Here is a 57392-nt window from a genome sequence, read left to right as displayed (position 1 = left end):
GTCAGTAGCAATGCCGAGGGGCTTTCGGGGCTGCCCGCATTCCAGGAATAGGCTCCCACGGCTACTTTTAGCAATAAACCCAGGCCCATCAGCCCGCCACTAACGATAAGGAACAGGCCAACCAGACGTTGGGTAGCAGGAGGGAGGGGAGGGGTTGCCATAATTAACAGTGCATACGCGGCCCGCAAAGCGGGGGTTGGCCGTTTGATTTTTGGTCGTTGCTAATCCGGTTCTTTGGCGTAATTTCGTGCCACCAAGATATTACTGCGAGAGTAGCTCAGTTGGTAGAGCATCAGCTTCCCAAGCTGAGGGTCGCGAGTTCGAGCCTCGTTTCTCGCTCATTGATTAACAGCCATTTAGCTTCATCGCTAGGTGGCTGTTTCGGTTTTCAATTACACGGGGAATTACACAAGCCCCGCGCAAGCATGGGGCTGGCTCCGTATTTGGTGTAAGTTGTTATGCAAAAAGCCCCGCTTTCCTCTTATCGAGGGCGCGGGGCTTTTTATACAAGCATTTCTCCACCTAGAGAGGAAGGGAAGGACTACATGGTATGTTATAAGAGATTACTTACTTGCATAAAATTTACTCCATTTGTCATGAAAAAGCTGATACTAGTTTTGATGTTCCTGTTGTTTAATAATGTTTGTTTCTCGCAAGATGCGGACTACTTAGGTTTTGTGCGTCCAGATACGGGTTATAATGATTTTCATGATACAAACTTTAATAACTACTGGGGCAAAAAAGAAGGGACGATTACCAATCAAATACTAAACATGATGCGGAAAAATTGCTTAGATTGTCGCGAGCCGGTCAAAAAACGAACAGAACTCTAACCTCGCTCCAGGCACTTTCTTTGGATTGCTATCGACAGCATATAAGCATTTTTCCCGCATCAGCACTACTATTAACCAAAAACTTCAAGAAGGTTGTAGACAAGTTCAAGAATTCAACGCATATCATTGCGTATGAAAATCTGAAGATACATTATACAACGATTAACTTATACTTTAATGATAAAAATGGTCTTGAAAGGATAGTAGTTAGTCGTTATTATGGCGATTTGCCGCAAGAAAATCTGAATCATATTATACTTCCGATGATGACGGGGTTTTCGGCGGACTCAGAAGGTGTTTATCGAGATAAAAAAAAGAATGTAACATCATGGCGTACGCAGAATAAAGAGGAGAACAGCTTTACTGATATCTACATTCCGTACACAACCCTTAGACTCAACTAAAGGCGCTTAATTATATAATAAGCCCCGCGTTCCTCAATCGAGGGCGCGGGGCTTTTTGTGCACGGCTTACTATTTCCCGGCGGAGCGTTGAGCAATCAGTCGGCGTAAAAGGGCAGCGCGGGGGCAGGCCCGGTTAGTTGATGGCTTGCTATTGGGGGGGGGTGGAGGGGTGGCCGGCGCGTGGCTGCTCCACCACCTTGTATAGGTTTGTGAGAGTGAGACCGGGGCGCTTGGCCTACTTGAATTTGCTCCTACCTTTAGCTCATCCTAGTATCCCTTCATACTATCTACTTTCACCGGTACGCATTTCTACCATGTATCTAGTTGACCGAACGCAGAAGAAAATGGCTGTTATCGAGCCTGTAACCTTCAGCAGCCAAGGCATCTCCGAACGAGCCGACCTACAGGAGTGGCTGGTCGCTAACCCGATATCGTTGGGAGAGCCTTTGCTCATTATCCAAAAGGAGTTCGACGGCTTTGATGGCACCTATGAACGTCTCGACCTGCTAGCCCTCGACAAAGAATTTAACCTCGTCGTAATCGAGAACAAGCTTGATGATTCTGGCCGGGACGTCACTTGGCAGGCCTTGAAGTATGCCTCTTATTACGCTAGCCTTAGCACCCAAGACATTGTTCGCCTGTATCAATCCTATCTGGATTAGGGTCATTGCACCAAATGCACAGTTAGCGTTTTCTGGTTGAGCTTAAAAAAACATGTGTCGATTGCTGAATCGGAAGGCCCTTTCCAGCGCTAGGATTCGGTGAAATGATTTACTGGCTGTTCAAATAGTTACAACACCCTCCTCACAACTTGCCTTGTTCAAAGCATGTTATTGGTCAATACGTTGTGAATATTGGCTCAACTATAGCAACACTAACTGTGCATTTGGTGCAATGGCCTTATATGGGCTTCGGTGAGCTGGATATTACGCCGGGCGGCATTGTGCAGCGCAAAGCCACGCTGCCCACCGGCTGGCAAGCGGTGAAAATTACCGGCGTGGGGCCGCAGCACCGCACGTATTCTGTTAGTCGATGACAGGCCAGTGGAATAGGGTTTTAAGCGGGCTGCCCCGGTCCGGACGCTCAACATTGCCCTTGTCTTATATCGCCTTTTTAGATGGCCGCTGAGTAGGGCCTCACGCAAATGCGGCGTGGCCAGCGGTGTAAACCGCGCGGGTAGAGTAGCTTCGCTTGGCCGCCCGCTTACCGTTGGGGCAGCCGCTGCTGTTTATGAGATATTCCCAACTTATTGCTGCCCAATCGGGCTCCATTCGCCGCTCTTGCCGTCTGCGCTGCCTGGTGTTGGGTGGGCTGCTGGCCCTGGGTAGCCCGCCCGCCCCAACCCAGGCCCAGGCCGGGCCACCTGTGAGCGCCGCCGTCGCCACGCTGCTGCGCCCCGCTGCCGTGTTCGACGGCCAGGAAATGCACCCTGGCTGGGTTGTGCTGGTCGAAAACGATAAAATTACGGCGGTCGGCCCTGCCGCCCAGGTAGTGCCGCCGCCCAGTGCCCGCACCCTGGAGCTACCGGGTCTCACGCTACTGCCCGGCCTGATTGAAGGCCATTCGCACCTGCTGCTGCACCCCTACAACGAAACCCAATGGGATGACCAGGTGCTGCTCGAATCGCAGGCGTTGCGCGTGGCGCGGGCCACGGTGCACGCCCAGCGCACACTGCTGGCCGGCTTCACCACCATCCGCGACCTCGGCACCGAAGGCGCGGGTTTTGCCGATGTCGGTATCAAGCAAGCCATCAACCAGGGTATTATTCCGGGGCCGCGCCTGCTGGTGGTCACGCGGGCGCTGGTGGCCACGGGTAGCTATGGCCCCAAGCTGTCGGTGGATGAAAACGTGCCCCAGGGTGCCCAGGAGGCCGATGGCGTGGATGGCATTATCCGGGCCGTGCGCGAGCAGATTGGCAAGGGGGCCGATATCATCAAGGTATACGCCGACTACCGCTGGGGCCCCGACGGCTCGGCCCAGCCCACGTTTTCGCAGGAAGAGCTGACGCTGATTGTGCAAACGGCGCGCTCTACCGGCCGGGGCGTGGTGGCCCACGCCAGCACCCCCGAGGGCATGCGCCGCGCTATCCTGGCTGGCGTCGAAACCATTGAGCACGGCGACGGCGGTACCCCCGAAATTTTCGCCCTGATGAAAAAGAAGGGTGTGGCCCTGTGCCCCACCGTGGCCGCCTCCGATGCCGTAGCCCAATACCGAGGCTGGCACAAAGGCACCGACCCGACCCCACTCCGCATCCAACAAAAGCACCAGAGCATGGCCGCCGCCATCAAAGCCGGCGTGACGTTGGCCCAGGGCGGCGACGTGGGCGTGTTCCCGCACGGCGACAACGCCCGCGAAGCCGAGTTGCTAGTGCGCGACTACGGCCTCACGCCGCTGCAGGTGCTGCGCCAGGCCACCAGCGGCAACGCCCAAATTTTCCACCTCGCCGACCGGGGCACCATCCGCCCCGGCCTGCTGGCCGACCTGGTGGCCGTGGCCGGCGACCCCACGCAGGACGTGGCTGCGTTGCGCCAAATCCGGCTGGTGATGAAAGGCGGCGTGCTCTACCGCCAGCCGTAGCGGCCGAAATTGGCTAAAACAATTCCAGCACATCGTTTTCCAGGGAAGAGTAGGGTTGGCTAATATTGTCTAAGTGATGTGCCAGGAGCGCCGCCATGAAATGGGTTGATTGGTTGCCGGTGCGCAGCATCACAACCTTAGGCGGGAAGCCCAGTACTCCGGCAAAGCGGTAAAAGTCTTCGTCGTTGGTAATGACGATATGCCCGTTTATGCGGGCCCAGTCCCATATTCCGAGGTCGTCAGCTGGTACGGGCAAGCCAGTGCGACTTACGTGAATCACCGTAATTGGCAAATCAGCCAATTGCTTCACCAGCCAGTACGATAGGTTTGCATCCAGCAGCCACTTCATTTAAGCGGCCAGCTGCCGGGTGCGCTGTTCCAGATTGGCCGCGAAAGCCAACGCAGCCCGAATGTGTTCCTCTGTTAGCTCTGGAAAATCTTCTACAATCTCGGCGTTGCTCATGCCCGAAGCCAACCAACCCAGAATGTCCTGCACAGCAATGCGCGTACCCATCACGCAGGGCTTGCCAAAGCGAATGCCCGGCCGGGTGGTGATGAGTGAATGAGGATTTATGGATTAAAAATACGTCGCAACATATTAACCACCATTGGCGAATTGCGGCCCGCCCGTTATTCCCGCTTGCCCTTCAGCATGGTTTTCAGCGCGGCCAGCTCGTCGCGCAGCTTGGCGGCCGTGAGGAAGTCCAGGTCTTTGGCGGCGGCTTCCATCTGTTTTTCGGTGTTCTTGATGAGTTTCTCCAGCTCGGGGCGCGTCATCATGGCTATCACGGGCTCGGCGGCCATGGCCAGGGCGGCCCCGCCGTCCGCATTGGCGTAGGTGATGGTGTCGAGCACGCGGTAGTCCGAAAGCGAGGTCTGGCCCATGATTTCGGCGTGGCTCTTTCGTACGGTGCGCGGCGTGATGCCGTGCTCCTCGTTGTAAGCCGCTTGGGTGGCGCGGCGGCGATTCGTCTCGTCAATGGCCCGCTGCATGGAGCCGGTCATGCGGTCGGCGTACATAATCACCTTGCCCCGGTCGTTTCGGGCGGCCCGGCCCATGGTCTGAATCAGGCTGCGCTGGTCGCGCAGGAAGCCTTCCTTATCGGCATCCAGAATGGCCACGAGACTCACTTCCGGCAAGTCGAGGCCTTCGCGCAGCAGGTTTACGCCAATCAGCACGTCGATTTCGCCCAGCCGCAGCTTGCGCAGAATCTCCACGCGGTCCAGCGTTTTCACGTCGGAGTGCACGTATTCGACCTTGATGCCGAGGCGGTCCATGTACTTGCTCAGTTCCTCGGCCATGCGCTTGGTGAGGGTGGTTACGAGCACGCGGTCGCCCATTTTCACGCGGTTGTCTACTTCGTCCAGCAGGTCGTCAATCTGGTTCACGCTGGGCCGGATGTCGATTTCGGGGTCGAGCAGGCCGGTGGGGCGGATAATCTGCTCCACTACCACGCCATCGGCTTGGGTCAACTCGTAGTCGGAGGGCGTGGCCGATACAAACACGGCTTGCTGGTACATGCTCTCGAACTCGTTGAACGTCAGCGGGCGGTTGTCCAGCGCCGAGGGCAGGCGGAAGCCGTACTCAATAAGGGCCGTTTTGCGGCTGCGGTCGCCGCCCCACATGGCCCGAATCTGGGGCATGGTGGCGTGGCTTTCGTCCACGACCAGCAGGTAGTCTTTGGGGAAATAGTCGAGCAGGCAGAACGGCCGCGAGCCCGGCGTGCGCCCATCAAAGTAGCGCGAGTAGTTCTCGATGCCCGAGCAGTAGCCCAGCTCCCGAATCATCTCCAAATCAAATTCCGTGCGCTCCATAATGCGCTTGGCTTCCGAGTCGCGCCCTTCCTTTTCGAAGTAGGCGTGCTGCTGCACCATGTCATCCTGAATCTGCTTGATGGCCGCGTTCAGCGTGTCCTTGCCGGTCACAAACAGGTTGGCCGGGTACAGGGCCACGCCGCTGGCCTCGTCGCTCAGCTTCTTGCCGCTCACGGGGTCAATCTTGTGCACTGACTCAATCTCATCGCCGAAAAAGTAGATGCGGATGGCGTAGTCGGCATAAGCCGGAAACACATCCACGGTGTCGCCCTTCACCCGAAACGAGCCCCGCGTGAATTCCACCTCGGTGCGCGAGTACAGAATCTGCACGAACTGATAGAGCAGGTTATTGCGCGTGTAGTGCATGCCCGGCTTGAGGAAAATAACGTTTTTGGCGAATTCCTCGGGGTTGCCGATGCCGTAGATGCACGACACCGAGGCAATCACAATCACATCGCGCCGCCCGCTGAGCAGGGTGGAGGTGGTGTGCAGCCGCAGCTTCTCGATTTCCTGGTTGATGGCCAGGTCTTTCTCGATGAACACATCGGTGCTGGCGATATAGGCTTCCGGCTGGTAGTAGTCGTAGTAGCTGATGTAGTACTCGACGGCATTGTTCGGAAAAAACGCCTTGAACTCGCCGTAGAGCTGTGCCGCCAGGGTTTTGTTGTGGCACAGCACCAGCGCCGGCTTGCCCGTCTGGGCAATGACGTTGGCCATGGTGAAGGTTTTGCCGGTGCCGGTGGCACCTAGCAGCACTTGGGCGTGCTCGCCGTTGTTCACGCCCTCCACGAGCTTGGCAATGGCGGTGGGCTGGTCGCCGGTAGGCTTAAATTCAGAGGTCAGTTGGTACTCCATGCAACGCGAAAGGTAGGCCGAAATGGTCAGCCTACCTTAACCCGAATGCCGGGGAATGGGTTTCGCGGGAATGGGAAAAGGGTAGGGAAGAACCGGAGAAAAAAGAACGTCATGCCGAGCGCAGCCGAGGCATCTCGCGTGCAGCAGTAAACCAATCGTTGAAAAGGATTACTACCACAAGCGAGGTGCCTCGGCTGCGCTCGGCATGACGTTCTTAAGTTGTGCTTATATCATAAAGCAAGCAAACTGCCCTACCGCCCAAACTCCACGCCCGCCTCCAGCCCGAAGCTATATGGGTGGCTCTGAGCGAAATAATTCTGCACCGGATGGGCATTCATGGCCAGCAGGCCAATTTCAGCCACCGGGCCCATCGTGAAGGCCCACTTGCCCGTGCTGGTACGGAACTGGGTGCCCGCCGCGCCGCGCAGGCTGCCCGTCACGCGGCGATAAGGCCCGCCCGTGGAGGCAATGGAATACGTGCGGGTAGCTTCCGGGTCGCCTTCCACGTCACTGCGCACGCCCAGCAGAGCCGTTACCACGCCGCCCAGGCGGCCGTAGAGGCTCCAGCCGTGTTTCATGGGATTGCTGTAGCGCACTTCCAGCGGAATGCTGCCCATGCTGTAGCGGAAATCGGTGGTGTGCAGCGGGCGGCTGGTACCGGCCTGGCCCAGGTCAAACAACTGCTCGCCCACGAAAGATGCCGACGATGCCGACTGCGCCGTGGCTTGGGTGAATTCGGCCCCGGTGCTCAGCGACCAGTGGCCGCGCAGGTGGCGCGTGGCCAGCAGCGCAATGCGCTGGCTCAGGCCCGGCCGCAGGTTGTTGCGGTATTCGGTGGCGGCTATTTCGGTCAGGGTAGGGGAGTCGGTACCAAAAGCAGGGCCCCGGTCATAGTCGAACGCCGGCTCGATGCCGGCCCGCGAGAAATTAACATTAGGATTGAACACGCCGGCGGTGTAGCTCGCCCCATAGGTCCAGCGTTGCGCGGCTGCCGCCGGTAGGTCGTCCATCGCCACAGTGGCCAGCCCGTTCGGCAGGGTAGTCGCATTGGCCAGGCCCAACGATGTCTGACGGACCGCCAGCAGGCTCATTTCCTCGGGCGCTACCGTTGCGGCCGATGCAGCGGTAGCCGCCACCGATATGGTGGCCGCCACGCCGCTGCCCATTGCGCCGGCCGCGCCGCCGCCCAGGACGGCCGACGTGCCGGCCGCAGCAGTGCCCGCTACGTCAGCCGCTGCCAGCATCCGGTCGGCCAGCTGGTTCGCCGACTGCTCCCCGGCGCTCGGCTGGTCAGTAGCCGGGTTGGTGGCCGAAGCCGCCGTTTCGCTCGCCGATACGGCTGCAATAGTTGCCGCCGCCGTGCCGTCACCCGCCGCCAGACCAGTCTGGCCCGCCGAGTAGCGAACCGTTGAAGCCGGCCCGAAGCCGGTGTACTTGCTGTTGGTAGCGGCTACGCCCGTCCCATTGGCGTAGCCCGGGCTAGCTGCCAGTGTAGCACTGCTGGGCTGGCTGGCCACTGGCGTGTTACTATTGGAAGCGCCGGTCGGGCCTGCGACATCTTTCAGGCCCAACGTGGCTACCGTGGTGGCGCGGCCCACGGGGGGGGCGGTTGCCGTCCGGCTGTTCGTCGCCATTTCTTCGGAGGTACCCAGCACGCTGGTGCGGCCGGCCCACCAGCCGGTGCCGGCCAGCGTGGCCAGCAGCAGGCTGGCCGCCGCCACCCAGCGCGTAGCCGCAAGGCGACGGCGGTAGGTTTCGTTCTGTCGAATCAACAGCGAATTATCAATCTGGTCCCAGAGCATGGGGCGCGGGGGCGCGGCGGCCTCCTCGCCCAGGTGGTGGCGGAATAATTCCTCCAGGCTGCCGGTGGTTTTAGGCGTAGGGTTATTTTCGATAGGATTAGCGGACATGGCGGGTTGGGGCACTGAGGCGCTCCAGTTTAGTTTGTAGGATGACGCGGGCCCGGGAATATTGGGATTTGCTGGTGCCCTCGGTAATGCTCAATAATTCGCCGATTTCTTTATGGGTATAGCCTTCGATAGCATAAAGGTTGAAAACCATGCGGTAGCGCGGAGCTAGCTCCTGCACCATTTCCAGCAATTCCTGGAAGTTGAAATTACTGAGGGTAAACTCTTCGCTGGACAGCGTTTCGGGATAGTCGCCGTCGCTCACTGCCACCAGCGAGGCGTTGCGGCGGTGCTGGCGCAGGGCCGCGTTTATCATGATACGGCGAATCCAGAATTCCAGCGGGCACTCGCGCCGGAAGCTGGCCAGCGTGCGAAACACCGTCAGAAATCCTTCCTGCAACACGTCCTCGGCCTCGAAGGTGGTTTGGGCGTAGCGCAGGCACACGGCCATCATCTTGCCGGCATATTTGTCGTAGAGTAGTTTCTGGGCCAGCTGGCGGCCGCGTAGGCAGCCGTCAATCAGCTCGGCTTCGGTGGGCGGGCTGGTCACGGCTGTGCTGCGGCTGGCCGTGAGGCGCGGAGCCGCCGCGGACTGGTCGGGCAGCACGTCATCGGCCCCAAACGCGAACCAGGTAAGGGCGCTGCTCATGCCCGCGCCCGGTAACCCGTGCCGGCCAGGGGAAGAAGGGTAGAGGAGTCCATTTTCGCTTGCATAGAAAGGCGTGTCAGTCAGAAAGTAGCCGGCCTGTGGCGGGCTGGCTCATGGGAGATGCACGCCCATTCCAAAAGGTTGCAAGAGAGATTATCAAGGAAGTTGATTTTTCATCGTTCCTCATTCTCTATTCCCGGATTATTCCAGATATCCCAGGCGGCTTCGGCTTGCAGGCACAGCATCTCGAAACCGTTTTTTACCTGTGCGCCGGCCGCCCGGCCTTTGGCCATAAATACCGTTTCAGCCGGATTATACACCAGGTCATACAGGTAGTGCTGTTCGGTCAGGGCCTCGTAGGGCAGGCGCGGGCATTCCTCCACCAGCGGAAAAGTGCCCAGCGGCGTGGTGTTAATGATGAGCTGATGCGCGGCCAGCACCTGTGGCGTCAGGTCGTCGTAGGTGAGGCCGTGCCCCAGCGGGTTGCGCGTGACAGGCCAGTAGGCAATGCCCAGGTCGTTCAGGGCCACGCTCACGGCTTTGGCGGCGCCGCCCGCGCCCAGCACCAGCGCCCGGGCCTCGGGCGTAGCCGGGAAAAACCGGCGCAACGATTCCCGAAAGCCCACCAGGTCGGTGTTGTGGCCGCGCAGGCGGCCGTCGGGCAGCCACTCTATCACGTTTACCGCGCCCACACGGCGGGCCGAGGTAGCCAGCTCATCGAGGTAGGGCACCACGCTCTCCTTGTAGGGAATGGTCACATTCAGGCCCGCCAGGTCGGGGTGGGCAGCCAGCAGGGCGGGCAGCTCGTCCACGGTGGCCAGCTCAAACAGCTCGTACGCATGGTCGGCCAGGCTCTGCGAGTAAAACTTCTGGTTGAAGTACGTCTGTGAGAACGAGTAGTTGAGGGTGCGGCCAATGAGCCCGAACTGACGCATAGAATCGAAATAGCAATTGAAAAGCAGTCTAAAGTAGCGCAAAAAGCCGTCCCGGATACAAAAATCCGAAACGGCTTGCTACTGGCAGCCCGGTGTAGCTGCGCGGCGCGCGGCCATTCGCCCGCTACCGGGCCGGAGCATCGGCCGGGCCGGCCATCTTCCCTTTCACAAACGACCACAGCGGCGGCAGCACCGACAGCGCAATGATGCCCAGAATAACCAGCTCGAAGTTCTTTTGCACCACCTCAATGTTGCCGAACAGGTAGCCGGCCAGCGTGAGCACCACCACCCACAGCACCGCCCCCATAATGCTGTACGACGCGAAGTAGCGGTACGTCATGGTGCCGATGCCCGCCACGAAGGGCGCAAACGTGCGAACAATGGGCACGAAGCGCGCCATGATAATGGTTTTGCCGCCATGCTTGGCGTAGAAGGCCTGCGTCTGGTCGAGGTACTTGCGGTTCAAAAACCGGAAGTCTTCGCGGAACACCCGGGGCCCCAGGTAGTCGCCCACGGTGTAGTTCACATTGTCGCCAATGAACGCGGCCGCAATCAGCAGCGGAATGATTATCCACACGTTCAGGCCGGTTTCGGGGCGGGCGGCCAGGGCTCCGGCCGCAAACAGCAGCGAATCGCCGGGCAGGAAGGGGAATACGATAATGCCCGTTTCGGTAAAAATAATCAGGAACAGCACCATGTAAGTCCAGGTGCCATAGTTGTGTACCACATCTACCAGGGTCTTGTCAAGATGAAGCAGAAGGTCGAAAAAGTGTTTGATGATTTCCATGCCGGACGTGAAGTGAGCCACAAAGAAAACCGGTCGCCGCCGAAACTGCTACGGCCACTGGGCATCAGCGGCCCGGGCATTCGGTATATTGTTTTCCGTAGTTAGCGTCTCGAGTCTGTGGTTCTTATCTTTGCGGCCCGGTAGACCAGCCGGGTTCTAAACGCAGTATTTATTCGATATTTTTTCCAAGGCAAACAAAACCCGCTGTTCTGGGTAGTGGGCATGTTGTTAACCTGTTAGAAGTCCCGATATACTGTTCAGGTTAGTATCAGGCGGCCAGAATATGGCATGACCTATGATAAAGCCTGCCGTAGTGCCGCTACGGATTTGGCGAAAGCTCATTTTCACTATTCTACGGTGCGGCTGTGCAAGCCCAACCCCGGCAAATGATTTGCCGTTGCAGGACAAAATAATTCTTACTCAATGATTGTTTATCAAGGCGGTGACTGGTGGCGGGCCTTGTGGCACTTTCATACTTCGGCCGTTATCCGCCTGTTGTTGAAGCGCGTGGCGCTGGTGGGCCTCTACGGTTCGGGCATTGCCGTTGTCAGTCTCGATTTTCACACCCTCAACGTCCGCATCGGGCGCGAATACCTGTCCATCCTGGGCATTCTGCTCAGCTTGCTGCTGGTGTTCCGCACCAACACGGCCTACGACCGGTACTACGAAGGCCGCAAAGTCTGGGGCGTTCTGGTATCGCAGTGCCGGGGCCTGGCCATGGAAATGAATGCCCTGTTGCCGCGCGAGGCCAAATCCAGCCGCCGCTACTTCGCCGCCCTCATCTCCAACTTCCCCATTGCCCTCGAAGGCAGCCTGCGCAACCGCATGCGCTTCGATAAGATGGAGGCCACGCCCGACATTATTGAGCGCCTGCAAAAAGCCGAAAGCGTGGCCTCCACCATCATCGCCGTGCTCATGGAAAGCGTGGAGCAGCTGCGGCAGGTTCAGATTTTCGACCCCATCCACCTCATCAACATCAAGCATCACTACCTGGCCATGATGTCGGTGAGCGGCACCTGCGAACGTATCAAGGCCACGCCGATTCCGTACTCCTACAGTTTTTTCATCAAGTGCTACATCACCGTGTTCATCATGGTAATGCCCTTGGTACTGGTCGATTCCTGCGGCTGGTGGATGGTGCCCGTCACCATGATTGGGGCCTACGCCATGCTGGGCCTGGAGATGATTGGCAACGAAATTGAAAACCCGTTCGGCTACGACAGCAACGATTTGCCCATCACCCAACTCTCCAATAAAATCCGGGTAAGTGTACATGATTTGCTCGGTGTGGAACTACCTGCCGAGAAAAAGGCTTTGGCGACCGTGCCGTACAGCGTCGTGCACTAGGTGAGCTAACTAAAACCTTTAATAATGCAATTATATTATTTTATCGAATTCGTTCTTTATATATAAAAAGTGCCTTATTAGGACGCAGTGAGCATTTTTTAAAATTATCCCTGAATTCTCAGACCTTTTTTTTCACCTTTACGTACATGCGCCTTGTCATGATACGCGAGTTACTGCGTTTTGCCCTCTAATTCATCCAATCCCCAATTCCATGCAAACATTAACTTTTACCCAGAAGCTGTTGCGACAGCGAGGCTTTCTCAGTTCTCTTATCCCGCTATTCGCCATTTTCTTCGGGATGGGTTCCTCGCAGAAGGCCATGGCACAGGGATTCAATTACGATGACGTCACAATTAATTCGGCACCCACAGGTACACCTGTTACTGCTAATAGTTACGATGGTACGCTGAACAACGGAGGTACAAACGACTATTTTGACCCTACGGTTATTCCAGGGGGAATCAAGAGAGACCTAGGCAACAGCGCTAGTTTTAATGGCGCTACTGGTGTGCTCACGCTTACCGCTGCTAATATTAATGCTTTTACAAGTTCTGCTAAGCCGATTACAGCAGCTCGTCTTAGGTATCGGGTATATGTAACGGATGCTACGATTCTTCCCGTGTATCAGGTGTTAAGTCTTGTACAAACGTCTTCTGCTAACAATACGGACCCAGTTACTTTTGTCGCACCTGCTGGCACGAACATTGACCTGTTACGTCAACCGCAGGTGTTGGGTGGGGGCAACTACACAGTGGACTTGTTGTTCCAATTTGAGACTTCTACCATTACGCGTGCGGGAACACAAGTAGTCACATACAGCGACCCGAGCAGTGGTACTGGGATTGGATACCGTGCATATTTCCAAGTGCTTGCCCCCGCAGTTACCCCTCCCGGCGGCACGACAACTTGGATTAGCACTTCCAGCACCGACTGGACATTAGCATCTAACTGGAGCAATGGTGTTCCTACACCCCTTGCAGATGCTACATTACCTGCAAAGACTACAGGGAGTAATAATACCGTTACTCCTGTTTTGGACCTTACAACACCTAACCTTTACGAAGTAAGGACACTTAACATGCTTGGAGTGACCAATGCTACTCGCGCTTTGTTGCGCATTGGAAATACTACCGGCGGCCCTAGCGGTGGAGCTACGCTTAACGTTTATGGTGACCTGAATGTCTATGGTGCTGGTATTTTGGCGGCATCAAATGGTAGCCCGGGGGTGGCTAATCCAGTTGATAATTCTACTATTATCTTGGCTGGCGGCAATCAGGCTATTCGGGGAGTACTTAATATTACTGACCTTAAAATTGCTGGAACTGGCATCAAGTATATCATTAATACGGTGAATTCAGACAATACCTTAGTATTTGCGCCGGGAGTCGGTGCGATTATGCAGACTGCATTCGAAAGTACCGACGCAAATGGGCAAAGTACTTTTTTGCTTAATACTACTCAAACATCTTCGTTGCAGCTAAATGGTGCAATCGTCAGCGAAAGTGGCCCGGCTTCGAGCGAAACTAATACTGCTTATGTTCAAGGTATTACCATAGCCCAGCGTAGCCAGCCCACTGCCGGGCAGCAAGAGACATATGGTAACATTGGTCTCGATATTACAAGCAATAACCCGATTAGTTCGCTGATGACTATTACTCGTACTGTTGGTCAACCTCTCAATTCTCCTACCTTCCCTGGCCGCACCCCAAACCCAATTAAGCGTCAATACGGAGTGTCGGGCGATGTGAATAATTCTCCGAACGTTTCCACTATCGTCTTTCATTACCTCAATTCTACTGATGAGTTGAACGGAAACCTTGACGAAACAGACCTTGCGATATTCAAAGCTACCAATAACGGACCTCCCTATACGTTTATAGGAGGTACGCCTAATCCAGGCTTACATACTATAACCAAGTCTGGAGTTGGTGCCATTAATACCATTACCCTTGGTAGCAAAAGCAACCCGCTGCCCGTTCGTTTGACGGCATTTGACGCCAAACGAATTGGCAACGATGCCTTGGTAACTTGGCAGACGGCTACGGAAGAAAACAGCAAAGGCTACGAAGTGCAGGTTTCGACCAATGGCACCGAGTACCGCACACTGGCTTCGGTTCCGAGTGCTTCGCCGAACACCATGCAGGTGACTAATTACAGCTACGTAGATAAAGCGGCTAACAAAACGGGCAAGCGCTACTACCGCCTGCACCAGCTTGACCTGGACGGCAAAGAGGCTTTCTTCGCTCCTGTAGGAGTTATCTTCGATGGTATTGCTTCAGCCTCCAACTTCGTAGCTTACCCCAACCCCATCAATAATGGAAACGAGTTTCATGTAGCCCTGCAATCGGCGGCTACGGGCACGGCCAAGCTGTTGGTGACCGACATGACGGGCCGCACCCTGCAGCAGCAGAACGTGGTGCTGACCGGCGGTCTCACCGATGCTTCGGTAGCCGGTATGGGCGACCTGAAAGCTGGTATGTACTTGGTGAAAATCACCTTGCCTTCCGGCGAAGTGAAAAACCTGAAAGTGGTGAAGCAATAAGCTGCGCCACGGCTCCGGCCAATAAAAGAGCCGGTCTCCGCAAGGAGGCCGGCTCTTTTATTGGATGCTGGTAGTCAGGCACGCATAAAACAAAGGCCCGTCATGCTCAGCATGACGGGCCTTTGTTTTATTGGTTGAAGCAGTAAACCAGCCGTGCTTTCCTAGCCGCGGGGCATGGAAGTGCCGGGCTTGCCGGTTTTGGCGGCCGGGTGGAACATGGGGTCCACCGCATCCATATCGAGGAAGTGCGAGAACGTGTCGCCGCGCAGGCCCAGGCGGATGGTTTCGAGGCTTACTACCTCATTGGGGGCAATGTTGCCCAGGTTCACGTTGGCACCCAGTAGCTTGATGAACCATACCTGCTGTGCTTTCTGCGGGGCTTCCCACAGGATTTTCTTCGAGGGAATCTTGGTCAGAATCTCCTCGACCAGGCCCGAGCGTACCTCGCCGGTGCTGCGGAACAGACCCACGTTGCCGCCCTCGCGGGCCTCGCCGATTACTTTAATGGCCCCGGCTTCCAGCTCGGTCTGCATCTGCGAAATCCACTTATAGGGCGGGATGATTTTTTCGGCGTCCTTCGAGCCCACTTCGCTCAGCACGCGCACGTACTTGCTCAGCTCACGGATATACTCGCATTTGCGCTCGTGGTCGAGGTCGATGCTGCCATCTGATACCTCGGCATACTCCATACCATAAGTGTCCAGCAGGCGCCGGTAATCGTCGAACTGGTTGCGAATGATGAAGGCTTCAAACAGCGTGCCGCCGAAGTACACCGGAATGTTGGCTTCGCGGTAGATTTCGAGCTTGCGCTTCAGGTTGGGCACTACGTAGGAAGTAGCCCAGCCCAGTTTCACCACGTCGGTATAGGCTTCGCCTACTTCCAGAAAATCTTCAACTTCGCGCAGGCTCAGGCCTTTGTCCATCACCATGGTGTAGCCCTGCTCGCGGGGCTTGGGGGTGCGCTCCGGCAGTTGGGAGAGGTCGTAATTCATTAATGGTAAGTGAAATATGGGTGTTTGGGGAAGCCTTGCCCGCTCTAAAAAAAGGGTGGCGCGGGCAAAGAAAAACCGCCCGTCGGCTGACGGGCGGTTACAAAAGTAGCGGTAAGCCGAAACGTTATTTCCGAAACTGGTCAATAAGCCGTTTCAGGCCCGGCTGCTCCCGCAGCTGGGGGAAGTAGTCGAACAGGGTGATATGCTGCTCATAATTGAGCGTGAGGGCAGTTTCTAGGGTCTCGTAAGCCTCGCGCATGCGTCCATCGGCCAACAGGTAAGCGCATAGCATATAGTGAAAATGGGCTTCGTGCGGGTGCAGCTCCACGGCATGGCGCACGAGGTCCACGGCCTCGCCGAAATGGCCCTGCTCGTAGAGAATGGCGCTCCAGTTCACCCAGCCCTGCACGTCGTCGGGGGCTACTTCAGTGGCTTTCTCATAGGCTTCGAGGGCACTTACCACGTTGCCCACCTGGTTTTCGGCCGTACCCAGTGCCGACCAGTACTCGCCGCTTTCGGCATACAGCTCCGTCGCCTTGCGGAAATAATGAATGGCCTCGAACCAGCGCTCCTGCTCCTGCAGCAGCACGCCCTGGCCAAACCAGGCCTCGTCCATCTCTGGGTTCAGTTCCAGCGCCTGGCGGTAGTATTTGCGGGCGGGCTCCCACTCGCGTAGCTTTTCGTAGCACTCGCCGATGTTGCACAGGGCCTCATCGGTGGGCTCGCCGGGTGGGTAAGCCATCTCGAACTCCGGAATGGCCTTCAGGTACTCCTGCTGGCACACAAAGGTGTCGGCCAGCCAGTGGTGGGCATCGTAGAAGTCGGCACTGATGGTCACGGCGAAGTCGAAGGCCTCGGCGGCCTTCGTAAAGTCCTCGCGGCGGTACCAGTACTGGCCCAGGTTGTACCAGGCCGTGGCCGAGTAGGGGTCATCGTCCGTAAAGCGCCTGAAGAAATCCTCATGCTCTTCCAGCCGCGCCGTAATGTCGAGACAGTGCAGGAGCTCCTGCACGCCGGTTTCGTTATCAGGGTTGAGGCGCAGGCTCTGCTTGTAGTGCTTGGCGGCGCTTTTGAATTTCTGCCAGCTCTGAAATGCCAGGCCGAGGTTGAAGTGAATGTCTTCGCGCTCGGGCTCCTGCTCCAGGCCGGTCCGGAAAAACTCCACAGCTTGGGCAAATTCGCCCCGCTGCGTGCTGATGATGCCGCGGGTTACGGCCACATCGGCATTAGTAGGGTCCAAGGCCGCTACGGCATCAATCTGACGCTCGGCTTCGGTATAGTCGCCGCGCATAGCCGTCACTTGCGCCCGGTCAATCAGCAGCTCGGTAGAAAAGGGGTATTGGCCGAGGGCTGCTTCACAGGCTTGCAGAGCTTTGTCAAACTCGGCACTCGTCACGTAATGGTCGATGATGTTCTCGAAGTCTTCCAGGTCGAAGAAAACAGACTCCTGCTGGGCAACCATGCGCTCGAAGCGACGCACGGTATCCAGCACGGTCCGGTGGTTTTCAAAATGTTCGTTCATGCGCATAAAACCGCAGTTAAGTGGATTAATCTGGTTTTGTGGATTATTGAGTCCAACGGCCGGAACCGTTTGTGGCGCTACTCGCCGGAATCATTCCACTCCACTTTATCAGTACTCTATCAATAATAACAAATATTGGCCAAAACCGTGCAATCTGATTGTTGCTAAGATACGATAACCGGTTCGAGGCTGCCGGGTTTCGCTCCCAGCTCGGCCGCGCACCACGCCAGGGTATCAGCTAACGGCCGGAATGCTAGGCCGGTAGCGCTTTGCACTTTGGCGTGGCTGTATACCACCGGTTGCCGGCCGGCCCGGGCTGTATCTTTAGTAATGAGCGGTCGCGCTCCGGTGAGCACGGCGCGGGCGTGCTCCAGCCGCCAGATAATCTCAGCGGCCCAGTCGGGCACGGCCACGGTGGGCGGTCGGCGCTGCATGGCCGCCGCCGCCTGCCGAAAAAAATCGGCTAACGGCACGGCCTCGGCGCTCAGAATGTAGCGCTGGCCATTGGCCGCAGGCTGGTCGAAGGCCAGGGCCAGTAGCTGGGCCACCACGTCGCGCACGTCCACGAAATTGATGAGGCCGCGGGTGTAGAAGCGGTGCTGCTGGTGCGCGTAGCGTAGCAGACGGGTGCTGCTGCGGTGCCAGTCGCCCGGTCCCAGCACCACCGACGGGTTCACGATGACGGCTGATAGCCCCTCGGCCACGCCGCGCCATACTTCCAGCTCGCCCAGGTATTTGGAGGTGGCGTAGGCCGGATGCGCCGCCCCCAGGTCCCAGGAAGCCTTTTCGGTTACAGATAATGCCTCGCCTGGGGCCGCAACCGCCGCCGCCGCCGGCCCGCCCAGCGCCGCCACCGAAGATACGTGCACCAGCCGGATGCCCGGTCGTTCCAGACAGGCATCGACCAGGGCGGCGGTGCCCTGCACGTTCACGCTCAGCAGGAGGTCTTCGTCCTGCGGTGCGTACGATACCAGTCCCGCGCAGTGGAAAACATGCGTGACATCGGGAGTGATGGCCACTCGCAGCTGTTCGGTATCAAGCAGGTCGCCGGCTACCCACTCCACCCCGGGAGCACCGCCGGTAGGTACCGCGCCCCGGTGCAACGCGCGCACGGCCAGCCCCCGCTCCCGTAGCGCCCGCAACAGAAAAGAACCAATAAGGCCGGTGCCGCCGGTTACAAATATCATGAAATCAAGGATTAATGCCTGATGGCAAATAGGCAGTGTCAGCAGAAGTACTCAATTGCCAACGACTGCTAACGGGCCACTGGCTAAAGCGTATTGTTCAGCAAAGGAAGCCGAAGCAGCTTTTCCATGTATGGCTGCACGAGCGTGCGCTGGGCCAGGGTATCGGTGTGGCGCAGGTGGTGGGTATCGGTGCCAACGAAATCAACCAGTTCGCCCTCAATCAACTGCTCGGCTACTTTTTTAGCGGCTGGTGAGTAGTAGCCAGACAGCGAGTTCAGGTTCACTTGGAGCAGCACACCGTAGTCGCGGCGCATCTTCTCGATTTCGGCAAAGCGACCGTAGAGGTACGTATAGCGCTCCGGATGAGCCAATACCGGCTGGTAACCCTGAGCCTTCATCTCGAAAATAATTTCGAAAAGGTTAAGCGGCTCGTTCATGTACGAGGTTTCGAACAGCAGGTAGCGCTTGTCGCCGCCGAAGGTGAGCATCTCAGTCCCATCGGCCAACTTTTGGCCCAGAAACTCGTCGAGGTAGTACTCAGCGGCGCATTCGAGGGCTACATCGTGCAAGCCGGCAGCGGCAGCGGCCTCGCGCAGCAACTTAAGCGCGGCCCGAATGCCTTCCGGCGTATTCTTGTAGAAGTCGCCCATGATGTGGGGCGTCATCACCAGTTTGCGGTAGCCGAGGTCGCGCAAGGCCCGGAGTAGGTCCAGCGAATGCTCCACCGTTTCAGCCCCGTCGTCGAGGCCCGGCAGCAGGTGCGAATGCATATCGGTCGCCAGGGCTGCCAGCGTGGCCGGAGCCACCGAAGCGGAAGTCGCCCCGCCAAAAAGACGTTGCCAGAGCGAAGCCATTTATGATGTGTGTATTAGGTGAAAAACTTCTTCAGCTTTTCGCCGAAGGTCAGTTTTTTAGACGCGGGCTCCTCGTAGTAGCCCTGGCCATACGCACCATAGCCGTAGCCGTAGTCGTAGCCATAGCCATAGCCATAACCATAGCCGCCACCCGACTGCGCATCGTTGAGGATAGTACACATGCGCGTAAAGTTATTGCTGCGAATAAGCCGGTTCATGTTCTTAATGAAGGCCTTGCGCGAATAGCCGGCCCGCACAATATAAAGCGGAATATCAGCCTTGCGCATGATGAGAATGCCGTCCGTGACCAAACCCACGGGAGGCGTATCGATTAGAACGACATCGTACAATTGGAACAACTCCTGAATCATGGTATCGAATCGGTCGCTCAGAATCAGCTCTGACGGATTGGGCGGCGTCGGGCCGGCCGAGATAAACTGCAGGGAGTCAATACTTGTTGGCTGAATGCATTCCTGTACGTTATGCCGGTCAATGAGGATGGTACTTACTCCGCGCGTGTTTTCGGCCCCAAATGCCAGGTTGACTTTGGGCTTGCGCATGTCCAGGTCCAGGATGATGACCTTCTGTCCCGAGAGGGCAATGATGCCGCCCAGGTTCACGGTGACAAAGGTTTTGCCCTCGCCGGAGATGGTAGACGTCACCGAAATCAGGCGTTTCTTTTTGGATGAGCTGATGAAATCCAGGTTAGTTCGAATGGAGCGTATCGACTCAGAAATGGCCGATTTTGGGTTCTTGTCCACCACCAGGCGCGACACTTCCATTTTCTCCTTATCGTAGGTCGGGATGATGCCCAGCACCGAGGCTCGGGTGTTGCGCTCCAGCTCCCGCACGTTGGTCACCGTGTTGTGCATGAAGTAGCGCACCGCAATCAGGCCCAGGCCCAGCAGCAGCCCGCCCGCCAGCCCCACGGCATACACGATGAGCCGATTGGGGAAAATGGGCGGCGAGGGCGGCGAGGCCGGTGACAGAATCTGGAAGTCGGCCGTGGTGCCGGCTTTCTCGATATTGAATTCCATCTTCTTATCCAGCAGCATCAGGAAGGACTTTTCGTACAAGTCCAGCGGGCGTTGCAGGCGGGCCAGCTCGGTGCCCTTTTCGGGCAGACTCTGCAGCTCGCCGGTCAGCTTGGCGCGCTGGGCGTTGAGCTCGTCCATGCCGCGGCGCAGCAGCTTCTGGTTTTGCAGCAGCAGGCGCTGGATGTTGTTACGAGTAAAGGTGATTTTAGCCTGTTCGGCCTGCACTACCTCCGTTTTATCAGTATAGGAGCGTGAGAGTCGCCGCAGGTTCCACTGCAGGCTGTTTAGCTCGGCCAACTGGTCGCCCAGCTGCGGGTCTTCAATCTCGGCCAGCGCGGGAATGCTCTGCTGCACGGTCTGGTTTTCGTCGCGCGTGAGGTTGCCCTGCTGCGCCATCTGCGCAACTTGGCTCAGCAAAGTCAACGTTTGCGCAAGCTTAATTCGGTCCTCTTCCAGTTTCTCCAGCTTCGAGCTAAGTGTCCCTACCTCGGCCTTCACATCGTAGGTGCCGGAGCGCTGCACGAAATTTTGGAGGTTGTCTTCGGCATCCTGCAGGCTTTTGCGGTTCTCCTCCGAAATCTTATCCAGAAACCGGAGCTGCTTTTGGGTGGCTTCCTGCTTGCTGGCAATTTTTTCGACGAGGTATACCGAATCAATCTTATTGACGATGTCCTGTGCCTTCACTGCATTGAAATCGTTGAACGAGATGCCAATCGTATTGGCGTCCGGGTTAACAATCTCAACAGTCAGGTTCTTATCCAGATAGGCGTTCAGGGTGTTGTCATCCTGCACCGTGAAATGGTAATTGCTTTCCAGTGCGTCTATGTTCAGCTTATCTGTTGGCAGCACCTGCAGCGTAATGCCGGGCAATGCAATGGTCTGCCCTAGCGCGTATTCGCCGCCCTGTGGTCGGTTTTGATTGGTAAAGTCGAGCTTAAAACGCTGCTGATTCACAAATTTCAAATCGAACTTGCGGTTATACAGCGCGTTATCAGTGATTTTATAGACTACGCGGAAAGGAGAGGTTCCGTACATTTCCGACTCCAGCACCGTGCCCTGCACGTAGTAGTTCACATCCAAGTCCAGCGAGTCCTTCAGCCGCCGGTAGATGATGTTGGACTTAATCAGCTCCACCTCGCCAGCCAGCTTGCCGCGGCCTTTGTCAACCACGGTCGGGCCCATCTGTCCAGCTAGACCCAAAGCGCTACCTTCGTTGCGCTCGTCGATTTTGAGCAACGACGTCGACTTATACACCGGCTTAGTATAGCGCAGGTACAGCCACGAGGCCGTAACGCCCAGAATAATCAGCAAGAGCATCCACAGCAGGCTGCGCCGGGCTACCAGTACCAACGTGGCCAAATCCAGGCTGGATGATTCATCGTCAGCCTCATTTCCTCCGGCGTTGGACACAACCGAAGGCTCCACGGCTCCGCCGTTGGCATTTCGGATAAGCTCTTCCAACTCCGAGTTTTCGTTTACGGCCATTATAATATTATTGCCAGCGAGCGCTGGATTATGATAAGAGAAGCGAGCTGTTCAGTGCTTTCCTGTTTTATGGAATTATCTTTTTACAATGCTGTATATGAACAACGTAGTCGTCAGAATAAGGGAGGTGAAGCTGATAATGGGTGCCGCGTCGGCCAGGGTTTCTAGCACCGGGCGGTGTACGGGCTCTACGTAAACAATATCATTCGGCTCCATTTGCAGGTTGGCCCGGCGCATTCCCTCAAGCGTGGTCAGGTCCACCTGCTGAATACGTGGGTTTTTCAAGTCGCCCCGGATGATACGAATATTGCTGGCCTTGCCGCCGTAGCGGTAGAATCCGCCGCCGCCGCCTCCACCACCGCCGCCGTCTATTCCGCCGGCCAGGGCCAGCACCTCAATCAGGTTCATGTTATCGTTGGCCAGCGTGATAACCTGCCCACCGGTAGCGCCCAGCATGAAAACACGGTTGTTGGTCACCCGCGTGGTTACAAAGCTCTCTTTATAGAACTCGTTATAACGGATTTGCAGTATACTGTCAGCCTGTAGCAACGACAAGCCACTCACCTTCACCCGGTTCACCAGCGGCAGTACCACCGTGCCATCTGCTTGTACCAGAAACTCGGAGCCGGCCGTAGCGCTGCCGGCCGTCTGGCCCGTGGCGCGCTGGCCTCCGGCAGCGCGGGCGTTGCCACCACCACTGCTGGGGCTGGCGGCGGCACCGGTGCTACGGCTGGGTAGCGCTCCGCTGGGCTGGCCAAACTGTAATTCGCCGTTGGGGTCCAGAATGCGCTCGCCCTTGTTGGTATTCACCCGCACTTCCAGAAAATCGTTGGGCTGGATGAGGTAATTGCGCGCCGTACGGTTCACGGCCAGGCGCAGCTTGGTGCTGTCCAGCTGACGGCCTTGGCTGTCGGTAAGCCGGAACATGGTGCGCTGGTTGTAGTAGCGAGTAGAAACGCACGACGAAAAAAGCAGCAGCGTGGGCAGGGCCAGCAGTCCGAACTGCTTGAGGCGACGAAAGGGAAATGTCGGCATGAAGGCCAATTAGGGCTGAATCAAACAAAAACCAGGAAAAACTTTAGCCCCGCAAGACAGATTCTCCCCAAAAAGCCTCAAAAGTAACGCTTTTACCGCGCCTATTCAACAACAGGCGGTTATGATGGGTTGTACCCTGTCCATTGTCAACTGCCTGAATCGTACTTTCGTGGACCGAAAACAGCTAAACTGCCGTTCGGGTACTCATTACCTTATATTTTCTTAAATCCCACCCTTATTTCCCTTTACATGGAAGCCGTAGCCACCGAAAACCAAACCATGATAGCGCAGATGGTGCGCGACTTTGGTGCCCAGCACATCAAGCCCGATATGATGAAATGGGATGAGAGCCAGGAGTTTCCCATCCATGTGTTTCACAAGCTCGGCGAGCTGGGCCTGATGGGCGTGCTCGTGCCCCAGGAGTACGGCGGAGCCGGTTTTGGCTACGTCGAGTACGTGACGGCCATTGCCGAGCTGTCCAAGATTGATGGCAGTATTGGCCTGAGCATGGCGGCCCACAACTCGCTCTGCACCGGTCACATCCTCCAGCATGCTTCTGAAGAGCAGAAGCAGAAATATCTGCCCAAGCTGGCCTCCGGCGAATGGATTGGCGCCTGGGGCCTCACCGAGCCTAACACCGGCTCCGATGCCGGCAACATGCGCACCACCGCCGTGCTCGACGAGAGCGGCGAAAACTACATTATCAACGGTGCAAAAAACTTCATCACGCACGGCAAATCCGGCAACGTGGCCGTGGTTATCGTGCGGACTGGCGAAGTGGGCGACTCGCACGGCATGACGGCCTTCATCATTGAGCGCGGCACGCCGGGCTTTGAGGCCGGCCGCAAGGAAGACAAGCTGGGCATGCGCGCTTCCGAAACCACCGAGCTGATTTTTACCGACTGCAAAGTGCCGAAGGAAAACGTCATTGGTAAGGTAGGCGACGGCTTTGTGCAAAGCTTGAAAGTGCTCGACGGCGGTCGCATCAGCATTGCGGCCCTCAGCCTGGGCATCGCCCAGGGGGCTATGGAGGCCGCCACCAAGTACAGCAAGGAGCGCCACCAGTTCAACCAGCCCATCAGCAACTTCCAGGGCATTGCCTTTAAGCTGGCCGATATGGCGACCGAGATTGAAGCCGCCAGCCTGCTCACCTACCGCGCTGCCGACATGAAGGACCGTGGCCTGAACGTGAACCTGGAGTCGGCCATGGCCAAACTTTACGCTTCGGAAGTATGCGTGCGCACTGCCAACGAAGGCGTTCAAATCTTCGGTGGCTACGGCTACACCAAGGATTACCCGGCCGAAAAATATTACCGTGACGCCAAGCTTTGCACCATCGGCGAGGGTACCAGCGAAATTCAGAAGCTGGTGATTGCCCGCGCTCTGCTTAAGTAAACCGTGAATTTTGGCGGGTTTCGCGGGTTTTAGGTACGGTTCAGCCGTTTTCGCCTAGGCGTTGGAAATGAATCGACTACAAAATCCGTGAAATCCGTTTGAATTCGATAAATCCGTGATTATCTTTGCGGCCCGGTTTATACCGCCTCCCTCTGAAAATCTCCCTCATTCCCTGATATGATTATCATTCAAATCAAAGACAACGAATCGGTTGACCGCGCTCTGAAGCGTTTCAAAAAGAAATTCGAGCGCACCGGCGTTCTGAAAGAGCTGCGTCGTCGCACCTTTTTCCAGAAGCCCAGCATCACCCAGCGCAAGATGAAGCAGAAGGCTGTTTACAAGCTCGCCACCTACGGCCAGCCCGGCGAATAGCCCGAAGTTTTTCGGTTGTTTAGCTTTGTTGAAAACCGGCTGGTTTGCCTTTATTGGCAAGCTAGCCGGTTTTTTCGCGTCCATATAGGAACGGAAAGCTTGGCGTAAAATAAAAAAATGCTACATTGGATGCCCGGCCCACCGCCGGGTATTTTTGGTGTTGGTATGGATGCTTTTCTCGGTTTTTTGCGCTTTGAGCGGCGCTATAGTCCGCATACGCTGGTGTCGTACCAAACGGACCTGGGCCAGTTTGCCGCCTACCTGAAATCGGCCTACGAGCTGGCCGACCCCGCCCAGGCCACGCACCCGCTCATCCGGGGCTGGGTGGTGGAGCTGATGCAGGAAAATCTGGACCCGCGCACCGTGAACCGCAAAGTGGCCTGCCTGCGCTCATACTACAAGTTCCTGCTGCGCACCGGCCGCATCGAGGCCAACCCCATGCTGCGCATCACGGCCCCCAAAATGGCGAAGAAGCTGCCCGAATTCGTGCCCGAAGAGGCGCTGAACGGCTTGCTGAATACCTTCGAGTTTGGAGATGACTTTGCCGGCCAGCGCGACCAACTGGTGCTTGAAATGCTATACGGCACGGGCATTCGCCTTTCGGAGCTCATCGGCATTCATGCCGATGATGTGAGCTTGGGGGCCAGCACCGTGCGCGTAACCGGCAAGGGTAATAAGCAGCGCCTTGTGCCCCTCAACCCCACACTGAAGCTCGTGATAGAGCGCTACCAGGCCCGGCGGGCGCATGAGTTCGGCGCCGCCGGCGGCCCGCTGCTGCTCACCGACAAGGGCGAGGCCATGTACGAAAAGTTCGTGTACCGTACCGTGAAGCGCTACCTGAGCCAGATTACTACTTCTGGCGCGCAGCAGCACCCGCACGCGTTGCGCCACGCCTTTGCCACGCACCTACTGGGCAAGGGTGCCGACCTGAATTCCATTAAAGAGTTGCTGGGCCATGCCAGTCTGGCGGCCACGCAGGTGTACACGCACTTGTCTGTCGACCGCCTGAAATCCGTATTTAAACAGGCCCACCCACGGGCCTGAGTTTTGTGTTACCCTTTTACCTCTAAATCACCCGCTTTATGAAAATTCAGATGCATTCGGTGCACTTCGACGCCGACCAGAAATTGCTTGATTTTGTTCAGCAACGCTTGAATAAGCTGGAAACTTTTTATGACAAGGTTACCGAAGGCGAAGTCATTATGCGCCTCAACAATAAAGATGGTATTGACAACAAAACCATCGAGATAAAGCTGCTGGTGCCCGGCAACATCCTGTTCAGTACGGAAGATGCTGCTTCCTTCGAAGCCGCCGCCGATGCCGCTACTGATAGCCTGCGCCGCCAGATTACGAAGCACAAAGAGAAAACGCTGACGCACTAAATTTCAGCTGTTAGCTCTTCGCTTTTAGCCGTTAGCTTTTAAGCCAAACGCTGAAAAGCCCCGCTTGATTTTGTCAGGCGGGGCTTTTCAGCGTTTGGCTCAAAAGCTAACGGCTAAAAGCTATAAGCGAAGGGCTAACAGCTAATTGAGTCCAAACTCGGCCTTAATCTGGGGCACGTAGTCGAGCTTTTCCCAGGTGAAGGTTTCGAAGGTTTTCTTCTCGCCGTTGGGCATCACTACGTCCACCGTGCCGGGCTGGCGGCCCATGTGGCCGTAAGCCGCCGACTGGGCGAAGATGGGGTTTTGCAAGCCGAAGCGCTTCACGATGGCGTAGGGGCGCAGGTCGAACAGCTTATTTACTTTCTCGGCTACTTCGCCGTCGGAGAGGGGCTGGCCTGCAGCGTTTTTCACCTTGATGGTGCCGTAGGTGGTCACAAATACGCCCACGGGCTGGGCCACGCCGATGGCGTAGGCTACTTGCACCAGCACTTGGTCGGCCACGCCGGCGGCCACCAGGTTTTTGGCAATGTGGCGGGCCGCGTAAGCCGCCGAACGGTCTACTTTGGAGGAGTCTTTGCCGGAGAAGGCGCCGCCACCGTGCGCGCCCTTGCCGCCGTAGGTATCCACGATGATTTTGCGGCCGGTGAGGCCGGAATCGCCGTGGGGACCACCGATGACGAACTTGCCCGTGGGGTTGATGTGGTAGGTGATTTTATCGGTAAACAGCGCCTGGGCATCGGCGCTCAAGCCGGCTTTCACGCGCGGGATAAGAATGGCCAGCACATCGGCTTTGATTTTGTCCAGCATCACGCTCTCGGAGGCATCAAACTCGTCGTGCTGGGTGCTGATGACGATGGTATCGATGGCCTCGGGCTTGTGGTCGTCCGAGTAACGGATGGTTACCTGGCTCTTGGCGTCGGGGCGCAGGTAAGGCATGACCGTGCCTTCGCGCCGGATGGCGGCCAGCTCCTGCAGCAGGCGGTGCGAGAGGTCAAGGGCCAGCGGCATGTAGTTGGCCGTTTCGTGGCTGGCGTAGCCGAACATCATGCCCTGGTCGCCGGCGCCCTGGTCTTCATCCTTGGCGCGCTCCACGCCCTGGTTGATGTCGGGCGACTGCTCGTGCAGGCGGTTCATCACCTCGCAGGTGTCGGCGTTGAAAAGATACTCCGGCTTGTTGTAGCCAATGCGGCGAATGGTTTCGCGGATGATGGGCTCGGCATCGACGTGGGCTGTGGACTTAATTTCGCCGGCTACGAGGGCAAAATCGGTCGTTACGAGGGTTTCACAGGCTACTTTGGCAGTGGGGTCCTGGCGCAAATACTCATCGAGGATGGCGTCGGAAATCTGGTCGGCAACTTTATCGGGATGGCCTTCCGAAACCGATTCGGAAGTGAACAGATAGGGCATTGAGTGCGCGAAAAGAGCGGAAGATAGAAACGAAGTGCGCCCGCCAAGCCGAAACCGGCAGGCGGGCGCGACGCAAAAGTACGGAAATTCGGGCTATTGGTGGTTATGCAGTTGCCGGGGAAATGCAGTAGGGGTCAGCAGGCAACGGGAAACAGAAGCCGTAGTTGGGCCTACTGAGCGGCGGTATTATAGCTGCGCCAGCCGGCCGCCGTCCACCACCAGCGTGGTGCCGTGCACAAAGCTGGCTTCTGATGAGGCCATGAAGGCAATGGCGGCGGCCAGTTCCTCGGGGGTGCCCACGGCGGCTTCATCGATTTTTTCGGTGCCGTTTTTCACATTGGGGTTGCTCCAGAGCATGGGCGTGTCTACGGCTCCGGGGGCTACGGCATTGATGCGGGTCTGCTTGCGGTCGAGCTCCAGGCTCATGCCGCGCACGAAGGCTTCGAGGGCACCTTTGCTGGTGGCGTAGGGCACTACGTTGGCCGTGGTTTGGTGGGCGTGCACCGAGCTGATGGCCACGATGGAGCTGCCGGCCGGCATATGCGGCAGGCAAAGCTGGGTGAGTTGGGCCAGCGAACGCAGGTTCACCAGCATCAGCAGGTCCCACTGCGTCAGTGGCAGGTCTACGAGGTGGTCAAAGGTCATCATGGCCGCGTTGCACACCAGCACGTCGATGCGGTGATACCTGGCCAGTACTTTGTTCACGGTGGCGGTAATGGCGCGGGGCTTGCTCAGCTCGCAGGCTATAAACAGGGCCTTGCCGCCGGCTTTGGTGATGAGGCGCACGGTTTCGGCGCCCTCGGCTTTGTCGCGGCCCAGGGCTATTACGGTGCCGCCCTCGGCTCCCAGCCGCACGCAGCAGGCCCGGCCGATGCCGGAGGTTCCACCCGTTACCAGGCACACTTTATCTGTAAAACGCATCGCTGAATTATTGAATTAAAAGCATTGCGTTGACTGCGCAACTACTCTACGGGGCACAACCGGCTGAGGCGGCTTTTGTGCTGGCTAATCGAAGTGGTGAATTGTTGAGCGTCAGCCCCAGCGGGGTGGCATATCGGTAGTTAGGTGAAGGACTTGGTTGTTTTGAATCCCCGGTGGGGCGACACTCGTTCAACGAGTGTCGCCCCACCGGGGATTCAATTACGTTTTCTGCACTATTTGCTACCGATATGCCGCCCCGGTGGGGCTAAGGTTCAATATGTAGGGCTTGGATTAAATAAGTGGCACGAAGCTCCCGGTTTCAGGCCAAGCCATTCACCGGGGGCGTGAGCTTTTCGCACACCAGCACCACTGGCCGGCTGCGTAGGTCGGTGGTAGCAAACAGGTAAACTTCGCCGCCCTCGCGGATGCCGGTGCGCCGGCGGAAATCGGCCACCGAATCCGGGAAATTGCGGGTGGTGACGTGGGCGCGCGCCTCTGGCCCCAGGTGGGCTTTGAGGGCTGCGCCATCGGCCTTTTCCACGGCCAGGATTTTGAAGACCCGGCCCGGAAAATCGGCCCGCAACACATCAGAGGTATAAAGGTGGCTGTGCTGGTGCAGCTTGAGCAGCTCGAACGCCGTGCCGATGCTGCGGAATGCGCCCGCCTTGAGCACGGCCGCGTTGGGCTCGTAGAGGTACTGCTGGGCCTCGGCGTAGCGGGGGATGGCGCGGGCCTCGCGGGCACGGTTGAGGCGGAATTCCTGCTGGGTGCCGTCGCGGCGCAGGTTCAGGGCATAGCGCTCGGGGTCTACGGCGGGCTCCTGACCCAGCTCGTAGAGCACTTCCTTGACCTCATTATCCACGGCCACTACCCAGAGGCGGCGCACATGGGCCAGGCCCTGCACCGCGTGCTCAATATCAAGCATGGGCGAGGTTTTGAGTAGCACCTTATCGGCCTTGTGCAGCAGCAGGGGCAACAGCTTCGCTACGTCGGGCTCGCAGTCGCGCAGTAGGAAAATCTTGCGGGCGGCGGTGTCGCGCCGGGCCGGGTCGAGGTAGAGCCAGTCGTAATGATGCGGCGTGCTTTTCAGAAATGCCACCGCATCGGCGGCATTAATGGTCACATTATCAATACCGAGCTTGCCGAAATTATAGCGCACTACTTCCGCCAGCGCGGGGTCGCGCTCCACGTAGTCGACCTGCGCCACGCGGGCGGCAAAGGCGGCCGAGTCGGCCCCGAAGCCGCCGGTGAGGTCGGCCAGGCGCTGCCCGTCGACCAGATTGGCCTTGAAAGCCGCCGTGCGGGCCGACGACGCCTGCTCGACGGATAGGGCGGGCGGGAAAATCAGTTCCAGGTTATCGGCCCAGGCGGGGAGCTTGGCGCGGGCTTTTTGGCGGGCCTGAATCTGGCGCACCAGTTCAGGAACGGGGAGGCCGGGGTGGCGGCGGGCTTGGAGGGCCAGGTGGGCGGGGTCGTCGTGCAGGTGCGCGGCCACGTACCGCCGGGCCGCTTCGGGCAAGGGGTAGTCCATGGATGACCTTATACGGGAAAAAGTAGCACTTAGCGCAACGCCCAGCGCAGCGAAAGTAGGGGCTGGCCGGTGGATGCGGCCGCAAAGCCCATGGCGGCCGGCTGCAGGCGCTGCCAGATGCCGCCGTGAACTACATTGTTATTATAGGATTTGACCGCCCGCTGCAGGTGCGAGTTGGTGTTGCGGTTGATGAAAACCGTGGCCAGCAGGCTAGTAACGAATACTCCAACGGCAATCTGCTGCGTCGAGTTGAAGTATTGCCGGTCGCCGTTGCCCAGAATCTGCTCGCCATAGAGGCTGAATGACCCGACGGCCACGAGGCGGTCAATCAGAAAAAAAGTCTTCTGGCGGCGGTATTCGTTGAGGTGGGCCAGGGCGGCGGTATTGCCGGCCAGGTAGGGGCGGAGCTTTTGGCCGAAGAAGCCGGCCGTCTGGTAATTGTCGCTGCTGGCCCCGGGGGGCAGGAAATCAAAATTGTGCTGGGGGCCACCCAGGCCACGGGCCTCATCTTCGGGTAGGAGGCGAACGCTGCCAGGGACTTGCTGGGCCAACGCAGGAGCTAATAGGTTAACGGATAGGATAATAGTGGCTGCGCCATGGAGCTGCCAATTAACTGGGCGCAGCTGGTTGATTTCGTGCATAGTAACAAATATAATGATGCTTAGAAGGCTGGAAAGACCGGGCGCGCAATATTTTCTGGCCGCCAACCCAACAAACCCAGGGTGTCACACGTTCAGGCCGAGCCGGCTAATCATCCGCTCGGCCGCGTACTTTACCATCCAACCGACTTTTTTCCATGAAAACATCCCTCGTATTTCGCCGCGCTATTCAGGCTATTTTGCCGGCTACGCTGCTGCTGGCCGCGTGTAGCAAGAGCGACACGCCCACGCCAACACCGGCTGCAGATACCGGAAAAATTGTATTCATCAATGCTGCCTCCCACGTTGCGCCCACCACGCTGAAGTTCCTGATTGATAACTCAGAGAAAGCTTCGCTGGCTTATGGCGCCAGCAGCGGGGGCTACCAGACCATCCAGACCGGTGCGCGGCCTTTGCAGGTGACTGCAAGCGGGCAGGTGGCTTTTACGCAGTCACTTGCGCTCGATAAAGACAAAAACTACACGTTTGTAGCTGCGCCCGCGCAGTCTTCCTCGGTGGTAGGCGGCTTGATCTTCCCCGATGACCTGACCATTACGGATGCCACCAAAGCCCGCATCCGGGTTATCAATTTGGGCCAGAGCGTTACCAACCCCATTCGGTTATCGCAAATCACCACCACGGTTAACGGGCCGGTAGTTGCCGATGTGGTGAGTAATGTTGGTGCCAGCGTTGCTTCGCCATTCGTGAACGTAACGGCCAATACCTACAGTCTCTCCATTCTTGATGCAAATGGCACCACCATCGCCCAAGTGGGTGATGGTACGGGTGCCGGCACGGGCACCAAAAACTATGAAGCCGGTAAAAGCTACACCGTACTGGTGAGCGGCACCAATGGAAGCCTGAACAACGACCAGAAGCTCAAAGCTTTCGTTTTGCAGAATAATTAGCCCAATACCGCCGTGGCTTTTACCACGCTACGAGCCCGCGCCCAACCGGCGCGGGCTTTTTTGTGGGCTGAGGCGAACAAAATCAGTATCTTTGCAGTTGAATCGCCACACAATAAATTAAACCGTATCATGGTGGAAACCACGACGAAGACGTACGTTCCGTACAAAGTAAAGGACATGGAGCTGGCCGCATGGGGCCGCAAGGAAATCCGCCTGGCCGAAGCCGAAATGCCCGGTTTGATGAGTCTGCGCGAGGAGTTTGGCGCATCGCAGCCCTTCAAAGGCGCGCGCATTGCCGGCTGCCTGCACATGACTATTCAAACGGCGGTCCTCATCGAAACCCTCAAGGCACTGGGAGCGGAGGTAACCTGGTCGTCATGCAACATCTTCTCAACCCAGGACCACGCCGCCGCTGCCATTGCCGCCGCTGGCGGAGCAGTGTACGCCTGGAAGGACATGACTGAAGAGCAGTTCAACTGGTGTATCGAGCAGACGCTGTTTTTCGGCGAGGACCGCAAGCCGCTGAACATGATTCTGGACGACGGCGGCGACCTCACCAACATGGTGCTGAACAATTACCCCGAGCTGGCCGCCGGCATCAAAGGTGTGAGCGAAGAGACGACGACCGGCGTGCTACGCCTGTACGAGCGCGTGAAAAACGGCACGCTGTCCTTCCCCGCCATCAACGTGAACGACTCGGTAACAAAGTCGAAATTCGACAACAAGTACGGCTGCAAAGAATCGGCTGTGGACGCTATCCGCCGGGCTACCGACGTGATGATGGCCGGCAAAGTGGCCGTAGTGGCCGGCTACGGTGACGTAGGAAAAGGCACTGCCGCTTCGCTGAGCGGCGCGGGTGCCCGCGTTATCGTGACCGAAATTGACCCCATCTGTGCCCTGCAGGCAGCTATGGACGGCTACGCCGTGAAGAAGCTGGCAAATGCCGTGAAGGAAGCCGACATCGTGGTGACGGCTACCGGCAACTGCGACATTCTGACGGAGGAGCATTTCCGCAGCCTGAAGGACAAAGCCATTGTTTGCAACATCGGTCACTTCGATGATGAGATTGACATGGCGTGGCTGAATGGCAACTACGGCCACACCAAGGACACGGTGAAGCCGCAGGTGGACATCTACAACATCGAAGGCAAAGAGGTGATTATCCTCGCCGAAGGTCGCCTCGTGAACCTGGGCTGCGCCACTGGCCACCCCTCGTTCGTGATGTCGGCTTCGTTCACCAACCAGGTGCTGGCCCAATTGGAGCTATGGGAGCGCAACGACCAGTACACCAACCAGGTGTACACCCTGCCCAAGCACCTCGATGAAAAGGTAGCCCGCCTGCACCTCGCCAAAATCGGCGTGGAGCTGGACGAGCTGACTACGCACCAGGCTGACTACATCAAGGTAACGGTGGAAGGTCCGTTCAAGTCGGACCTGTACCGCTACTAGACCACGGATTAGCACGGATTTTAGCGGATTTTGTAGTCGGCGCTATTATTCGCTTACGCTGTGTTTACCAACAAAAAGGCCACTCCTGAGAGTGGCCTTTTTTTGTTGGTAGGCGAGAGGACCGATGCGTGGCACGAGCGCCGACTACAAAATCCGTGAAATCCGCTAAAATCCGTGCTAATCCGTGGTCCGGATGGCCGGCGCTACCTGCGTACCCAACAGCTCGATGGAACGCAATACACTCTGGTGCGAGATTCCTTCGATGACAAGCTGGGCCAGGAACCGGGTGTTGTTGAACAACTGGCGCTGGTAGAGCAGCTTGGCGATGATATCCTCGGGGCTGCCCACCAGCAGTGGGCCTTGCGGGCCGCAGAGGTAGTCGAAATGCCGGCGGTCCATGGGCGACCAGCCGCGCTCGCGGCCGATGCGGTTCATGAGCTGCGAGTAGGGCGGGAAGAATTCGTCGCGGGCCTGCTCGGCGGTGTCGGCCAGGTGCAGGTGGCAGTTGATGGCGAGTTGGAGCGCGGCCACGTTGTGGCCGGCTTTCTGGGCCGATTCGCGGTAGAGCTCGGCAAACGGCACGTACTGCGCGGGCGCGCCGCCGAGAATGGCAATGGTGAGTGGCAGCCCCAGCTGCCCGGCCCGAATAACGGAAGCCGGTGTGCCGCCCACGCCAATCCAGACCGGGATTTTGGGCTGCGCGGGGCGCGGGTACACGCCTTTGGCATCGATGGCGGCGCGGTGTTTGCCTTGCCAGGTCACGACTTCGTTATCATTGATTTTCAGCAGCAGCTGGAGCTTCTCAATGAACAGCGCGTCATAATCCTTCAAATCCTGCCCGAAGAGCGGGAACGACTCGATGAAGGAGCCCCGTCCGGCAATAATCTCGGCCCGGCCGTTGGAAATGAGGTCGACGGTAGCGAAGTTCTGGAAGGTGCGAACTGGGTCGACGGAGCTGAGGACGGTAACGGCGCTGCTCAGGCGGATGCGCTTGGTGATGGCGGCCACGGCGGCCAGAATAACTTCGGGAGCCGAGATGATGAAGTCGGGGCGGTGGTGTTCGCCGAGGGCGAAAACGTCGAGGCCGGTTTCATCGGCCAGCTTACCCATGGCCAGCAGCTCCTGCATGCGTTGCGCGGCGGCATGGTCTTGGCCGGCGAGGTTAGCCGGGGCGATTTCGCCGAAAGAGCTGATGCCTATTTGCATAAGGGGGGATAAATCGGTAGGGAAAGCAATGGGAAGCGTTGGGACAGTGAAATGTCTATGAGTATTAAAACGTCATGCTGAGCGCAGCCGAAGTACCTCTATCGCAGTGCTAAATCCTTTCGATTGGATTAGTTATGCGGTAGAGATGCTTCGGCTGCGCTCAGCATGACGGCCTTTTACTGCTGCATCATTATTTCACTTCCGGCGTTACGCCCATGTTGGCGTAGCAGAAGCTCCACACGTCGGCCCACTCATCAATCTGTAGCTTGGTGCTTTTGCCCGCGCCGTGGCCGGCGTTCACATCAACTCGAATCAGGGTGGGGTTGGGGCCGGTGTTGGCAGCTTGCAGGGCGGCGGCAAACTTGAAGGAGTGGGCGGGTACCACCCGGTCGTCGTGGTCGGCGGTGGTAATCATGGTGGCGGGGTACACGGCCGGGGCCAGGTTGTGCAGGGGCGAGAACTTGCGCAGGTTCTCGAACTGCTTCTGGTCGGCCGAGGTGCCGTATTCGGGAGCCCAGTTCCAGCCGATGGTGAAGGTCTGGTAGCGGAGCATATCCATCACGCCCACGGCGGGCAGGGCCACTTTGCACAGGTCGGGGCGCTGCGTCATGGTTGCGCCTACGAGCAGGCCGCCGTTGGAGCCGCCCGCGATGGCGAGGTGGTCATAGTCGGTGTACTTGTTGGTTTTCAGGTACTCGGCGGCGGCAATGAAGTCGTCGAACACGTTTTGCTTGTTGGGCGTCATGCCGGCTTTGTGCCAGGATTCGCCGTATTCGCCGCCCCCGCGCAGGTTGGGGATGGCCAGCACGCCGCCGTTTTCCAGCCACAGCATGCGTGCCACCGAGAAGCCCGGCGTGAGCGAGATGTTGAATCCGCCGTAGGCGTAGAGGTAGGTGGGGTTCTTGCCGTTCAATTCAACCCCTTTTTTGTGGATGATGAACATGGGGATTTTCGTGCCGTCCTTACTCGGGTAGAACACCTGCGTCGTCACGTAATCGGCTGGGTTCACGTCCACCTTCGGGGCGCGGAAAACCGTGCTGGTGTTGGTGGCGAGGTCGTATTTGTAGATGGTGGTGGGGTAGGTGAACGAGGTGAAAGCGTAGTACACCGACTTGGCATCGCGCCGGCCGCCGAAGCCGCTGGCCGTGCCGATGGCCGGCAGCTTCACATCGTGCTCAAACTTGCCCAGCTCGGAATAGACTTTCACCTGCGAGCTGGCATCGTTCAGATAATCAGCAACCAGGCGGCCGCCTACTTGCGTCACGCTCTCCAGCTTGTTCTTGCTTTCGGGCAGCACGTCGTGCCAGTTGGCTTCAGCCGGCTTCTTCGGGTCGATGCGGACGACGCGGTAGTTGGGGGCCTTGTAGTTGGTGTACACCAGCACCTCGCCGCCCACGTTGCCGATGATGTTGCTGTTGAATTCGTAGCTCGAAATGAGCGTAGTCCAGGTTTTGGCCTGCTTGGGGTCTGCTAGGTCGCGCACCAGCAGCTGGTTGCCGTCGGCCTTGCCATCGGTGAGCGTCAGGGCCAGGAACCGCTCGTCTTCCGTGGCATTAACGAAGCGGAAGCCCAGGGGCATTTTCGCGTTTTCGTACACCAGCTGGTCGGCGCTCTGCGGCGTGTTCAGCTTGTGGAAGTACACTTTGTGGAACTCGTTTTTGCCCGAAAGGCCGTTTTGGCCGGCCTTGGGCGCATCGTAGCGGCCGTAGTAGAAGCCGTTTTTGGTCCACGACGTGCCCGATACCTTCACCCATTCCAGGGTTTCGGGCAGCAGCTTGCTGGTGGCCACGTCCAGGATGCGGACCTTGTGCCAGTCGGAGCCGCCGCCGCTGGTGGCGTAGGCCAGGTAGCGGTGGTCGTTGCTGAACTCGGTGCCGGCCAGGGCGGTGGTGCCGTCGGCCGAGAACTTGTTGGGGTCGAGCAGGATTTGCGGCTCCTCCGCGCCGCGCTGGCGGTAGAGCACCGCCTGGTTCTGCAGGCCGTCGTTCTTGCTGAACACCAGCTCGGAACCCACCTGCTCGGGCACGCCAAACCGCTCGTAGTTCCAGATTTTGGTGAGCCGCTCCCGGATTTTGTCCCGGAACGGAATCTGCTTCAGATAACCAAAGGTCACTTCGTTTTCGGCGGTCACCCAGGCCTTGGTTTCGGGCGCATCGAGGGCTTCGAGCCAGCGGTAGGGGTCGGCTACTTTGGTGCCGAAATAGGTGTCGGTGAAGTCGGTTTTGCGGGTGGCGGGATATTTCACGGGCGGGGGAGTGGGTAATTCCAGGCCGGCTCGCCGGCTGGGCTCGCCGGTTTCGGGCATGGTGGCTTCGGTGAGGGCCTGGTGGTTGGGAAGGGTATTGCGGGCGGGCGGAGTCGTGGCGCGACAGGCCGAAGCAGCCGCCAGCAGGACGGCCAGAGGTAAGACAGCTTTCATGAAACAAGGAAGAAAGATGAAGGCCGTTGCCAGCCGAAAAAAGAGAGTGAAACAACAAAGCGTATTAAAAATCAGTCCATCTGCACATCATCGGCTACTTCGCCGGATGGCTGGCCGGAAGCGGCAGCGGCTGCCGTGTCGTGCGCCGCCGGGGCATGGCTGATGGCCGAAGCCACCAACTCGGGCAGGTTGGCGCGCAGCCAGCGCAGCTCCTCATCTACGCGCTGGCTCACCAGGCGCTCCACTTCCAGGCGCTGGGCGGAGCTGAGCTGGTCGAGAACCGGCGCGGCCGGGGCATTGTTGGCCTCGGGCGCGGCCGCCGCGAGAATCAGGGCTTCGGCGCGCTTCACGCGGGCTACGGAGTCGGCCACGGCGGCACTGGTTTCGGCGGCGGCGGCCTGGGCAGCGGTGGCGGCGTGCTTGGCTTCCAGGGTTTCGCGGCGCTGCTGGCGGCGCCACTGGCCCAGTGTCACGCGCAGCATAATGTAGAGCACCAGGCTCAGAATGCCCAGAATAAGCGCCAGCGGGGCCGCAAAACGATAGAGCAAGCTGCCCGGCCCCGTAACCGGCAGGGCCACCGCCGACGTGCCGGCGGCATCGCGCTCGGCGGCGGCCTGGGCCTCGGCGGCTTCGGCCGGGCCGGGTGTGGCGGTGGCGGCGGTGTCGGCCATTTCCGGGGCCATTGCGGCGGCTACTTCGCCCAGGGGCGTGCCCGAGGTCACGTAGTTGGTAAGGGCCGTTTCGAGGGCGGCCACGCGGGCCATGCGGGCAGGGTCTTTGCGCCGGGCGGGCGAGCCTTTCAGCTTATTCACAATGGCTTTGGCCAGCGCCGCGAGCCGGGCCGAATTGTCCTTTTTACCCTGGTAAATGGTGCCCCGGCCCTCAATGGGCTGATATAGCACGCTGAACACCCGCAGGCTGTCGGGCCGGATGCTGGCGGCCAGCGCCGTCAGGTTGCCGCCCTCGCAGCGCACGGTGCTTTTGAGGTTGGGCCGGCCGGCATCGTCGTACACGAAGCGCACCGTGGCACACCAGATTTGCACCTTCGATTCATCGAGCGAGGGCTGGCCGAGGGGCGTTTGGGCGCGGGCGGTGAACAGCATGAGGGCCAGCAGAAAGGCCAGAACGAAGCGAAAAGTCATAAGCAGCGCGATTTTACCGGAAAAGTACGGGTTTGGGCGCTATTTATTATGGGTTTGATGCTACAGGGGCGATAAGCAGCTGCGGTGATGGCCGAAGGAGGAGAACGTAACGGGGCAGGTGGCCGGGTGAGGGTTAATCTTTGTAAGAAAAAGACCGTTTCGCTGAACCTACTATCCTGCTTGGTCCTTGCGGTGCTTGCTACACCTTTGCTAGCGTTGGGCGGACGCCGCCTAAACACCACACCAGTTCGAGATGAAAACCTCCCACGTGCGCCGGCCCCTGTTGCGAAGCGGCCTTGTGCTGTACCTGCTGCTGCCGGCCTGTAAGCCCCTAGCACACCGGCCGCCGGTGGTCGGTATCTATTGGGACCTAGTAGCGATGGGCACGGTGAGCCGGCTGTCTCCCCAGCCCCCTATCAATGGACACGCCAGGTACAGCTTCCGCTTTACGTCGGATTCGGTATACCACTACCTCAATGCCACCGAGCGCGAGGTGATTGACATCGGCCCGCACACCGGGGATTTCATCTATTCCCACCACTTCACCCAACGGAACGACTCCCTCTTTTTTGATGGTGGCCAATACCGCATCGCCTCTCTTAGCAGCGACAGCCTAGTGTTGAGCAGCGGAACTCACCGCCGCGTATACGCCGCCGCTCGCGAGCAGCAGAAAGTCAAGCGAAAGTTAAAAAAGTAACCCTCTTTTCGGTGAACCACCAGTTGCGGCCCGCTACCAGGTGCCCGCAAGCTACTGTAGCACCTGGGGTCTACGAATGAACGTTTACGAAACGCGCCGAGGGGATGCGTTTCGTGAACCCTTGCCTCCCAACAAACGAACGTTTTCCAGCGTGACCAAATGGCTCGGCAAACGCCGGCGCGGTCCCGGTGCGGGGCTGCGGCACCCCGGTACGGGGGCGTTCGGTTTCCATCCGGCAAGGGGCGAGGCCGGTACGGGGGCGTCCGGTCTCCATCCGGCAAGGGGCGAGGCTGGTACGGGGGCGGGCGGGGCGGCTCGAACGGACAAACAATGAAAGTATTTCTATCTTCCGGCTACCATCGTGCGTGCGGCGGGATTTCTATCCGTTCTTTTCCCAATTCCTTATGTCGTACACCGACACCCGCCTCTTCGGGGGTACCTACCAGGACGCGCTTACCCGCGCGTTTTCCCTCTAAAGCCTGGGCCTGGCCCGGCAAAAAGACCTGGCCGCCGCCGATGCCGACCTCACCCCGGCCTGGTTTGCCCAGCTCCTCGCCGATGCCACGGCCGCCCAGGCCCTGCCCGGCCTCGACCTGCGCCAGGCCGACCAGCACCAAACCGTGCTGAGCCGCGACGAGGCCCTGGACCAGGCCCGGCCCCTGCTGCAAGACCTGTTTTTCTACGCCAAGAAAGCCTATCCCACCACGCCCCACGCCGACGACCTGTTTGGCCACCGCGCCGTGACCGCCGCCGGCGACAGCCCCCTTCCCTTCAACACCGCCCTGCAAGCCGCCGCCCAGCAGGTGCAGGCCCGCGAGGCCGCCCTGCTCAAACCCGGCGGCATGCCCCAGGCCAAGATTACCGAGCTGCTGCGGCTGGCGGCCATCGCCCAGGCCAGCGGCGTGGATGTGAACGTGGCGCACGGCGAAGGCACCGTGGAAACCGACCAGTACGTGGGCCAGTTCAACGCCCTATGGACCCAGCTGGTGACCCTGAATGCTGCCGCCCAGGTGGCCTACCGCGCCGACGACGCGCTGCGCCGCCTGTTTCGCCTCTACCCCGATGGGCCGGAGGAGCGCAGCCTGACCGCCGAGGCCCCGGCCCCCGGCGCGAAAACGGCCACCGCCGCGCCCGCCCGCCGCGTCACGCGCCTCGACAGCACCCTGAGCCCCGACCGCATCCTGAGCTTCACGGCCCCGGCCGTGGCCGTGCGCGTGGCCCTGCTGCTGCTGCCCGACGATGCCCCCGCCCCCGGCGTGGCCCTGGCCGCCACCGCGCCTCGCCACCCCGCCCGCGTGCTGGCCGCCGACCTCGGCCCCGCCGGGGCCCAGTACCTGCTGCTCGAAAACGACCTCGACCAGAAAGCCAGCGTGAACGTGCGCGTGCTGCCCGTGGGCGGTTGAGGAAGGGATGTAGGGGCGAAGCGGTGCTTCGCCCGTCGTTGAATAGAATCTGCAACGACGGGCGAAGCACCGCTTCGCCCCTACATCCACCGACCCCTGGACCTCCGGCTAGCTGTAGTCGATTTCGGTATTATCCCCGATGTTCAGCGAGTGGTTCATGCCCCGGAACGAGGCGTCGGAGCCCACGATGCAGTCGTGCATTACGGCGGCTTTCAGCTCGGAATAGCTGCCGATGATGGAGTCGCTGAGGATGCAGTTTTTGACGATGGTTTTGTCGCCGATGGCCACGTTGGGGCCGATGATGGAATGCGAAATCTGGCAGTCGCGCCCGATGCTGACCGGCGGAATAATCACGGTATCGGGGTATTCGGAGTAGTCGTGACCTTCCAGAAACTCGGGGCGGTTCAGCAGGCGGGCGTTGGCTTCGAGCAGGGTTTCCTTGCGGCCGCAATCGAACCAGTTGTCGACCGGGCAAGTGGACATCACCTCGCCCTCTTCGATGAGGTGCATGAGCGCATCGGTGAGCTGAAACTCGCCGTGGGTGCGCGTTTCCGAATCGATGAGCCATTCAAGGGCCTCGGCCAGCTTTTCGGGGTAGGCCAGCTTGTAGAGGCCCACCATGGCGAAGTTCGATTTCGGGATTTTGGGCTTCTCCACCACCTTGTTCACGCGGCCGCTGGCCCCGGTTTCGACCAGGCCGAACATGCTGGGGGTTTTCACCTCCTTCACGGCCAGCACCGAGCCGGGCGTGGCCATGAGGGCGGGCAGGTCCACGTCCACAATGGTGTCGCCGAGCATGATGAGCACGCCGTCGGGGTCGTGGCGGAATTCTTCGCGGGCCAGCCACAGGGCGTGGCCGATGCCCTCGCGCGGCTCCTGCACCACAAACGTGGCCTTTAGCTCGGGGTACTGGCGGCGCACGTAGCGCACAATTTTATCGCCCAGGTAGCCCACGATGAACACAAATTCGGTGAGGCCGGCGGCCTGCAGGCGGTCAATGATGTGGCCCAGAATGGTATTGCCGGCCACCGGTACCAGGCTTTTGGGCTGGGTGTGGGTGTGGGGGCGCAGGCGCGAGCCAATGCCGGCAACGGGAATAACAGCTTTCATTGGGGTGGGGCTGTAATGGAGAAAGCGGGAGGACGATATATGAAGGCGTTTGGCGCAGCTAAGCAGCAAGCTACAACTACTAGGGCTAAGCTGCGTACTTTGCCCCAAACCCGGTAGCAAACCGGAGCAGCGGCCACAGGTTTTGCCGCCGCGCCATTACCAACCCCGAATACCCTTCATTAACCCCCTTCATTAACCCCCTTCACAACCCATCATGAAACGCTTTCTTCTCTATTTCGCGGGCCTGGCCCTGTTGCTCACCCAGTCGTCGTGCGGCTACAACGGCATGGTGACGCGCGACCAGGCCGTGAAGGCCCAGGCCGGCAACGTGCAAAGCTCCTATCAGCGCCGCAACGACCTCATTGGCAACTTAGTGAACACCGTGAAAGGGGCTGCCAAGTTCGAGCAAGGCACCCTCACCAGCGTGATTGAGGCCCGCGCCAAGGCCACCAGCGTGCAGCTGAATGCCAACGACCTGACGCCCGAAAACATCAAGAAATTCCAGGAAGCCCAGAGCCAGATGTCGGCCGGGCTGGGCCGCCTGCTGGCCGTGTCCGAAAACTACCCCGACCTGAAGGCCAACGCCAACTTCCAGGAGCTGCAGGCCCAGATTGAGGGCACCGAAAACCGCATCAACGTAGAGCGCAACAAGTTCAACGCCGTCACCAACGACTACAACACGTTCACGCGCTCGTTCCCCAACAACCTGTTTGCCGGCATGTTCGGCTTCCCGCCCAAGCCCTATTTCGAGGCCGACGCGGCCGCCAGCAAGGCCCCGACTGTTCAATTTTAATTGAGTTAAGAGTTAAGAGTAAGGGCCGGTTAGCAAATACCTCCCAAACTCAACTCTCAACTCTTAACTCCTAACTCAATCATGACTTCTCCTCTCACTCCCGCCCAGGATGCGGCGCTGGTAGCGGCCATCCGGCAGGCCGAAATCACGACTTCCGGCGAAATCCGGGTGCATATCGAAGATAACTGCCCCACACCCGAGCCGCTGGACCGCGCCGCCCAGGTGTTTGGGGAGTTGGACATGCACAAAACCGCCGCTCGTAACGGCGTGCTTTTTTACCTGGCCTGGCAGAGCCGGCAGTTTGCCGTGGTGGGCGACTCGGGCATCAATGCTGCCGTGCCCGACGACTTCTGGGAAACCACCAAAGAAGCCGTGCTAAATCAGTTTCGGCACGAAAACTACGTGCTGGGCCTGGAGCAGGGTATCAAAATGGTGGGCGAGCAGCTGAAGCGCTACTTCCCCTACGATGCCGCTACCGACCAGAACGAGCTGGACGATTCCATTTCTTTCGGCGGCCAAAAACCGTCTTCCGACGCATGAAAAATTCCGTGGCTGATGCCAGGATATCGACTTTATTCCGCTTCCCGCTGCTGAAATCGGGCGTGCCAAAACCGTGGTGGTCGCTGCTGCTACTGCTTTTGGGGCTGGTTGCGGCCCTCAACAGCGCGGCGCAGAACATTCCGCCCCGCCCCAACCCGCCGCGCCTCGTCAACGACCTGGCCGGACTGATGCAGGGCGGCGAGGCCGACCAGCTGGAGCGCAAGCTGGTGGCCTACAACGACAGCTCGTCGTCGCAAATCGCCGTCGTCACCGTTCCCAATCTCGACGGCGACGACATTGCCGACTACGCCCAGAAGCTGTACGAAAGCTGGGGCATTGGCCGCAAGGGCAAGAACAACGGCATTCTGATTCTGGTGGCCCAGCAGGAGCACACCGCCCGTATCCAGACCGGCTACGGCCTGGAAGGGGCCGTGCCCGATGCCCTGGCCAAGCGCATCATCAGCAACACGCTGGTGCCGGCCTTCCGCCAGAACCAATACTACGCCGGCCTCGACCGGGCCACCGACCAGCTCATTGCCCTCGCCAAAGGCGAGTATCAGGCCGACCCGGCCGACGCCCGGCCCCAGGGCCGGCGCGACGGTTCGGGCTCCGGCTTTCCCTTCTGGCTTATTATCTTGGTGATTGTTATCATCTTCACCATGCTGCGTAACCGTGGCGGCGGTGGGCGTGGCGGGCGCGGCAACCGGGGCTTCGGGGGCGGCTTTATCCCGCCCATCATCTTCGGCGGCGGCGGTTTCGGCGGTGGGGGAGGTGGTGGCTTTGGCGGCGGCGGTGGCGGCGGCTTCGGCGGCTTTGGCGGCGGCAGCAGCGGTGGCGGTGGGGCCAGCGGCAACTGGTAAAGCGCACCAGCAATTGATAGAAAAATAGCCCGGCCGAGAACCCCTCCGCCGGGCTGTTTTGTGTCGATAACCAGCGTTTGCAATGGCAGGGGCTAACCTTTTTGGCGTAGGCACAGTATCAGCCCTAACCCCGTAGCCTGCGTGCTATGCGCCTTTCACCTCCTTTCTTTCTCTTTCACGCCATGAACGCCTCCCGTCTCTCCCTCTTCGTATTCCTCTTCGCCTTGGCCACCACGCTCACGGGCTGCGATGCCATTGCCGGCATCTTCAAAGCCGGGGCCTACACGGGTATGATTGCCGTGTTTATCGTGGTGGCGCTGTTGTTCTTCATCGTGAACAAAATGCGTGGCCCGCGCTCCTAATCCGGCGCGTAGCAACCACCAAAAGGTAGTGGTACGAAGAAGCCCGATGGGCAATTCGTCGCATCATCGGGTTTTGAACCTCAACCCACAAAAAAGCGCGGCCCCCGTGAGGGAGCCGCGCTTTTTTGTGTCTCAGCCTGCCGGAAAGCTAGGCGCTTTTCTTGCTGGGCATGGTGCCGATGATGTGGTCCCAGAGCGTGCTGCTCACACCAAATGCCACTTCGTCCTGCCGGTAATGGTGCTGGCTGTGGTGCGTCCACCATACTTTCAGGAAGTTTTTGGGCGGCGAGTAGGCATGAATGGCGTAGTGCACAAACAGGTACATGGCGTAGCCAAACGTGAAGCCCGACAGCAGCCCAAACGCATACGAGCCAAAGCTGAAGCGGAAAATGAAAAACAGCAGCGACGCCACAAATACCGTGATGATGGGCGGCATAGCCAGCCGGGTTTTATCCTTGGGGTACTCGTGGTGCACGCCGTGCATGGTGTACTGGAACTTGGCGCGTCCCGCCGTGGTGGCCGGAATGTGGTACAAGTAGCGGTGCACCAGGTACTCTATCAGCGTGAAAGCCAGCAGGCCCACTAGAAACAGGCCCAGCGCGGCCACGCCCGTCATGAAGCCGTGCACGAGGCCGTAATACATGCTGATGATGCCCGTGGCGGCAAAAATGCCCACCGGCAGCGCGATGTGCGTGTGCGAAAGCCGCTCCAGCAACGGATTCTGGAAAAGCTGGGCTGAGCCCTTGTGTTTGGGCCGCACGGGGGCTGTGGCAGGCGTAGGAGCCTCGTTTACAGCCGGTTCTTCGGTGGATACTGATTGCATAGGGGTAACAAACGTCGAACGAATCAATTAACAAAATTACGAAGCGGGCGGCAATGTGGCGGGCAGGGCAAAACCCGCCCCCGCCAGCTGGGCCACCACGGCCGGCAGCGTACACGCCGCCGAGCAGCGCAGCCGCGCCTGGCTATAAAACTGACTTCGGGCGGTAAGGGTTTCGCGCAGCCAGGCTTCGGCCCCGCCGGCGGCAGCCAGCAGGGGGCGTTTGGCTACTTCCTCGGGGGGCAGGCGGGCGGCCAGCACGGCGCTGGGAACATCGAGCCAGAGGGTGAGGCCGGCCTGGTTGAGCAGCGCCATGTTATCGTGAAAGCAGGGGGTGCCGCCGCCCGTGGCCAGCACCAGCGGCGGCCCGGCCAGGGCGAGGGCATCGCGCAGCACCGCTGCCTCTATGGCCCGGAAAGCCGCCTCGCCGTCTTCGGCAAAGACTGCGCGCACACTGCGACCGGTGCGGACCTCAATGGCCACGTCCAGGTCCAGAAACGGGCGGTTGAAGTGGGCGGCCAGCTGGCGGCCGAGGGTGGTTTTGCCCGCGCCTGGCAGGCCTACCAGGCTCAGGTGCCCGGAGCCGCCGGGTACCGAAATGAGCGGGTCGATAGGAAGCTGCTTCATAATTCCTGCCCTTGTTTGGGGCGATTATATAGTGAGGTACCAAACGGTGCGCATGCGCGAGGCACCGCTTCGCGCATGCGCACCGTTTGGGGGAGCCCGCTGGGTGGGGGAGGGCGCGAAGCACCGCTTCGCGACTACATGCTAAATGCTTAGCTCAGTTTTACGCGGGGGTCGAGCACGGCGTAGAGCACATCTACCACAATATTTATGAGCACAAAAAGGGCCGCTACGAACAAGGTAGCCCCCATTACCACCGGGAAATCGAGGTTCTCCACGGCCCGCAGCGTCACGGTGCCCAGGCCTTTCCAGTTGAAGATGTATTCGATGAAAAACGCGCCGGCCATGAGCGATGCCAGCCAGCCCGATACGGCCGTAACCACGGGGTTCAGGGCGTTGCGCAGGGCGTGGTGCAGCACGGTGGCGGTGCGGCTCAGGCCCTTGGCGCGGGCCGTGCGGATGTAGTCCTGGCTCAGCACATCGAGCATGCTGGAGCGGGTGAGCTGCGTGATAATGGCCAGCGGCCGGATGCCCAGCGCCACCGCCGGCAGCAGCAAATTGCGCAGCACGAGGTGCCGCTCGCCGGTGAACGGGTCGGTTTCATACAGCTGGCCGGTGAGACTCAGGCCCGTGAAGTGGCTCCAGTAGAAGCCGAACGTGACGGCAATGATGATGGCCGCCACGAATGAAGGCACCGAAATGCCCAGTACCGAGGTGCTCACCAGTACCCTGTCGAGCCACGACTGGGGCCGCAGCGCCGCCACCACGCCAAAGGCCACGCCGCCCACGCTGGCAATGAGCATGGCGGCCAGCGCCAGCCACATGGTGCCGGGAAAATAATCGAGCAGAATGCGCAGCACGTCCTTGTTGCTCTGGAAAGAGCGGCGCAGGTAGGGCGTTTTCAGCACTAAGGCTTTGGAACCAAGTGGCAGCAGCGCCACGCCGCCGTAGCGGGCGCGGCCAGCCGAGTCGGCCGGGTGCAGGCCCAGGGGCGAAATATCGTTGAGGTAGCCCAGCAGGCGGGTGGGCAGGGGCTGGTCGAGGCCGAGGTCGGCGGTGATGGCGGCTTTGGTGGCCAGGTCGCTGCGCTGGCCGGCCAGCAGCGCGGCGGGGTCGCCGGGCAGCACATTGAAAAGCAGAAACACCGTGCACGCCACGCCCACCAGCACAAGCAGGCCCTGGGCTAAACGACGGAGGATGAAAGGGAGCAATTTCTAGATGTGGGAAATAAGGAAGATGTGGAGAATGTGGAGAATGTGGAAATATGATGAATGTGAAAATGTGAGAAATGTATTGGATGTGCTGAAGGTGCAACTGCCTGGCAGATATTCCACCTTCAGCACATCCAATACATTTTCACATTCACCATATTTCCACATTAAAACAACTACTGCAGCTTCTCCTCCACCTTCCCGATGCTGGGAATATCGTGGTAGTGGTACTTGCCTTTCACCACGCCGTCTTTCAGCAGCAGGAAGCCGGGGTTGGAGCGGATGATGGACTTGAGGACCGTGGCATCGGCGTAGTAGAAGGGCACGGCCAGGTTGGCGCTGTGGCGAAACACGTCGAACTCGGCCGGGCTGCTGCTGGTGATGACGAGCGGCGTGATGCCCCGGCGTGAGGTTTTGGCATCGTCGAGCAGCTTGTTAATCTGGTCGTAACGGTCGCGGTCGGCCTTGTCTACGTTCTGGATGATGAGCACCAGCTTGTTGCCGCGCAACAGCTCGGGAGTATAGTCGCCCTCATCGTTCCAGACCTTGAAATCGGTGATTTTGGGACCGGCTTCGGGGTTGAGGGCCGTCATGCTCTTGTAGGTCCAGGTCGAGTCGGGGTAGGTGGTGAACTCCTCGGTTTTGCCGCCTTTTTCCATGGTGTACTGGTAGCGCAGCGGGGCGCTGGCCTTCATGAGCTGGCCAATGTCGTTGCCAACTTTATAGGGCAGGAAATCGAAGTAGGGCAGGTGGCCCAGCGCCCGCACCCCAATGCCAATGCCAATGGCCGTGACAAAGGTCATGGTCATCACCCCAAACGTGCCCCGCACGAAGGAATGGCGCAAAAACCGCTGGTGCGTGAACACGATGGCCCACAGCGCCAGCAGAAACAGGTCTTTGAAAAACGACGTCCAGGGCTTGAGCTTGATGAAATCGCCGAAGCAGCCGCAGTCCGTCACCTTATCGAACGCTGCCGAATAGAAGGTGAGGAAGGTGAAAAAGACCAGCAGCCCAAACAGCGCCCACAGCACGATGCGTAGGTTCCAGCGCAGCAGCAGCGCCGCGCCCAGAATAACTTCGGCCGAGCTCATGAGAATGGACATCGTGCGGGCAATGCCTTTGAACCACAGGAAAAAGCCCGCCAGGCTGGGCAGCGAAACGGCGAACACCTCGAAGTATTCTTCCAGCTTATAAGCCGTGCCCACCGGGTCGTTCAGCTTGATGAGGCCGGAAAAAATGAATAGCGCCCCAAGCAAAAACCAGCACACCCGCGTGAGGGTGCGCAATGGGTGCGAGGCAGGAGCAACGGCGGTAATGGAGCTAGGGACAGACATAGAGAGCAAAGGTAAGCCGGGGGCGAAACGCAGGGGCGGGGCGTGGGGTTGTTGTGCGGACCTGCCATTCGTTGGCTGTCAGCCTGAGCATTCTGCACTTAAAGCAGAGACGAAGGACCGCATCACGGTTGAATAATTTGTAATAATCTAACCGAGGCGAGCGCGATAAGGTCCTTCGCAAGCGTACGCAAGATGAGGATGACAGCCGACGGATGACAAACGCTACGCCTCGCCCTCCAGAATCAGCGCAAATACGGCGTAGTTCAGCATGTCGCGGTAGCTGCCTTCCACGCTTTCGCTCACCAGGGCTGCGCCGCCAATGTCTTCGAGCTGCTTCACGCGGTGCAGCTTCATCAGAATCAGGTCGGTGATGCTGGCCACGCGCATTTGCCGCCAGGCTTCGCCGTAGTCGTGGTTTTTGGCCAGCAGCAGGCGGCGGTTTTCGGCGGCTTCGTGGTCGTAGGCGGCGGCCACGGCGGTGGCGGCCATGTCGAGGGGGGTTTCCCCGGGCAGGTGCAGCTGCATCAGGGCAATGAGGCAGTAGTTGATGATGGCCACGAACTCCTCGTTCACATCATCGGCCACGAGCTGCACGCCGGTTTCCTGAATGGTCCGGATGCGGTTGGCCTTGATAAAAATCTGGTCCGTAACCGAGGGCAGGCGCAGAATGCGCCACGCCGTGCCGTAGTCGTGGGTTTTGGCCAGAAACAGGGTGCGGCAGCGGGCCAGCAGCAGGTCGTATTGTTCGGGGGTAGTCAAGGGTGAGCTGGTGAGGTAGTGAACAGGTGAGTTTGAAATCTCGTCTCACGCCGCAAGTTCGGGGCATTAGATGGATATTGGCGCTTTCGCAACCTAGCGCTGTCGTTCCATGTCGCCAACCGTAGCTAACTCACCAATCCACCAATTCACCAATTCACTACGAAGCCCCCACGGCCGCCTGCTCGATTTGCGCCGGCCGCAGGTGATGGGTATTCTCAACCTCACGCCCGATTCGTTCTTTGCCGGCAGCCGCGTGGCCTCCGAAAAAGACCTGCTTTCCCGCGCCGAAGCCATGCTCACAGCCGGAGCGGCCGTGCTCGACCTCGGTGCCTACAGCACCCGCCCGGGAGCCGATGATGTTTCCGAAGCCGAGGAAACCCGCCGTCTGCTGCCCGCCGTGGCAGCGGTGCGCAAAGAATTCCCGCAGGCCTTTCTCTCGGCCGATACGTTCCGGGCCGGCGTGGCCGAAGCCGCCGTGCAGGCCGGGGCCGACCTGGTGAACGATGTGGGCGGCGGCACTCTCGACGCCGATATGTTTGCCACCGTGGGCCGCCTGCGCGTGCCCTACGTGTTGATGCACCTGCGCGGCACCCCCCAAACCATGAGCAAGCTCACGCACTACGAAGACGACCTGGTGCTCACGCTACTGCGCTATTTCCGCGACGGCCTGGCCGCCCTGCGCACCCTCGGCGTGACCGATGTGCTGCTCGACCCCGGCTTCGGCTTTGCCAAAACCGCTGCCCAAAGCCACGAGCTGCTGCGCCGCCTGCCCGAGCTGCAGGCGCTGGGCCTGCCCATGCTGGCTGCCCTCTCGCGCAAGAAAATGGTGTACGGCCCCCTCGGCCTCGGCCCCGAAACGGCCCTCAACGGTACCACGGCGCTGCACATGGTGGCCCTGCAGGGCGGGGCTAAGCTATTGCGGGCGCACGATGTGGCCGAAGCCCACCAAACCATACAATTATTTGCCAATACCTTTCCGATGGCGGAATAAAGGCCGTAATTTGAAGGGCGTATGTCATCCTGAGCAGCGCGAAGGACCTTAGCACCGCTGAATAGCCTGCAGCGGGTAGTCGCTGCAACTTGTTCGGCGCGGCCAAGGTCCTTGGCAAGCGGACGCCCGATGAGGATGACGAATGCTTCATCTAAGGCCCTTCTCTTTTTCTCCACCGCCATGACCGGCCCATTCCCCATCAATTTCCTGCATTTCGGCTGGATTGACGCGGCCGACGTGTTGCTGGTGACGGTGCTGCTGTACCAGCTCTATAAGCTGCTGCGCGGCTCGGTGGCCCTGAACGTGGCGCTGGGTCTGGTGTCGTTTTACCTGCTATACTTGGTGGTGAAGGCCACGGGCATGGAGCTGCTTACCAAAATCCTGGGGCAGTTCATGAGCGTGGGCGTGCTGGCCAGCATCATCCTGTTTCAGCAGGAAATCCGGCGGTTTTTGCTGAGCGTGGGCAAGGCCACGGCCCTGGAGCGGGTGCGCGGCTGGAGCTGGGGCCGCCCCGCCGAAACGACCCCGCTGGCCGTGGGCCCCTTCGTGGAAGCCGCCAAAAGCCTGTCGAACAAGTTCACCGGCGCGCTCATCTGCTTCACCCAAGCCTCCGACCTCACGCCCTTTGCCGAATCCGGCGACCGGCTCGATGCCGAAATCAGCAAGCGCCTGCTGCTCTCCATCTTCAACAAAACCTCGCCCCTGCACGACGGGGCCGTGATTGTGACCAACGGTCGGCTGCGGGCCGCCCGCTGCATTCTGCCGGTGAGCGAAAACTCCGACGTGCCGGCCTCGCTCGGCCTGCGCCACCGCGCTGCCATCGGCCTGAGCGAAATCACCGATGCCGTGGTGCTGGTGGTGAGCGAGGAAACCGGGGCCATGAGCCTCGTGCGCCACGGCGAGGTGCACCGCAACCTGGGTCCCAGCGAGCTGCGCGCCCGCCTGACCGAGTGGCTTCTGGTGCCCACCGCCAATGCCGCCGGTGCCCGCTAACCCCTTCGGCAATAATGGGTGAGGCAGAACATTGTAATTCATTTGCCTGATATCATCTATTTGATAGTCAGATATTTGGGTTATGATTTGGCAGGCGATGGCGATGGCGGCGGGTGGGGACTGATTAGGTTTCTGAGTTTTTGTTTTTTACTTTTCTAGGAGCGTTCTGTGCTGTGCCTTTCAGGTAGTTGCAGTTTGGTGCGATTCACCCATCGCCTTTGTCAGCCAAATGCCGCTGCCAGCCAGGGCCGGCACTGGCTCGGTTTGTTGCGCTACCACCCGGTTGCTTTTTCATTCATCCCCTTTTTTCACCACCGTATTCATTCACTTTACTCTTTTGTCTTATGCACAAAAAAATACTCCGCGAGCAGCAGGGTCTGCTGCCCCGTGCCCTGTCATCGCCGAAGCGGCTCACGCGCCTGTTTGGTGCCGGGTTCCTGCTGCTGGGTGGCTTAGGGGCACAAGCCCAAACTACCACCGTCTTCAATGAGGACTTTGAAGGCGCTACCAATAGCTTCACGCTCGTCAACGGTGCCGCTACCAACATCAACCAGTGGTTTGTGGGCACGGTGGGCGGCAACGGCCCCACTACTGCCGGCACCAAATCGGCATACATCACCAACGATGGTGGGGTGAGCAATGCGTATACCATTACCAGTGCTGCGGTTTCGCACATGTACCGCGATGTGACCGTGGCCGCCGGCCAGGGCAATATTCAGCTCGGCTTCGACTGGAAAGCGGCCGGCGAAAGCACCTACGACTACCTGCTGGTGCAGGTGGCACCCACTACGTTTACGCCGGTGGCGGGCACCCTTCCGGCCGGCGTGACGGTGCTGGCCCAAATCAACCTGCAAACCACCTTCGGGCGGACCACGCTCCAGCTGCCGGGTAATTTCAGCGGCAGCACGCAGCGCCTGATTTTTACCTGGCGCAACGATGGCTCGCTGGGCGCGCAGCCGCCGGCTACGATTGACAACGTGACGGTGACCAGCCAGACGGCCAACCCCATCAGCGGGGCCTTCACCATCAACAGCGCGCTGCCCACGGCGGGCACCAACTTTACCAGCTTCACCGATGCGGCCAGCCGCCTGAACCAGGATGGTATCAGCGGTCCGGTGACCCTCACGGTTACGGGCGGCCCCTACACCGAGCAGTTTCTGCTGGGCGAAGTAGCGGGCACCAGCGCCACCAACACCATTGTCGTGAACGGCGGCGGGCGCACCATCCGGTATGCTTCGACCAGCAGCACGCAGCGCGCGGTGGTGCAGCTCAACGGCACCGACTACACCACCATCAACAACCTGAACATTGATGCCACCGGTGGCAGCGGCACCAGCGGCACCTACGGCTACGGCGTGCTGCTGACCAGTGCGGCCGACAACGACCGCATCACCAACAACACCATCAACGCGGACATCGCCACCACGTCGACCAACTTTGCGGGCATCGTGGTGAGCGGCTCGACCACCAGCGCCACCACCAGCGGCAACTCGGCCAACAACCTCACCATTGAGGGCAACACCGTGAACGGCGGCTACTACGGCATCACGCTGTACGGCAACAGCACCACTTCGCTGAACACGGGCAATGTTGTGCGCAACAACAACGTGCGCGACTTCTATACCTACGGGATTTACTCGGGGTATCAGGATGGGGCTCAGTTCATCGGCAACGATGTGAGCCGGCCGCTGCGCACGGCGGTCAGCTCGTTCTACGGCATCTACAATTTCGCCTCGTCGCGCAGCCTTACCATTGAGAAGAACCGCCTGCACGACCCGTTCACGGGCAACCCGACTTCGACCAGCGCGCTGTACGGCATTTACCTGGCTACCAGCACCGGCGCCACGGCTACTACCACCAACGACGTGGTGAACAACGTGCTGTATAACATCAACGGCTCGGGCACGCAGTACCTCATCTACAACTCGGGCGCTGCGTTTAGCCGCATCTACAACAACAGCATCAACGCGGACGACCAGTCGGCCGCGACCAACACTACCTACGGCATCTACAACTCCGGGGCCAGCGCTGATATCCGCAACAACGTGGTGAGCATCACGCGGCCCAGCACGGGCACCAAGTACGGCGTGTACTACTCCACAGCCCCGACCACCAGCAACTACAACGACATTTACGTGCCCAACGGCAACGTGGGCTATTTCAGCACTGCCCTGGTGACGCTGGCCAACCTGCAGGCCGCTAACAGCAATGCCTTCGACCAGAACAGCGTGTCGGCCGACCCGGTATTTGTGGGGGTCAGCACCGGCAACCTGCTGCCCAGCAACGTGCTGCTCAACAACGCCGGCACGCCGCTCACCCGCGTAACCGATGACATCACGGGTGCGGTTCGGGGCGCGGCCCCCGACCTGGGTGCTTATGAGTTTACGCCGGTGGCCTTGGATGTGGCCCCAGTGGCCCTCCTGGGCCCGGCTGCGGGCACGAGCTGCTACAGCGCTACCGAGGCGGTGATTGTGCAGATTCGCAACGCGGGCACTTCGACTCTTGACTTCGCTACCACGCCGGCCGCAGTATCGGTAGTGGTGACGCTGCCCGGCGGCACTACCCAAACCTTCCCCGGTACCGTGAGCACAGGCACCCTGACCAGCGGCGCGACCCTGAACGTGACCCTCACCGGCACGCTGAACATGACCACGCTGGGTGCTTACGCGTTTGCCGTGACGGCCACTGTGGTGGGCGATGCCAACACCAGCAACAACGTGCTGACACCCGCCGCTACCCGCACGGTAGTTGCTCCGGTGGCCGGTGTGCTGTCCCCGGCGTCCTTCAATATCTGTGTAAGCGGCAGCGCTTCGCTGGCCCTGGCCGGCGCAGCCAATGGCAGCATCCAGTACCAGAGCAGCACCAGCGCCACCGGCACCTTCACGGATATTGTCGGCGCTACTGCGGCTACGTACACCACGCCCGTGCTCAACAGCACCATTTACTACCGTGTGCGCAATACCTGCAACACCAACACGACCTACAGCAACGTGGCCGCCATCATGGTGAATAACCCCGTGATTTCGGCTGCTCCCACGCCGCTCAGCACCTGCGCGGGCGGTACGGCTACGCTGTCGTCCACCGTGCCAACGGGCGTTTCGGTGCGCTACTTCACCACGGCTACCGGCGGCACGGCCATCGGCACCGGCAACCCCTTCGTGACGCCGGCCCTCACGGCCAACACGACCTACTACGCCGAAGCCTTTGCGGGCGGCACCGAAAGAGGCGGCAAGCCGGCTTCCATCCAGACCGATGGCGGCTACAGCGGTACCAACACCGGCATCGTGTTCACGGCCACCGGCCCCACCTCCATTCAGGCGGCTACGGTATACAATGCCACTGCCACCGCCGGTTCGCTAACTGTGGAGCTACGCGACAACGCCGGGGCCCTGGTTTCCACGGCTGGTCCGTTTGCACTGGCGGCGGGCAGCACCACCGCCCTGATGCCCACCGTACTGCAGCTGAATCTGGCCGTGCCTGCTGCCGGCACCTACCGGTTGGTTACCTCGGCTACGGGCACGCAGCCCACGCTGTACCGCGATTTCACGGGCAATACCTACCCCTACACTTCGCCCAGCGGCGTGGTATCGGTTACGGGCGGTTTGCTGGCCGGTGGTGCCAGTGCCAGCTACTACTTCTTCTTCAACCTGCTGATTGGCAACGAGTGCGTGGGGGCTTCGCGCACCCCGATTCAGGTGAACGTGACGCCGGGCCTGGTGGCTTCGCTGCCGGTGGCCGCTGCTACCAGCTGCGGCCGCACGCCTTACCAGCTGGCCGGTACCATTGCCGGTTCGGCTACGGGCGCTACCTACACCACCAGCGGCACGGGCACGTTCTCGCCCAATGCCACTACGCTGAACGCAACCTACACGCCCTCGGCGGCCGACGTAACGGCCGGAACCGTGACGCTCACGCTCACGCCCACCGGCCCCACGGCCCCGTGCACCTCCACGGGCCGCGTGGTGCTCACGCTGGCTACGCCGCCGAACGCGGCCTTCAGCTACCCCGTCGGCACGTATTGCACGGGCTCTACTACTCCGGTAGCGCCGGTGCTGGCTCCCGGCGCGGTGGCCGGCACGTTCTCGACCACGGGCGCTGGCCTGAGCATTAACCCGGTAACGGGCGTTATCAACCTGACCAATGCCAACAGCGACGGCACGTACACCATCCTCAACACGGTGGCTACGTCGGGCGCGTGCAGCGGCTCATCGTCCAGCACCACCATCACCATCAACTTCGGGGTGGTGACGCCCACGCTCACCTCGACGCCCCAGGCGGGTGGGGTGCTGCTGAGCACGTCGGCCCTGGCCGGGGTTACCTATCAGTTCTTCCGCAACGGCGTGGCCGTGGCTGCCCCCGGCACCAGCAACACGCTGCTGCTTCCGGTGGGCTCGCAAAACGGCAGCTACACCGTGGTGGTGACGGCTACTTCCGGTTGCGCTTCGGCTCCTTCCAATGCGATTTCGGTAACGGTGACCGGTACGCAAACGGCGGCGCTCACCGGCGTAAGCCTGCTGGTGTACCCCAACCCCACGCCCAACGGCAGCCTCACGCTGGAGCTGCGCGGCCCCCGCGCCACGGCCTCGCAGCTGGTGGTGCTGAACTCGCTGGGCCAGGTGGTGCACACCAGCATCATCGCCGCCGGCTCGGCCTCGCTGAACCTGGGCCACCTGGCTTCGGGCGTGTACACCTTCCGGGTGAAAACGACCGAAGGCGTGCTGACTCAGCGCGTGGTACGCGAATAGGGTAGCGTTCCGCAGTAAGTAAAAAGTCCCGCCGGCAGCTGCCGGCGGGACTTTTTTTGTGAGCAATTATTGGTCCGGCCGGTTGTCGTGCGGGCGGAATCGGTGGTGCTTCAACCGGTCCGACCGCCTAGGGCGGTCGGACCGGAGCATACGCGCTTATTTCAGCACTTTCAGCTCTTTGCCCACTTTGGTGAAGGCGGCAATGGCCTTGTCCAGATGCTCGCGGGTGTGGGCCGCGCTCAGCTGCACCCGAATGCGGGCCTTGCCCTGCGCCACCACCGGGTAGTAGAAGCCCACCACGTAGATGCCCTCGTCGAGCATTTTGGCCGCGAATTCCTGGGCCAGCTTGGCGTCGTACAGCATCACGGGCACGATGGGGTGCTCGCCGGGCGTGATGTCGAAGCCGGCGGCGGTCATCTGCTCGCGGAAGTATTTGGTGTTCTCTTCGAGCTGGTCGCGCAGCTCGGTGCTTTCCGTCAGCAGCTCCAGCACGCGCAGCGATGCGCCCACAATGGTCGGGGCCAGCGTGTTCGAGAACAGGTAGGGGCGGCTGCGCTGGCGCAGCATGTCCACAATCTCTTTGCGGCCCGAGGTGAAGCCGCCCATGGCCCCGCCCAGGGCCTTGCCCAGCGTGCCGGTGATGATATCGACGCGGCCCATCACGCCGCGCATTTCGTGGGTGCCGCGGCCGGTTTTGCCCAGGAAGCCGCTGCTGTGGCACTCGTCCACCATTACCAGGGCCTGGTACTTATCGGCGAGGTCGCAGATTTTGTCGAGCTGCGCGATGGTGCCGTCCATCGAGAACGAGCCGTCGGTGACGATGATGCGGTGGCGCGTGCCCTTGGCCTGGGCATCCTGGAGCTGTTTTTCCAGGTCGGCCATATCGTTGTGCAGGTAGCGGTAGCGCTGAGCCTTGCACAGGCGCACACCGTCGATGATGCTGGCGTGGTTCAGGGCATCGGAAATGATGGCGTCCTGCTCATTAAACAACGGCTCGAACACGCCGCCGTTGGCATCGAAAGCGGCTGCGTAGAGAATGGTGTCCTCGGTGCCCAGGAACTCAGCCAGCTTGGCTTCCAACTCCTTGTGAATGTCTTGGGTGCCGCAGATGAAGCGCACCGAGCTCATGCCGTAGCCGTGCGTGTCGATGGCTTCCTTAGCGGCTTTGATAACTTCGGGGTGCGAGCTCAGGCCCAGGTAGTTGTTGGCGCAGAAGTTCAGCACTTCGCCGGCTTCGTCGGTTTCAATTTCGGCGCCCTGAGGCGAGGTGATGATGCGCTCCTTCTTGAAAAGGCCGGCGTCTTTGATTTCCTGAAGCTGCTGGGTGAGGTCGGGCTGGAGAGTGGCGTACATGGTTGGTGGGATGGTAAGTTTAATGAAGCAAAATTACATTGTCGGAGGTAGGGGCGGGGCCTGCCCCCGCCCGCCGCTCGCACCGTTCTAACGATTCCGTTCAACGACGGGCGGGGGCAGGCCCCGCCCCTACCTCTGACGCGCCAGAAACGCCTGTACACCCTTGCGTCCGCTGTCCATCAGCTGCTTTTTCTGCGCATCCGAAATCCGTTTGATTTTCGGGCTGAAATTCAGGAAATCGATGCTGATGGTGCGCTGCCAGTCGGCGGGCTGCACGGGGTTAAGGTTTTCGAGGGCCACGGTGTAGAGCGCGCCCATGTAGGTGTTGAAATCGGTGATGGCATAGGGGGCGAGCTGCTGGCGGCCGGCGGGCGCGCCATCCAGCGGAATCTGCTCGGCGCGGTCGAGGCGCAGGCCCAGGGTTTTGGGATTGAAGACGTGGCCGTGGGCATCTGGCGCAGCGGCCGGGCCGGTGGCCAGGTAGCGCGGGTAGTCGAACAAATCGATGGGGTAATTGGCCAGCAGGCCGCCATCGACGAGCACCTGCACGGGCTGGCCGGGGGCGGGCGTGCCGGTTATCACCTTGTTCTCCGCATCAAGCAGCACGGCCCGGAAGTAGAGCGGAATACTCATGCTGATGCGTACGGCATCGGCCACGCGCATGGTGGGTGTGGTTTCGTAGCTGAATATCTGCACGCGCTGCTGCGTGAGGTTGGTGCCGGTGGTGTAGAGGTCGCGGAAGCGGGCGGGTTCCTTTTGGGCCAGTGCGTGCAGCTCGCCCAGGGTGAGATGGGCGTTTTTGGTTTTGCGGGCCACCAGCTCGCCGAGGTAGGTGCTGAACTCGTCGCCCCGGTACCAGCCGTATTCCTTCACCAGCCGGTGCGTGCCACCGAAAAAGATGAACCGGCCATCATTCAACCGCTGCACGGGCGTGGCATTCACCACATCAATAATTTCCTGGGCCGAGTAGCCCACCGCCAGCAGCGCCGCCTGAATGGCCCCCGCCGAGGTGCCGCCCACCCGCGTAATTCCGGCTAGTACGCCGCGCTGCTCCAGCTCCAGCAGGGCCCCGCCGTAGGCAATGCCCCGGATGCCACCGCCTTCCATCACCAGGTTGCGGTAGCGCGGCGGGGCAGGGGCAGTCTGAGCGCGGGTTGCCCCGCTCAGCAGGCCGACGCAGAAGAGGCAGAACAGGGCAAGCCGCATAAACATGAGGCCAAAGATACCGTAAGGCAGTGCGGACCCGCGCCGATGGTTTGGCCAC

General features: G+C 59.6%; 50 protein-coding genes and 1 tRNA gene (1 of these 51 only partly in view). 22 read left to right on the top strand and 29 right to left on the bottom strand.

Features of this window, described 5'->3' with window-relative positions; genetic code table 11:
- Positions 1–161, bottom strand: the 5' portion of a protein-coding gene (locus tag KQ659_RS20055; RefSeq protein WP_216679459.1) for a hypothetical protein. The gene continues 109 nt to the left of window position 1, outside the view; only the first 161 of its 270 coding nucleotides appear in the window; it begins with the start codon at positions 159–161; its stop codon lies off the left edge, out of view.
- A gap of 105 nt (positions 162–266) precedes the next feature.
- Here KQ659_RS20055 and KQ659_RS20050 point away from each other — a divergent pair.
- The 5 genes from KQ659_RS20050 to KQ659_RS20030 all read left to right on the top strand — a co-directional run bounded on the left by KQ659_RS20050 (position 267) and on the right by KQ659_RS20030 (position 3814).
- Positions 267–339 (top strand) — tRNA-Gly (locus KQ659_RS20050).
- A gap of 257 nt (positions 340–596) precedes the next feature.
- Complete coding sequence (locus tag KQ659_RS20045; protein WP_216690521.1) at positions 597–833, top strand: hypothetical protein; 237 nt, start codon at positions 597–599, stop codon at positions 831–833.
- 718 nt (positions 834–1551) lie between these two features.
- A complete protein-coding gene (locus KQ659_RS20040; protein WP_216690522.1) occupies positions 1552–1899 on the top strand; it encodes a hypothetical protein in 348 nt (115 codons plus the stop codon).
- A 227-nt stretch (positions 1900–2126) separates the two neighbouring features.
- The gene (locus KQ659_RS20035) at positions 2127–2273 is read left to right on the top strand and encodes a hypothetical protein (protein WP_216679463.1); all 147 of its coding nucleotides are present in this window, start codon (positions 2127–2129) and stop codon (positions 2271–2273) included.
- Positions 2274–2467: 194 nt separating this feature from the next.
- The gene (locus KQ659_RS20030) at positions 2468–3814 is read left to right on the top strand and encodes a metal-dependent hydrolase family protein (protein WP_216690523.1); all 1347 of its coding nucleotides are present in this window, start codon (positions 2468–2470) and stop codon (positions 3812–3814) included.
- A 13-nt stretch (positions 3815–3827) separates the two neighbouring features.
- Here the strand turns inward: KQ659_RS20030 and KQ659_RS20025 are convergent, their stop codons facing one another.
- The 7 genes from KQ659_RS20025 to KQ659_RS19995 form a co-directional block, all read right to left on the bottom strand.
- On the bottom strand, positions 3828–4163 hold the full coding sequence (locus KQ659_RS20025) for a DUF5615 family PIN-like protein (RefSeq protein WP_216690524.1): 336 nt from the start codon (positions 4161–4163) through the stop codon (positions 3828–3830).
- Positions 4164–4370, bottom strand: a complete 207-nt coding sequence (locus KQ659_RS20020; RefSeq protein WP_332875088.1) for a DUF433 domain-containing protein — start codon at positions 4368–4370, stop codon at positions 4164–4166.
- 74 nt (positions 4371–4444) lie between these two features.
- The gene (gene uvrB / locus KQ659_RS20015) at positions 4445–6484 is read right to left on the bottom strand and encodes an excinuclease ABC subunit UvrB (RefSeq protein ID WP_216679466.1); all 2040 of its coding nucleotides are present in this window, start codon (positions 6482–6484) and stop codon (positions 4445–4447) included.
- 251 nt (positions 6485–6735) lie between these two features.
- Positions 6736–8394 (bottom strand): hypothetical protein, encoded by a 1659-nt coding sequence (locus KQ659_RS20010; protein WP_216690525.1) that lies wholly within the window; start codon positions 8392–8394, stop codon positions 6736–6738.
- Entirely contained in the window at positions 8384–9040 is a 657-nt protein-coding gene (locus tag KQ659_RS20005; protein WP_216685732.1) for an RNA polymerase sigma factor, read from the bottom strand. The genes KQ659_RS20010 and KQ659_RS20005 overlap by 11 nt, the downstream gene beginning before the upstream one ends.
- Positions 9041–9213: 173 nt before the next feature.
- The gene (locus KQ659_RS20000; protein ID WP_216690526.1) at positions 9214–9975 is read right to left on the bottom strand and encodes a shikimate dehydrogenase family protein; all 762 of its coding nucleotides are present in this window, start codon (positions 9973–9975) and stop codon (positions 9214–9216) included.
- 124 nt (positions 9976–10099) lie between these two features.
- Positions 10100–10762: a DedA family protein gene (locus tag KQ659_RS19995; protein ID WP_216679470.1), complete on the bottom strand. Its 663-nt coding sequence runs from the start codon at positions 10760–10762 to the stop codon at positions 10100–10102.
- A 423-nt stretch (positions 10763–11185) separates the two neighbouring features.
- Between KQ659_RS19995 and KQ659_RS19990 the strand changes: the two genes are divergently transcribed.
- The gene (locus KQ659_RS19990) at positions 11186–12109 is read left to right on the top strand and encodes a bestrophin family protein (protein WP_216690527.1); all 924 of its coding nucleotides are present in this window, start codon (positions 11186–11188) and stop codon (positions 12107–12109) included.
- 211 nt (positions 12110–12320) lie between these two features.
- Positions 12321–14651, top strand: coding sequence for a T9SS type A sorting domain-containing protein (locus tag KQ659_RS19985; protein WP_216690528.1), 2331 nt, complete (start codon positions 12321–12323; stop codon positions 14649–14651).
- A gap of 161 nt (positions 14652–14812) precedes the next feature.
- On the opposite strand, the gene KQ659_RS19980 is transcribed toward KQ659_RS19985, so the two are convergent.
- From KQ659_RS19980 to KQ659_RS19955, 6 genes are all read right to left on the bottom strand, one after another.
- On the bottom strand, positions 14813–15643 hold the full coding sequence (locus tag KQ659_RS19980) for a phosphosulfolactate synthase (RefSeq protein WP_216690529.1): 831 nt from the start codon (positions 15641–15643) through the stop codon (positions 14813–14815).
- 124 nt (positions 15644–15767) lie between these two features.
- Complete coding sequence (locus KQ659_RS19975) at positions 15768–17165, bottom strand: tetratricopeptide repeat protein (RefSeq protein WP_216690530.1); 1398 nt, start codon at positions 17163–17165, stop codon at positions 15768–15770.
- 164 nt (positions 17166–17329) lie between these two features.
- A complete protein-coding gene (locus KQ659_RS19970) occupies positions 17330–18352 on the bottom strand; it encodes an NAD-dependent epimerase/dehydratase family protein (RefSeq protein ID WP_216679475.1) in 1023 nt (340 codons plus the stop codon).
- A gap of 83 nt (positions 18353–18435) precedes the next feature.
- Positions 18436–19206 (bottom strand): tyrosine-protein phosphatase, encoded by a 771-nt coding sequence (locus KQ659_RS19965; RefSeq protein ID WP_226915710.1) that lies wholly within the window; start codon positions 19204–19206, stop codon positions 18436–18438.
- A 14-nt stretch (positions 19207–19220) separates the two neighbouring features.
- Positions 19221–21728: a polysaccharide biosynthesis tyrosine autokinase gene (locus KQ659_RS19960; protein ID WP_216690531.1), complete on the bottom strand. Its 2508-nt coding sequence runs from the start codon at positions 21726–21728 to the stop codon at positions 19221–19223.
- A gap of 75 nt (positions 21729–21803) precedes the next feature.
- Positions 21804–22763 (bottom strand): polysaccharide biosynthesis/export family protein, encoded by a 960-nt coding sequence (locus KQ659_RS19955; protein WP_216690532.1) that lies wholly within the window; start codon positions 22761–22763, stop codon positions 21804–21806.
- Positions 22764–23012: 249 nt separating this feature from the next.
- Here KQ659_RS19955 and KQ659_RS19950 point away from each other — a divergent pair, with 249 nt between their 5' ends.
- The 4 genes from KQ659_RS19950 (at position 23013) to hpf (ending at position 25912) form a co-directional block, all read left to right on the top strand.
- Positions 23013–24158 carry an acyl-CoA dehydrogenase family protein gene (locus tag KQ659_RS19950; RefSeq protein WP_216679478.1) on the top strand — a complete coding sequence of 382 codons (1146 nt, stop codon included), beginning with the start codon at positions 23013–23015 and terminating at the stop codon, positions 24156–24158.
- A gap of 177 nt (positions 24159–24335) precedes the next feature.
- Positions 24336–24530, top strand: a complete 195-nt coding sequence (gene rpsU, locus KQ659_RS19945) for a 30S ribosomal protein S21 (RefSeq protein WP_216679479.1) — start codon at positions 24336–24338, stop codon at positions 24528–24530.
- Between the two features lie 165 nt (positions 24531–24695).
- The gene (locus tag KQ659_RS19940) at positions 24696–25574 is read left to right on the top strand and encodes a tyrosine-type recombinase/integrase (RefSeq protein WP_216679480.1); all 879 of its coding nucleotides are present in this window, start codon (positions 24696–24698) and stop codon (positions 25572–25574) included.
- A 38-nt stretch (positions 25575–25612) separates the two neighbouring features.
- Entirely contained in the window at positions 25613–25912 is a 300-nt protein-coding gene (gene hpf / locus KQ659_RS19935; protein ID WP_216679481.1) for a ribosome hibernation-promoting factor, HPF/YfiA family, read from the top strand.
- A 141-nt stretch (positions 25913–26053) separates the two neighbouring features.
- Here hpf and metK read toward each other — a convergent pair whose 3' ends face one another.
- The 4 genes from metK to KQ659_RS19915 form a co-directional block, all read right to left on the bottom strand.
- Positions 26054–27319 carry a methionine adenosyltransferase gene (metK, locus tag KQ659_RS19930; RefSeq protein WP_216685740.1) on the bottom strand — a complete coding sequence of 422 codons (1266 nt, stop codon included), beginning with the start codon at positions 27317–27319 and terminating at the stop codon, positions 26054–26056.
- Positions 27320–27505: 186 nt separating this feature from the next.
- Positions 27506–28240: an SDR family NAD(P)-dependent oxidoreductase gene (locus tag KQ659_RS19925; protein ID WP_216679483.1), complete on the bottom strand. Its 735-nt coding sequence runs from the start codon at positions 28238–28240 to the stop codon at positions 27506–27508.
- A 319-nt stretch (positions 28241–28559) separates the two neighbouring features.
- Positions 28560–29771, bottom strand: a complete 1212-nt coding sequence (locus KQ659_RS19920) for a class I SAM-dependent methyltransferase (protein WP_216685741.1) — start codon at positions 29769–29771, stop codon at positions 28560–28562.
- Between the two features lie 29 nt (positions 29772–29800).
- The gene (locus tag KQ659_RS19915; RefSeq protein ID WP_216679485.1) at positions 29801–30412 is read right to left on the bottom strand and encodes a hypothetical protein; all 612 of its coding nucleotides are present in this window, start codon (positions 30410–30412) and stop codon (positions 29801–29803) included.
- Positions 30413–30567: 155 nt separating this feature from the next.
- On the opposite strand from KQ659_RS19915, the gene KQ659_RS19910 reads away from it, so the two are divergent.
- The gene (locus tag KQ659_RS19910; RefSeq protein ID WP_216690533.1) at positions 30568–31317 is read left to right on the top strand and encodes a DUF4397 domain-containing protein; all 750 of its coding nucleotides are present in this window, start codon (positions 30568–30570) and stop codon (positions 31315–31317) included.
- 129 nt (positions 31318–31446) lie between these two features.
- On the top strand, positions 31447–32766 hold the full coding sequence (gene ahcY / locus KQ659_RS19905; RefSeq protein WP_216679487.1) for an adenosylhomocysteinase: 1320 nt from the start codon (positions 31447–31449) through the stop codon (positions 32764–32766).
- Between the two features lie 177 nt (positions 32767–32943).
- Here ahcY and KQ659_RS19900 read toward each other — a convergent pair whose 3' ends face one another.
- The 3 genes from KQ659_RS19900 to KQ659_RS19890 all read right to left on the bottom strand — a co-directional run bounded on the left by KQ659_RS19900 (position 32944) and on the right by KQ659_RS19890 (position 37533).
- On the bottom strand, positions 32944–33972 hold the full coding sequence (locus tag KQ659_RS19900; protein ID WP_216679488.1) for an LLM class flavin-dependent oxidoreductase: 1029 nt from the start codon (positions 33970–33972) through the stop codon (positions 32944–32946).
- 190 nt (positions 33973–34162) lie between these two features.
- Complete coding sequence (locus tag KQ659_RS19895; RefSeq protein ID WP_216685742.1) at positions 34163–36391, bottom strand: prolyl oligopeptidase family serine peptidase; 2229 nt, start codon at positions 36389–36391, stop codon at positions 34163–34165.
- A gap of 71 nt (positions 36392–36462) precedes the next feature.
- Positions 36463–37533, bottom strand: coding sequence for a hypothetical protein (locus KQ659_RS19890; RefSeq protein WP_216685743.1), 1071 nt, complete (start codon positions 37531–37533; stop codon positions 36463–36465).
- Between the two features lie 253 nt (positions 37534–37786).
- Here KQ659_RS19890 and KQ659_RS19885 point away from each other — a divergent pair, with 253 nt between their 5' ends.
- Positions 37787–38230: a hypothetical protein gene (locus KQ659_RS19885; RefSeq protein WP_216690534.1), complete on the top strand. Its 444-nt coding sequence runs from the start codon at positions 37787–37789 to the stop codon at positions 38228–38230.
- A gap of 620 nt (positions 38231–38850) precedes the next feature.
- Positions 38851–39633: a hypothetical protein gene (locus KQ659_RS19880; protein ID WP_216690535.1), complete on the top strand. Its 783-nt coding sequence runs from the start codon at positions 38851–38853 to the stop codon at positions 39631–39633.
- A 108-nt stretch (positions 39634–39741) separates the two neighbouring features.
- Here KQ659_RS19880 and KQ659_RS19875 read toward each other — a convergent pair whose 3' ends face one another.
- Entirely contained in the window at positions 39742–40743 is a 1002-nt protein-coding gene (locus KQ659_RS19875; RefSeq protein WP_216679493.1) for a sugar phosphate nucleotidyltransferase, read from the bottom strand.
- 214 nt (positions 40744–40957) lie between these two features.
- Between KQ659_RS19875 and KQ659_RS19870 the strand changes: the two genes are divergently transcribed.
- The 4 genes from KQ659_RS19870 to KQ659_RS19855 all read left to right on the top strand — a co-directional run bounded on the left by KQ659_RS19870 (position 40958) and on the right by KQ659_RS19855 (position 43298).
- On the top strand, positions 40958–41536 hold the full coding sequence (locus KQ659_RS19870; protein WP_168672560.1) for a LemA family protein: 579 nt from the start codon (positions 40958–40960) through the stop codon (positions 41534–41536).
- An 81-nt stretch (positions 41537–41617) separates the two neighbouring features.
- Entirely contained in the window at positions 41618–42076 is a 459-nt protein-coding gene (locus tag KQ659_RS19865; protein WP_216679494.1) for a TPM domain-containing protein, read from the top strand.
- A complete protein-coding gene (locus tag KQ659_RS19860; RefSeq protein ID WP_216679495.1) occupies positions 42073–42936 on the top strand; it encodes a TPM domain-containing protein in 864 nt (287 codons plus the stop codon). Before KQ659_RS19865 ends, KQ659_RS19860 begins: the two co-directional genes overlap by 4 nt.
- A 182-nt stretch (positions 42937–43118) precedes the next feature.
- The gene (locus tag KQ659_RS19855; RefSeq protein WP_216679496.1) at positions 43119–43298 is read left to right on the top strand and encodes a hypothetical protein; all 180 of its coding nucleotides are present in this window, start codon (positions 43119–43121) and stop codon (positions 43296–43298) included.
- 148 nt (positions 43299–43446) lie between these two features.
- On the opposite strand, the gene KQ659_RS19850 is transcribed toward KQ659_RS19855, so the two are convergent.
- From KQ659_RS19850 to KQ659_RS19830, 5 genes are all read right to left on the bottom strand, one after another.
- Positions 43447–44121, bottom strand: a complete 675-nt coding sequence (locus KQ659_RS19850) for a sterol desaturase family protein (protein WP_216685747.1) — start codon at positions 44119–44121, stop codon at positions 43447–43449.
- A 36-nt stretch (positions 44122–44157) separates the two neighbouring features.
- Positions 44158–44745, bottom strand: a complete 588-nt coding sequence (locus tag KQ659_RS19845; protein ID WP_216690536.1) for a shikimate kinase — start codon at positions 44743–44745, stop codon at positions 44158–44160.
- A gap of 149 nt (positions 44746–44894) precedes the next feature.
- Positions 44895–45953 (bottom strand): ABC transporter permease, encoded by a 1059-nt coding sequence (locus KQ659_RS19840; RefSeq protein WP_216679499.1) that lies wholly within the window; start codon positions 45951–45953, stop codon positions 44895–44897.
- Positions 45954–46129: 176 nt separating this feature from the next.
- Positions 46130–47287, bottom strand: a complete 1158-nt coding sequence (locus KQ659_RS19835; protein WP_226930064.1) for a BT_3928 family protein — start codon at positions 47285–47287, stop codon at positions 46130–46132.
- A 222-nt stretch (positions 47288–47509) separates the two neighbouring features.
- On the bottom strand, positions 47510–48046 hold the full coding sequence (locus KQ659_RS19830) for a DUF1599 domain-containing protein (RefSeq protein ID WP_216679500.1): 537 nt from the start codon (positions 48044–48046) through the stop codon (positions 47510–47512).
- 109 nt (positions 48047–48155) lie between these two features.
- Between KQ659_RS19830 and folP the strand changes: the two genes are divergently transcribed.
- From folP to KQ659_RS19815, 3 genes are all read left to right on the top strand, one after another.
- Complete coding sequence (gene folP / locus KQ659_RS19825; protein ID WP_216679501.1) at positions 48156–49037, top strand: dihydropteroate synthase; 882 nt, start codon at positions 48156–48158, stop codon at positions 49035–49037.
- A 180-nt stretch (positions 49038–49217) separates the two neighbouring features.
- Positions 49218–50030: a diadenylate cyclase CdaA gene (gene cdaA, locus KQ659_RS19820; RefSeq protein WP_216685749.1), complete on the top strand. Its 813-nt coding sequence runs from the start codon at positions 49218–49220 to the stop codon at positions 50028–50030.
- A gap of 344 nt (positions 50031–50374) precedes the next feature.
- Positions 50375–54775 carry a beta strand repeat-containing protein gene (locus tag KQ659_RS19815; protein WP_216690537.1) on the top strand — a complete coding sequence of 1467 codons (4401 nt, stop codon included), beginning with the start codon at positions 50375–50377 and terminating at the stop codon, positions 54773–54775.
- Between the two features lie 156 nt (positions 54776–54931).
- Here the strand turns inward: KQ659_RS19815 and kbl are convergent, their stop codons facing one another.
- Together kbl and KQ659_RS19805 are read right to left on the bottom strand one after the other, a co-directional pair.
- Complete coding sequence (gene kbl / locus KQ659_RS19810; RefSeq protein ID WP_216679504.1) at positions 54932–56128, bottom strand: glycine C-acetyltransferase; 1197 nt, start codon at positions 56126–56128, stop codon at positions 54932–54934.
- A 129-nt stretch (positions 56129–56257) separates the two neighbouring features.
- On the bottom strand, positions 56258–57340 hold the full coding sequence (locus tag KQ659_RS19805) for a patatin-like phospholipase family protein (RefSeq protein ID WP_216690538.1): 1083 nt from the start codon (positions 57338–57340) through the stop codon (positions 56258–56260).
- Positions 57341–57392 lie beyond the last annotated feature (52 nt).

This window comes from Hymenobacter siberiensis, from assembly GCF_018967865.2.
Classification (GTDB): Bacteria; Bacteroidota; Bacteroidia; order Cytophagales; family Hymenobacteraceae; genus Hymenobacter; species Hymenobacter siberiensis.
Note: the sequence above shows the minus strand (reverse complement) of the source record. Positions and strands in the feature narration are given on the sequence as shown.

Bases quoted from the DNA above. Each gene is read 5' to 3' on its own strand.
- KQ659_RS20040 (WP_216690522.1), top strand. From the start codon at position 1,552: ATGTATCTAGTTGACCGAACGCAGAAGAAAATGGCTGTTATCGAGCCT.
- KQ659_RS19965 (WP_226915710.1), bottom strand. From the start codon at position 19,206: ATGGCTTCGCTCTGGCAACGTCTTTTTGGCGGGGCGACTTCCGCTTCG.
- KQ659_RS19990 (WP_216690527.1), top strand. From the start codon at position 11,186: ATGATTGTTTATCAAGGCGGTGACTGGTGGCGGGCCTTGTGGCACTTT.
- uvrB (WP_216679466.1), bottom strand. From the start codon at position 6,484: ATGGAGTACCAACTGACCTCTGAATTTAAGCCTACCGGCGACCAGCCC.
- KQ659_RS19885 (WP_216690534.1), top strand. From the start codon at position 37,787: ATGAAAACCTCCCACGTGCGCCGGCCCCTGTTGCGAAGCGGCCTTGTG.
- KQ659_RS20000 (WP_216690526.1), bottom strand. From the start codon at position 9,975: ATGCGTCAGTTCGGGCTCATTGGCCGCACCCTCAACTACTCGTTCTCA.
- KQ659_RS19950 (WP_216679478.1), top strand. From the start codon at position 23,013: ATGGAAGCCGTAGCCACCGAAAACCAAACCATGATAGCGCAGATGGTG.
- KQ659_RS20005 (WP_216685732.1), bottom strand. From the start codon at position 9,040: ATGAGCAGCGCCCTTACCTGGTTCGCGTTTGGGGCCGATGACGTGCTG.
- KQ659_RS19890 (WP_216685743.1), bottom strand. From the start codon at position 37,533: ATGACTTTTCGCTTCGTTCTGGCCTTTCTGCTGGCCCTCATGCTGTTC.
- KQ659_RS19865 (WP_216679494.1), top strand. From the start codon at position 41,618: ATGACTTCTCCTCTCACTCCCGCCCAGGATGCGGCGCTGGTAGCGGCC.
- KQ659_RS19955 (WP_216690532.1), bottom strand. From the start codon at position 22,763: ATGCCGACATTTCCCTTTCGTCGCCTCAAGCAGTTCGGACTGCTGGCC.
- ahcY (WP_216679487.1), top strand. From the start codon at position 31,447: ATGGTGGAAACCACGACGAAGACGTACGTTCCGTACAAAGTAAAGGAC.
- KQ659_RS19895 (WP_216685742.1), bottom strand. From the start codon at position 36,391: ATGAAAGCTGTCTTACCTCTGGCCGTCCTGCTGGCGGCTGCTTCGGCC.
- KQ659_RS19925 (WP_216679483.1), bottom strand. From the start codon at position 28,240: ATGCGTTTTACAGATAAAGTGTGCCTGGTAACGGGTGGAACCTCCGGC.
- hpf (WP_216679481.1), top strand. From the start codon at position 25,613: ATGAAAATTCAGATGCATTCGGTGCACTTCGACGCCGACCAGAAATTG.
- KQ659_RS19975 (WP_216690530.1), bottom strand. From the start codon at position 17,165: ATGAACGAACATTTTGAAAACCACCGGACCGTGCTGGATACCGTGCGT.
- folP (WP_216679501.1), top strand. From the start codon at position 48,156: ATGTCGCCAACCGTAGCTAACTCACCAATCCACCAATTCACCAATTCA.
- KQ659_RS19920 (WP_216685741.1), bottom strand. From the start codon at position 29,771: ATGGACTACCCCTTGCCCGAAGCGGCCCGGCGGTACGTGGCCGCGCAC.
- KQ659_RS19835 (WP_226930064.1), bottom strand. From the start codon at position 47,287: ATGTCTGTCCCTAGCTCCATTACCGCCGTTGCTCCTGCCTCGCACCCA.
- KQ659_RS19995 (WP_216679470.1), bottom strand. From the start codon at position 10,762: ATGGAAATCATCAAACACTTTTTCGACCTTCTGCTTCATCTTGACAAG.
- KQ659_RS20025 (WP_216690524.1), bottom strand. From the start codon at position 4,163: ATGAAGTGGCTGCTGGATGCAAACCTATCGTACTGGCTGGTGAAGCAA.
- KQ659_RS19860 (WP_216679495.1), top strand. From the start codon at position 42,073: ATGAAAAATTCCGTGGCTGATGCCAGGATATCGACTTTATTCCGCTTC.
- KQ659_RS19855 (WP_216679496.1), top strand. From the start codon at position 43,119: ATGAACGCCTCCCGTCTCTCCCTCTTCGTATTCCTCTTCGCCTTGGCC.
- kbl (WP_216679504.1), bottom strand. From the start codon at position 56,128: ATGTACGCCACTCTCCAGCCCGACCTCACCCAGCAGCTTCAGGAAATC.
- KQ659_RS19845 (WP_216690536.1), bottom strand. From the start codon at position 44,745: ATGAAGCAGCTTCCTATCGACCCGCTCATTTCGGTACCCGGCGGCTCC.
- KQ659_RS19870 (WP_168672560.1), top strand. From the start codon at position 40,958: ATGAAACGCTTTCTTCTCTATTTCGCGGGCCTGGCCCTGTTGCTCACC.
- metK (WP_216685740.1), bottom strand. From the start codon at position 27,319: ATGCCCTATCTGTTCACTTCCGAATCGGTTTCGGAAGGCCATCCCGAT.
- KQ659_RS19915 (WP_216679485.1), bottom strand. From the start codon at position 30,412: ATGCACGAAATCAACCAGCTGCGCCCAGTTAATTGGCAGCTCCATGGC.
- KQ659_RS19815 (WP_216690537.1), top strand. From the start codon at position 50,375: ATGCACAAAAAAATACTCCGCGAGCAGCAGGGTCTGCTGCCCCGTGCC.
- KQ659_RS19940 (WP_216679480.1), top strand. From the start codon at position 24,696: ATGGATGCTTTTCTCGGTTTTTTGCGCTTTGAGCGGCGCTATAGTCCG.
- KQ659_RS20010 (WP_216690525.1), bottom strand. From the start codon at position 8,394: ATGTCCGCTAATCCTATCGAAAATAACCCTACGCCTAAAACCACCGGC.
- rpsU (WP_216679479.1), top strand. From the start codon at position 24,336: ATGATTATCATTCAAATCAAAGACAACGAATCGGTTGACCGCGCTCTG.
- cdaA (WP_216685749.1), top strand. From the start codon at position 49,218: ATGACCGGCCCATTCCCCATCAATTTCCTGCATTTCGGCTGGATTGAC.
- KQ659_RS19910 (WP_216690533.1), top strand. From the start codon at position 30,568: ATGAAAACATCCCTCGTATTTCGCCGCGCTATTCAGGCTATTTTGCCG.
- KQ659_RS20030 (WP_216690523.1), top strand. From the start codon at position 2,468: ATGAGATATTCCCAACTTATTGCTGCCCAATCGGGCTCCATTCGCCGC.
- KQ659_RS20045 (WP_216690521.1), top strand. From the start codon at position 597: ATGAAAAAGCTGATACTAGTTTTGATGTTCCTGTTGTTTAATAATGTT.
- KQ659_RS19850 (WP_216685747.1), bottom strand. From the start codon at position 44,121: ATGCAATCAGTATCCACCGAAGAACCGGCTGTAAACGAGGCTCCTACG.
- KQ659_RS19970 (WP_216679475.1), bottom strand. From the start codon at position 18,352: ATGATATTTGTAACCGGCGGCACCGGCCTTATTGGTTCTTTTCTGTTG.
- KQ659_RS19875 (WP_216679493.1), bottom strand. From the start codon at position 40,743: ATGAAAGCTGTTATTCCCGTTGCCGGCATTGGCTCGCGCCTGCGCCCC.
- KQ659_RS19805 (WP_216690538.1), bottom strand. From the start codon at position 57,340: ATGTTTATGCGGCTTGCCCTGTTCTGCCTCTTCTGCGTCGGCCTGCTG.
- KQ659_RS19985 (WP_216690528.1), top strand. From the start codon at position 12,321: ATGCAAACATTAACTTTTACCCAGAAGCTGTTGCGACAGCGAGGCTTT.
- KQ659_RS19980 (WP_216690529.1), bottom strand. From the start codon at position 15,643: ATGAATTACGACCTCTCCCAACTGCCGGAGCGCACCCCCAAGCCCCGC.
- KQ659_RS19960 (WP_216690531.1), bottom strand. From the start codon at position 21,728: ATGGCCGTAAACGAAAACTCGGAGTTGGAAGAGCTTATCCGAAATGCC.
- KQ659_RS19900 (WP_216679488.1), bottom strand. From the start codon at position 33,972: ATGCAAATAGGCATCAGCTCTTTCGGCGAAATCGCCCCGGCTAACCTC.